Annotated in this window: 62 protein-coding genes and 1 tRNA gene (1 of these 63 only partly in view); 11 read left to right on the top strand and 52 right to left on the bottom strand. The window is 32.4% G+C overall.

The window, feature by feature from the left end; genetic code table 11:
* Positions 1 to 869 precede the first annotated feature (869 nt).
* The 4 genes from Q4P18_RS07695 to Q4P18_RS07680 form a co-directional block, all read right to left on the bottom strand.
* A complete protein-coding gene (locus tag Q4P18_RS07695) occupies positions 870 to 1178 on the bottom strand; it encodes a transcription factor S (protein WP_303337531.1) in 309 nt (102 codons plus the stop codon).
* A gap of 74 nt (positions 1179 to 1252) precedes the next feature.
* A complete protein-coding gene (locus tag Q4P18_RS07690; protein ID WP_303337529.1) occupies positions 1253 to 1591 on the bottom strand; it encodes a DUF2149 domain-containing protein in 339 nt (112 codons plus the stop codon).
* Positions 1592 to 1602: 11 nt separating this feature from the next.
* Positions 1603 to 2247: a MotA/TolQ/ExbB proton channel family protein gene (locus Q4P18_RS07685; RefSeq protein WP_303337526.1), complete on the bottom strand. Its 645-nt coding sequence runs from the start codon at positions 2245 to 2247 to the stop codon at positions 1603 to 1605.
* A gap of 15 nt (positions 2248 to 2262) precedes the next feature.
* Positions 2263 to 2973 (bottom strand): DUF2162 domain-containing protein, encoded by a 711-nt coding sequence (locus tag Q4P18_RS07680; protein ID WP_303337524.1) that lies wholly within the window; start codon positions 2971 to 2973, stop codon positions 2263 to 2265.
* A gap of 314 nt (positions 2974 to 3287) precedes the next feature.
* On the opposite strand from Q4P18_RS07680, the gene Q4P18_RS07675 reads away from it, so the two are divergent.
* Both Q4P18_RS07675 and Q4P18_RS07670 read left to right on the top strand, forming a co-directional pair.
* Complete coding sequence (locus Q4P18_RS07675; RefSeq protein WP_303337522.1) at positions 3288 to 4589, top strand: phenylacetate--CoA ligase family protein; 1302 nt, start codon at positions 3288 to 3290, stop codon at positions 4587 to 4589.
* 12 nt (positions 4590 to 4601) lie between these two features.
* A complete protein-coding gene (locus tag Q4P18_RS07670; protein ID WP_303337520.1) occupies positions 4602 to 5033 on the top strand; it encodes an acetolactate synthase in 432 nt (143 codons plus the stop codon).
* A gap of 41 nt (positions 5034 to 5074) precedes the next feature.
* Here the strand turns inward: Q4P18_RS07670 and cfbC are convergent, their stop codons facing one another.
* The 9 genes from cfbC to Q4P18_RS07625 form a co-directional block, all read right to left on the bottom strand.
* Positions 5075 to 5869: a Ni-sirohydrochlorin a,c-diamide reductive cyclase ATP-dependent reductase subunit gene (gene cfbC, locus Q4P18_RS07665; protein WP_303337518.1), complete on the bottom strand. Its 795-nt coding sequence runs from the start codon at positions 5867 to 5869 to the stop codon at positions 5075 to 5077.
* Positions 5862 to 7112, bottom strand: coding sequence for a peptidase U32 family protein (locus tag Q4P18_RS07660; RefSeq protein WP_303337516.1), 1251 nt, complete (start codon positions 7110 to 7112; stop codon positions 5862 to 5864). The genes cfbC and Q4P18_RS07660 overlap by 8 nt, the downstream gene beginning before the upstream one ends.
* A 7-nt stretch (positions 7113 to 7119) precedes the next feature.
* On the bottom strand, positions 7120 to 8541 hold the full coding sequence (gene purF / locus Q4P18_RS07655) for an amidophosphoribosyltransferase (protein ID WP_303337514.1): 1422 nt from the start codon (positions 8539 to 8541) through the stop codon (positions 7120 to 7122).
* Positions 8542 to 8604: 63 nt separating this feature from the next.
* Positions 8605 to 9528 carry a hypothetical protein gene (locus Q4P18_RS07650; RefSeq protein ID WP_303337512.1) on the bottom strand — a complete coding sequence of 308 codons (924 nt, stop codon included), beginning with the start codon at positions 9526 to 9528 and terminating at the stop codon, positions 8605 to 8607.
* A 5-nt stretch (positions 9529 to 9533) separates the two neighbouring features.
* Entirely contained in the window at positions 9534 to 10502 is a 969-nt protein-coding gene (gene galE / locus Q4P18_RS07645; protein ID WP_303337510.1) for a UDP-glucose 4-epimerase GalE, read from the bottom strand.
* A gap of 11 nt (positions 10503 to 10513) precedes the next feature.
* Positions 10514 to 11695, bottom strand: coding sequence for an NAD(P)/FAD-dependent oxidoreductase (locus Q4P18_RS07640; RefSeq protein WP_303337506.1), 1182 nt, complete (start codon positions 11693 to 11695; stop codon positions 10514 to 10516).
* An 11-nt stretch (positions 11696 to 11706) separates the two neighbouring features.
* On the bottom strand, positions 11707 to 11874 hold the full coding sequence (locus Q4P18_RS07635) for a 4Fe-4S binding protein (RefSeq protein WP_303337504.1): 168 nt from the start codon (positions 11872 to 11874) through the stop codon (positions 11707 to 11709).
* A 143-nt stretch (positions 11875 to 12017) separates the two neighbouring features.
* The gene (locus Q4P18_RS07630) at positions 12018 to 12425 is read right to left on the bottom strand and encodes a universal stress protein (protein ID WP_303337502.1); all 408 of its coding nucleotides are present in this window, start codon (positions 12423 to 12425) and stop codon (positions 12018 to 12020) included.
* Between the two features lie 3 nt (positions 12426 to 12428).
* Positions 12429 to 14132: an ATP-binding cassette domain-containing protein gene (locus Q4P18_RS07625; protein ID WP_303337500.1), complete on the bottom strand. Its 1704-nt coding sequence runs from the start codon at positions 14130 to 14132 to the stop codon at positions 12429 to 12431.
* A gap of 82 nt (positions 14133 to 14214) precedes the next feature.
* Between Q4P18_RS07625 and Q4P18_RS07620 the strand changes: the two genes are divergently transcribed.
* Complete coding sequence (locus Q4P18_RS07620; RefSeq protein ID WP_303337497.1) at positions 14215 to 14523, top strand: hypothetical protein; 309 nt, start codon at positions 14215 to 14217, stop codon at positions 14521 to 14523.
* A 26-nt stretch (positions 14524 to 14549) separates the two neighbouring features.
* Here Q4P18_RS07620 and Q4P18_RS07615 read toward each other — a convergent pair whose 3' ends face one another.
* The 6 genes from Q4P18_RS07615 to Q4P18_RS07590 all read right to left on the bottom strand — a co-directional run bounded on the left by Q4P18_RS07615 (position 14550) and on the right by Q4P18_RS07590 (position 26297).
* Positions 14550 to 14876, bottom strand: a complete 327-nt coding sequence (locus Q4P18_RS07615) for a hypothetical protein (RefSeq protein WP_303337495.1) — start codon at positions 14874 to 14876, stop codon at positions 14550 to 14552.
* Between the two features lie 603 nt (positions 14877 to 15479).
* On the bottom strand, positions 15480 to 15917 hold the full coding sequence (locus Q4P18_RS07610; protein WP_303337493.1) for a hypothetical protein: 438 nt from the start codon (positions 15915 to 15917) through the stop codon (positions 15480 to 15482).
* A gap of 12 nt (positions 15918 to 15929) precedes the next feature.
* Entirely contained in the window at positions 15930 to 17684 is a 1755-nt protein-coding gene (uvrC, locus tag Q4P18_RS07605; RefSeq protein ID WP_303337491.1) for an excinuclease ABC subunit UvrC, read from the bottom strand.
* Positions 17685 to 17696: 12 nt separating this feature from the next.
* Positions 17697 to 24311, bottom strand: coding sequence for a DUF3320 domain-containing protein (locus tag Q4P18_RS07600; RefSeq protein WP_303337489.1), 6615 nt, complete (start codon positions 24309 to 24311; stop codon positions 17697 to 17699).
* Positions 24312 to 24531: 220 nt separating this feature from the next.
* A complete protein-coding gene (gene pdxS, locus Q4P18_RS07595; protein WP_303337487.1) occupies positions 24532 to 25413 on the bottom strand; it encodes a pyridoxal 5'-phosphate synthase lyase subunit PdxS in 882 nt (293 codons plus the stop codon).
* Positions 25414 to 25472: 59 nt separating this feature from the next.
* The gene (locus Q4P18_RS07590; protein ID WP_303337485.1) at positions 25473 to 26297 is read right to left on the bottom strand and encodes a cation diffusion facilitator family transporter; all 825 of its coding nucleotides are present in this window, start codon (positions 26295 to 26297) and stop codon (positions 25473 to 25475) included.
* 96 nt (positions 26298 to 26393) lie between these two features.
* Between Q4P18_RS07590 and Q4P18_RS07585 the strand changes: the two genes are divergently transcribed.
* Complete coding sequence (locus tag Q4P18_RS07585; protein WP_303337483.1) at positions 26394 to 26573, top strand: hypothetical protein; 180 nt, start codon at positions 26394 to 26396, stop codon at positions 26571 to 26573.
* On the opposite strand, the gene Q4P18_RS07580 is transcribed toward Q4P18_RS07585, so the two are convergent.
* The 19 genes from Q4P18_RS07580 to Q4P18_RS07490 form a co-directional block, all read right to left on the bottom strand.
* Entirely contained in the window at positions 26568 to 27254 is a 687-nt protein-coding gene (locus Q4P18_RS07580; protein WP_303337482.1) for a HisA/HisF family protein, read from the bottom strand. The two genes, Q4P18_RS07585 and Q4P18_RS07580, sit on opposite strands and share 6 nt — an antisense overlap.
* Before the next feature lie 360 nt (positions 27255 to 27614).
* Positions 27615 to 27899 (bottom strand): DUF3194 domain-containing protein, encoded by a 285-nt coding sequence (locus tag Q4P18_RS07575; protein ID WP_303337480.1) that lies wholly within the window; start codon positions 27897 to 27899, stop codon positions 27615 to 27617.
* 34 nt (positions 27900 to 27933) lie between these two features.
* On the bottom strand, positions 27934 to 28311 hold the full coding sequence (locus Q4P18_RS07570; protein WP_303337478.1) for a prefoldin subunit beta: 378 nt from the start codon (positions 28309 to 28311) through the stop codon (positions 27934 to 27936).
* A 55-nt stretch (positions 28312 to 28366) separates the two neighbouring features.
* A complete protein-coding gene (locus tag Q4P18_RS07565) occupies positions 28367 to 28633 on the bottom strand; it encodes a KEOPS complex subunit Pcc1 (protein WP_303337476.1) in 267 nt (88 codons plus the stop codon).
* Between the two features lie 3 nt (positions 28634 to 28636).
* Complete coding sequence (locus Q4P18_RS07560; protein WP_303337474.1) at positions 28637 to 29116, bottom strand: ribonucleotide-diphosphate reductase subunit beta; 480 nt, start codon at positions 29114 to 29116, stop codon at positions 28637 to 28639.
* A 34-nt stretch (positions 29117 to 29150) separates the two neighbouring features.
* Positions 29151 to 29282, bottom strand: coding sequence for a DNA-directed RNA polymerase subunit P (locus tag Q4P18_RS07555; protein ID WP_303337472.1), 132 nt, complete (start codon positions 29280 to 29282; stop codon positions 29151 to 29153).
* Entirely contained in the window at positions 29283 to 29555 is a 273-nt protein-coding gene (gene rpl37A, locus Q4P18_RS07550) for a 50S ribosomal protein L37Ae (RefSeq protein WP_303337470.1), read from the bottom strand. It abuts the gene before it with no gap.
* A 188-nt stretch (positions 29556 to 29743) separates the two neighbouring features.
* On the bottom strand, positions 29744 to 30073 hold the full coding sequence (locus tag Q4P18_RS07545; RefSeq protein WP_303337467.1) for a hypothetical protein: 330 nt from the start codon (positions 30071 to 30073) through the stop codon (positions 29744 to 29746).
* 36 nt (positions 30074 to 30109) lie between these two features.
* A complete protein-coding gene (gene guaB / locus Q4P18_RS07540) occupies positions 30110 to 31591 on the bottom strand; it encodes an IMP dehydrogenase (RefSeq protein WP_303337465.1) in 1482 nt (493 codons plus the stop codon).
* A gap of 10 nt (positions 31592 to 31601) precedes the next feature.
* Positions 31602 to 32324, bottom strand: coding sequence for a (5-formylfuran-3-yl)methyl phosphate synthase (locus Q4P18_RS07535; protein WP_303337463.1), 723 nt, complete (start codon positions 32322 to 32324; stop codon positions 31602 to 31604).
* A gap of 145 nt (positions 32325 to 32469) precedes the next feature.
* A complete protein-coding gene (locus Q4P18_RS07530; protein ID WP_303337461.1) occupies positions 32470 to 33672 on the bottom strand; it encodes an LUD domain-containing protein in 1203 nt (400 codons plus the stop codon).
* On the bottom strand, positions 33665 to 34324 hold the full coding sequence (locus Q4P18_RS07525) for a (Fe-S)-binding protein (RefSeq protein ID WP_303337458.1): 660 nt from the start codon (positions 34322 to 34324) through the stop codon (positions 33665 to 33667). The genes Q4P18_RS07530 and Q4P18_RS07525 overlap by 8 nt, the downstream gene beginning before the upstream one ends.
* Positions 34325 to 34466: 142 nt before the next feature.
* The gene (locus Q4P18_RS07520) at positions 34467 to 34817 is read right to left on the bottom strand and encodes a DUF2304 domain-containing protein (protein ID WP_303337456.1); all 351 of its coding nucleotides are present in this window, start codon (positions 34815 to 34817) and stop codon (positions 34467 to 34469) included.
* 14 nt (positions 34818 to 34831) lie between these two features.
* On the bottom strand, positions 34832 to 35551 hold the full coding sequence (locus Q4P18_RS07515; protein WP_303337454.1) for a glycosyltransferase family 2 protein: 720 nt from the start codon (positions 35549 to 35551) through the stop codon (positions 34832 to 34834).
* A 12-nt stretch (positions 35552 to 35563) separates the two neighbouring features.
* The gene (gene ribC / locus Q4P18_RS07510) at positions 35564 to 36022 is read right to left on the bottom strand and encodes a riboflavin synthase (protein WP_303337451.1); all 459 of its coding nucleotides are present in this window, start codon (positions 36020 to 36022) and stop codon (positions 35564 to 35566) included.
* A 45-nt stretch (positions 36023 to 36067) separates the two neighbouring features.
* Positions 36068 to 36901 (bottom strand): ATP-binding cassette domain-containing protein, encoded by an 834-nt coding sequence (locus Q4P18_RS07505; RefSeq protein WP_303337449.1) that lies wholly within the window; start codon positions 36899 to 36901, stop codon positions 36068 to 36070.
* Between the two features lie 13 nt (positions 36902 to 36914).
* A complete protein-coding gene (cbiQ, locus tag Q4P18_RS07500; protein WP_303337447.1) occupies positions 36915 to 37604 on the bottom strand; it encodes a cobalt ECF transporter T component CbiQ in 690 nt (229 codons plus the stop codon).
* Positions 37605 to 37687: 83 nt separating this feature from the next.
* Positions 37688 to 37975, bottom strand: coding sequence for an energy-coupling factor ABC transporter substrate-binding protein (locus Q4P18_RS07495; RefSeq protein ID WP_303337445.1), 288 nt, complete (start codon positions 37973 to 37975; stop codon positions 37688 to 37690).
* Positions 37972 to 38655, bottom strand: coding sequence for an energy-coupling factor ABC transporter permease (locus Q4P18_RS07490; protein ID WP_303337444.1), 684 nt, complete (start codon positions 38653 to 38655; stop codon positions 37972 to 37974). Before Q4P18_RS07490 ends, Q4P18_RS07495 begins: the two co-directional genes overlap by 4 nt.
* Positions 38656 to 38857: 202 nt before the next feature.
* On the opposite strand from Q4P18_RS07490, the gene pyrF reads away from it, so the two are divergent.
* The gene (gene pyrF, locus Q4P18_RS07485; protein WP_303337442.1) at positions 38858 to 39505 is read left to right on the top strand and encodes an orotidine-5'-phosphate decarboxylase; all 648 of its coding nucleotides are present in this window, start codon (positions 38858 to 38860) and stop codon (positions 39503 to 39505) included.
* Between the two features lie 38 nt (positions 39506 to 39543).
* Here pyrF and Q4P18_RS07480 read toward each other — a convergent pair whose 3' ends face one another.
* The 4 genes from Q4P18_RS07480 to Q4P18_RS07465 all read right to left on the bottom strand — a co-directional run bounded on the left by Q4P18_RS07480 (position 39544) and on the right by Q4P18_RS07465 (position 43075).
* Positions 39544 to 40071, bottom strand: a complete 528-nt coding sequence (locus Q4P18_RS07480) for a hypothetical protein (protein WP_303337440.1) — start codon at positions 40069 to 40071, stop codon at positions 39544 to 39546.
* Complete coding sequence (locus Q4P18_RS07475; protein ID WP_303337438.1) at positions 40072 to 40995, bottom strand: deoxyhypusine synthase; 924 nt, start codon at positions 40993 to 40995, stop codon at positions 40072 to 40074.
* 12 nt (positions 40996 to 41007) lie between these two features.
* The gene (locus Q4P18_RS07470; RefSeq protein ID WP_303337436.1) at positions 41008 to 41916 is read right to left on the bottom strand and encodes a CBS domain-containing protein; all 909 of its coding nucleotides are present in this window, start codon (positions 41914 to 41916) and stop codon (positions 41008 to 41010) included.
* Between the two features lie 169 nt (positions 41917 to 42085).
* Positions 42086 to 43075 (bottom strand): ATP phosphoribosyltransferase, encoded by a 990-nt coding sequence (locus Q4P18_RS07465; RefSeq protein ID WP_303337434.1) that lies wholly within the window; start codon positions 43073 to 43075, stop codon positions 42086 to 42088.
* A 262-nt stretch (positions 43076 to 43337) separates the two neighbouring features.
* On the opposite strand from Q4P18_RS07465, the gene Q4P18_RS07460 reads away from it, so the two are divergent.
* The 3 genes from Q4P18_RS07460 to Q4P18_RS07450 are packed head-to-tail and all read left to right on the top strand — an operon-like array spanning position 43338 to position 45927.
* Positions 43338 to 44552, top strand: coding sequence for an aldo/keto reductase (locus Q4P18_RS07460; RefSeq protein WP_303337432.1), 1215 nt, complete (start codon positions 43338 to 43340; stop codon positions 44550 to 44552).
* A 35-nt stretch (positions 44553 to 44587) separates the two neighbouring features.
* On the top strand, positions 44588 to 44797 hold the full coding sequence (locus Q4P18_RS07455; protein ID WP_303337430.1) for a TIGR04165 family Cys-rich peptide: 210 nt from the start codon (positions 44588 to 44590) through the stop codon (positions 44795 to 44797).
* Between the two features lie 2 nt (positions 44798 to 44799).
* The gene (locus tag Q4P18_RS07450) at positions 44800 to 45927 is read left to right on the top strand and encodes a TIGR04083 family peptide-modifying radical SAM enzyme (RefSeq protein ID WP_303337427.1); all 1128 of its coding nucleotides are present in this window, start codon (positions 44800 to 44802) and stop codon (positions 45925 to 45927) included.
* A gap of 155 nt (positions 45928 to 46082) precedes the next feature.
* Here the strand turns inward: Q4P18_RS07450 and galU are convergent, their stop codons facing one another.
* From galU to Q4P18_RS07425, 5 genes are all read right to left on the bottom strand, one after another.
* Complete coding sequence (galU, locus tag Q4P18_RS07445) at positions 46083 to 46925, bottom strand: UTP--glucose-1-phosphate uridylyltransferase GalU (protein WP_303337425.1); 843 nt, start codon at positions 46923 to 46925, stop codon at positions 46083 to 46085.
* 47 nt (positions 46926 to 46972) lie between these two features.
* Entirely contained in the window at positions 46973 to 47281 is a 309-nt protein-coding gene (locus Q4P18_RS07440) for a DUF167 family protein (protein WP_303337423.1), read from the bottom strand.
* 31 nt (positions 47282 to 47312) lie between these two features.
* Positions 47313 to 47396, bottom strand: a tRNA-Leu gene (locus Q4P18_RS07435).
* Between the two features lie 94 nt (positions 47397 to 47490).
* Positions 47491 to 48288: an MBL fold metallo-hydrolase gene (locus tag Q4P18_RS07430; RefSeq protein ID WP_303337421.1), complete on the bottom strand. Its 798-nt coding sequence runs from the start codon at positions 48286 to 48288 to the stop codon at positions 47491 to 47493.
* Positions 48289 to 48705 carry a DUF371 domain-containing protein gene (locus Q4P18_RS07425; protein WP_303337419.1) on the bottom strand — a complete coding sequence of 139 codons (417 nt, stop codon included), beginning with the start codon at positions 48703 to 48705 and terminating at the stop codon, positions 48289 to 48291.
* A 32-nt stretch (positions 48706 to 48737) separates the two neighbouring features.
* Here Q4P18_RS07425 and Q4P18_RS07420 point away from each other — a divergent pair, with 32 nt between their 5' ends.
* Positions 48738 to 49181, top strand: a complete 444-nt coding sequence (locus Q4P18_RS07420; RefSeq protein WP_303337417.1) for a DUF123 domain-containing protein — start codon at positions 48738 to 48740, stop codon at positions 49179 to 49181.
* On the opposite strand, the gene Q4P18_RS07415 is transcribed toward Q4P18_RS07420, so the two are convergent.
* The 3 genes from Q4P18_RS07415 to Q4P18_RS07405 all read right to left on the bottom strand — a co-directional run bounded on the left by Q4P18_RS07415 (position 49165) and on the right by Q4P18_RS07405 (position 52600).
* Positions 49165 to 51762, bottom strand: coding sequence for a DUF5814 domain-containing protein (locus tag Q4P18_RS07415; RefSeq protein WP_303337415.1), 2598 nt, complete (start codon positions 51760 to 51762; stop codon positions 49165 to 49167). The genes Q4P18_RS07420 and Q4P18_RS07415 overlap by 17 nt on opposite strands.
* Positions 51763 to 52009: 247 nt before the next feature.
* Positions 52010 to 52306 carry a hypothetical protein gene (locus tag Q4P18_RS07410; RefSeq protein ID WP_303337413.1) on the bottom strand — a complete coding sequence of 99 codons (297 nt, stop codon included), beginning with the start codon at positions 52304 to 52306 and terminating at the stop codon, positions 52010 to 52012.
* Positions 52307 to 52465: 159 nt separating this feature from the next.
* Entirely contained in the window at positions 52466 to 52600 is a 135-nt protein-coding gene (locus Q4P18_RS07405; protein WP_303337410.1) for a hypothetical protein, read from the bottom strand.
* A gap of 228 nt (positions 52601 to 52828) precedes the next feature.
* Between Q4P18_RS07405 and Q4P18_RS07400 the strand changes: the two genes are divergently transcribed.
* Entirely contained in the window at positions 52829 to 53047 is a 219-nt protein-coding gene (locus Q4P18_RS07400; protein ID WP_303337408.1) for a hypothetical protein, read from the top strand.
* 172 nt (positions 53048 to 53219) lie between these two features.
* Complete coding sequence (locus Q4P18_RS07395; protein WP_303337406.1) at positions 53220 to 53477, top strand: hypothetical protein; 258 nt, start codon at positions 53220 to 53222, stop codon at positions 53475 to 53477.
* 382 nt (positions 53478 to 53859) lie between these two features.
* On the opposite strand, the gene Q4P18_RS07390 is transcribed toward Q4P18_RS07395, so the two are convergent.
* Together Q4P18_RS07390 and uvrA are read right to left on the bottom strand one after the other, a co-directional pair.
* Complete coding sequence (locus tag Q4P18_RS07390; protein ID WP_303337533.1) at positions 53860 to 54678, bottom strand: DUF368 domain-containing protein; 819 nt, start codon at positions 54676 to 54678, stop codon at positions 53860 to 53862.
* Between the two features lie 132 nt (positions 54679 to 54810).
* Positions 54811 to 56220, bottom strand: the end of a protein-coding gene (gene uvrA / locus Q4P18_RS07385) for an excinuclease ABC subunit UvrA (protein ID WP_303337404.1). Its footprint extends 1482 nt past the window's final position; only the last 1410 of its 2892 coding nucleotides appear in the window; the start codon falls outside the window, past its right edge — the gene reads right to left on this strand; its stop codon occupies positions 54811 to 54813.

The raw sequence follows: 56220 nt of genomic DNA, 5'->3' as shown, positions 1-56220 counted from the left end.
TCAAAAATCGATATGAAACAAAAAATAATAAAAATTATAAGGTTTCAACAAGACTGGTTAATACTTGATTAAGCAAATAATAAGTGTCACTAATAGATTTTAGAAATATCCGTTATCTACAGATTTCTGACAGGTAATAGATATGTACTTAATTGGAAAACAGGAGATGAAAAAATAATAGAAACCTCGATAATTTCAATCCCTGAAACCTATTAGTACGAAAAGATTATAGCAACTATTATTTAAACATATCTAATTATACTTAAACAAAATTAATAAAAAAATATAAAAAAACTATTTTTATCAAATTAGAATTAAATAATTATGAATAATTTTAAATAAAATATAATTTATTCTGAAAAATTTTTAAACGATCAACATAAGTCTAAAAAAAATATAGAAAAAAAACATATTGCAGAAAAGATTTCAAACAGGCAACAACAAGCCCCTAGAGTTTCGAAAATATCATTATTGATAAGCTAATGTTTTGGTAATAGACATATGCTTTTCATTGAGTAGGATATGAAAAATACAACCACTTATAATAACTACTATTTTCAAAACTCAGAGGCTTATTATATAATAAGTAGAAAAATATTTATAAATTTTTCGGAAAATAAGACAAAATATTTGAATAAAATATCAAAAATAAATAAAAAAATATTATTTTATTAATAAAAATCAAATAATATTCTATCATAATGAATATAATTTATTAAAAATATTAAAAAATTTTCAAAAAATAAAAAAGATTTAAAAAAATGACCAAAAAAAATTTAAAAATATAATCATGATTGAAAAAATTAGATAAATTTTAATAAAAAAATTAAAAAAATGAATGAATGAAATTAGAATACGGATAAATCAAATTAGTTGGATTGTCTCCAAGTATTCCCGCAGTTTGTACAGCGAATAAAGTATGTTGGTGCTTCATCTGCAGATCTTGTTTGTACAACCCACCAAACACCTTCGGTTCCACCACATTTATAACATGTGATCTTTTTGGTAGGCATTGCATTGCTTGCTTTATCAGTAACTAGAACTTCCATTTGAGGATTGATCTCACCCTCAACTTTATAATTCTCTTTATCATCTAAATCTGATTCATAGCCACAGCTACATTTTAATTTTCCGTTTTTTGGAAGTAATACAGAACCGCAATCCGGACAAAATTCCATAAAAAATCACCATAGAAATATTAGCTATAAGAATATATAAAAATTTTGAAAAAAAAAGAAAAAATAATTTGAGGTTAACCCTCAACCATAATAAGCTTACCCGATGACGGATCCTTATAAACCTTACCCATTTCCATATACCCCTGACCTGAGCTTTCTGACACATCAGGAGTTTCATTTAGTAGTTTACCCTGATCCACTTCACTAACCTGCTTCATTTGTTCCATGACCTTTTGCTTTTCATCCTGGGACATGTCGGAAAATACAACGCTTTGCATATTCCAACTCATAACGATGAAAATTAAAAAACCTACAGCAATAACAAGCATTGCATCTACAAGGTTAGCAGTTCCAGCCATAGGATCCTCTTCAACCTGAGAATGCCTACGTCTTCTTTGCTTTTTTCTAACCATAAAAAATCCCCTTATCTACCCATATAATCTAGAACAGCATCAGATAAGGCATCTAAATCTGAAATGTATTTATCATACCATCTTCTTCTGATTTTGGAAATTACATAACATAATGCACCACAACCAATACCAACAATTGTTGTGTTAAATGCAACAGTCAATGAATCTGCAAGTAAATTAATATCCCCAGCACCTAATGCTGCAAGACCTGGCCCCATAGGAATTAAGGTACCCATCAAACCTAAAGTTGGCCCAATACGTGTAATAATATCAGTTTTTTCTAAAGTTTTATCAATTTTTTCTTCCTCATTTTCAACTAGCTTACGTGCTAACGCTTCTCTTGTTACCTTATCCAACTGTTTGGAGTCAGCTATTTCGGTTAAAATCTTCTTTTGTGAATTTGGAATTTTCACATTATCAATAATATTTTTTAAATCCTCAATTGAAAGGGCAGTGCTTATGCTGAAAATAGCATCAGAAATCGTAGAAACCGAAACCTTCTTTCTTGAAGTATATTCTGATATAAAACCACCTAAAACTATGATTGAAATAGCCACCAAAATTAATAAAATAACCAGAACAGGAATAGACAAACTTTGAGAGATTACATCCAAAGTTCCTGTCAAATATTCGCTGCCTGCTATAGTTGTACTCATAATATCACCAAATCATTATTTTAAAAGAGCTTCACTTCTTTTATTCAAAATTACGCCTACAATAATCAATAAAACAATTATTAAAATTACTCCCAAAATTGTTCCAGGAGAGGATATACTAAGAGAATTTGAACTTTTTCCTAATGCTTCTATAACATTTGGGATTACAATAGCAGATAATAGGAAATAAGCTCCTAAAAATAGCATAAAATTACCTAAAACAATAGGATATGGTTTTTTAATAAGGTTCATGATAGTATTTGAAGCAAAAAATGTTATTGCCATAACAGCGACTAATGCAATAGCTACAATTATGCTTAAATGAAATATTCCTATACCAATAGCTGGAGCAACAACCAATATGCTTACTACTATTGATCCGAAACAACATGGGCATGGTGCGATAACAACCAAACAAGTAGCAGTGCTTGTGTTTTTCTCATGCACTTTCCACTCCCTAATTGTTAATAAACCTGCAAAAATCATAATAAGTGCCATTAAAACATAAAACAAACTGTTATATGAATAAATAGCTGCAGTTAATTCATCTGCGAAAAATGAAGCAATATATGAAACTATTAAAACACCTATAGCATAACTACCGCAAATGCCTGCAAATAATTTTTTAGGTATGTCCGCAAGGCCTGAAGCCAAACCTAACTTAAACCCAAATACTAAAACGGCGGCAATTACTCCCAATTGCCATAACATATTCATTATATCCATTTTTTCTCACCATATTTTATTGAAATTCCAATATGATTAATAATTTATAAATTATACTATATAAATTGTTTTTATAGAAAATTAAAAATCCAAAGACTTATAACAATTATAATTGGGAAAAACTGAAAATAAAAAGGTTTAAAGGATTTTTATAAAAAATTAAAATAAACTTAAATAAAAAAATAAAAACAATTTTAATAGAAAAATTATAAAACAACTTTTATTAAACAGATGAAAAAATAGGCAGAGCAAACATTAAATTTAAAATTATAAAAAAATAAATAACTAATCAAGTAATTATTATAGGTAAAACCATGATTTGGGACAAAGAAAAAGAATGTATGCCAAGAGAAGAACTTGAAGAACTACAATTAAAAAAACTTCAAGCAATAGTAAAAAGAGCTTTTAATAAAATTCCTTATTACAATAAAAAATATAGTGAAGCCGAAGTATATCCTGAAGATATTGAAACTCTTAAGGATATTGAAAAACTTCCATTCATTACAAAAGATGACTTGCGTGAAAGCTATCCATTCGGATTGTTTGCAGTAGATCAAAAAGAAATTAAAGAAGTTCACTCATCCTCAGGAACTACAGGCAAACCAGTAGTTTCCGGATACACTGAAAAAGATTTAGATACATGGGCAGAAACCATTGCAAGAGGACTTACAATGATGGGTCTTGGAGAAGACGACATCATACAAAATACTCACGGATATGGATTGTTCACTGGAGGATTTGGAGTTCACTACGGATCCCATAAAATTGGAGCTACAATCATACCGATTTCAACAGGCCAAACAAGAAGACAGATTGAAATTATGAAGGACTTTGGAAGTACTGGATTAATTTTTACACCATCATACGGTATCCATTTAGGAGAAATTGCACTAGAGGAAGGAATTGACCCTAAAAAACTAAACATCAAAGCAATCGGATTTGGAGCTGAAATGTGGACTGAAGAAATGAGGCAGAAAATCGAAGAGATATTTGGTGCTAAAGCATTCAACATCTACGGATTAACTGAACTTATGGGTCCTGGTGTTGGAATCGAATGTATCGCCCAACAAGGCCTTCACATTCCTGAAGATATCTTTTACCCAGAGATTATTGATCCGATTACAAAAGAGAATTTAGGTCCGAATCAAAAAGGTGAACTGGTTCTTACAAACCTTGAACGTGAAGGAATGCCTGTAATCAGATTCAGAACAAAGGACATCACCTCCATTACCTATGAACCATGTGAATGTGGAAGAACCTTTGCAAGAATGAGCAGAATTACAGGAAGATCAGACGATATGATTAAGGTAAAAGGAGTAGCTATTTTCCCATCACAAATAGAAAAGGCATTGCTCAAAGTTGGGGAAGTTGAACCTCATTACATGATTATCGTAACAAGACCTGACGTATTAGATGAAATCGAAGTAAAAGTTGAAGCGTCTGAAAGTCTTTTCTTTGACGGTGTTAAGGAAATGGTTAACATACAGCAAAAAATCGGAAAATCAATTGAAAATGAGACTGGAATTAGAGTAAAAGTAACACTTGTTGAACCTAAGAGCTTACCTAGATTTGAAGGAAAAGCCAAAAGAGTAATTGATGAGAGAAATTTACATTAAGGGGAGATTTAAATGAAAATCAAGCAATTATCAATTTTTTTACAAAATAAGGAAGGAAGCCTTTATGATGCTTTGGAAATTTTAACAAATGCAGATATCAATATCAAAGCCCTTTCACTTGCTGATACATCAGATTTTGGAATTTTAAGAATAGTGGTCGACGATCCTGAAAAGGGTATTGAAATACTTAAGGAAAACAATTTCCTTGTAAAGCCAACAGAGATTGTTGCCATTGAAATGGATGATTCTCCAGGAGGACTATCTTCAATTTTGGGAATCATTAAAAAGAACAATATTGATCTTGAATATCTGTATGCTTTTACTCATAACAAGGCAGACAAAGCTATTCTCTTACTTCATACAGACAATTTGGATGAATTAGTTTCATCTTTGGAAAAAGAGGATGTTGTAATAGTAAGTCCGGAAGAAGTGTATAACTTATAGAGTAGTAAAAATACTACTCAAATCTTATTTTTTTAAAAAAATTATAAAAATGACTTGAAAAATTCTTCAAACTCCTCATCATCCATTGGTTCTGGAATTGAATAGTTTGAATTATTTAAAATATTTGAAGCAAGCTTTCTGTATTCACTAGCTTCTTCTGATTCGGGATATTTTTCTACAACAGTTTTTGCATCTAATTCACTTTCCTGAATTAAATTACTCCTATTAATTATACCACATAGATTAGAGTTAATTTTTTTAGCAAATTCCTCAACAATTTCAATTTCATTATCTACATTACGGCAATTGCAGATAATCCCTGCCAATTTTCCCTTGAGTTTCTTAATTCCCTTAACAATATTGTTAGCTGCATACAAGGACATGTACTCACCAGAAGTAACAATAATTACCTCATCAGCATATTTTTCACGCAAAGGCACTGAAAAACCTCCGCAAACAACATCCCCCAGGACATCATAGATTACAATATCCAAATCGTCATTAAACACTTCCATGTTTTCAAGCTTCTTCATAGCAACAATTACGCCACGTCCGGCACAGCCGACACCAGGTTCGGGACCTCCGCTTTCAACACATTTTATGTTTTTATAGCCTTCAAATACCAAATCATCACGAGAAGGATTTCTATTATCTTTCAAAGTGTTAACAACTGTAGGAATTCTTTCACCATAAATTGTACGTGTTGTATCTGCTTTCGGATCACAACCAATAACCAAACAATCAAGTCCATCATCTGCATAAACCGCTGACAAATTAGCTACAGTAGTACTTTTTCCAATTCCGCCTTTCCCATAAATAGCTATTTTCTTAATCATTAACATCCCTCTCAATCAATTTATATAAAAAATCATTTTCACGTGCCTTAAAAGGAAGTGCAACAGCAACATTGCATCCTTTCGGAGCTTCTTCAATGTTTTCTCCTTCAATTTGCATAGAATCAACAATGTGTTCACGTGAACCTGTAGTAGTACCTTGAATTAATATCTTATCTCCAATTTTCAAATCATCATGAATCTTAAGTTCCGCTACCTTAACTTTATTATAATAATTTACAACACGGCCAATGTCCTTTTTAATGTATTTGGATTGATTGTCTTCGCTTTTCTCAAATGGTATTTTAAAGTAAAAGCCCGTATCGAAACCTCGATTAAATACCTCAGACAATTCATCCACCCATTTAGAATCTGTGCTGTAGTTATTTGAATCCTCCAAGTAACTGTCGATTGCCTGTCTGTAAATTCCAGTAACCTTAGCCGCATAATCTGGGCTTCTTCCCCTACCTTCAATTTTAAAACTAGCAATTCCCGCATCGATAAGTTCTGGAATATACTCTATCATACACATATCCTTTGGTGAGAAGAAATTGGTCCTATAAGAACCGTCATAAGATTTTGAAATAACAAAAGACTCATCATCAATTTCAGTTATGTTGGAAACGTTGTCCTCAGAATCTTCATCAAATGAAAGAGTCCAATTTTTACGACATGGCTGTAGACAGTCCCCACAATTTGCACTTCTGCCATATAACGCATTGCTTAAAAAACATCTTCCAGAAATCGCCATGCACATTGCCCCATGTACAAAAACTTCTGTTTCGATAGGGGAATTTTCAGTAATCTTTTTAATCTGATCTAAAGAAAGCTCTCTTGAAAGAATGGCTCTTTTAGCCCCTAATTTTTTAAGAGTTTTTAAAGTAAAAGAGTTGGATATGTTTTCCTGGACACTAATATGAGCTTCTAGCCCATTGTCAACAGTGTCTTCAATCAAACCAATATCCGATAAAATAAGGCCATCAATATCTGCTTCAGCAATCAACGGCAAATTTTCTTGAAGTTTAACAGCGTCATTTTCATTTAGGACGATGTTAGTGCAAAGATATGTTTTAGCAGAATATTCTCTGGCTATTTTTGATACCTCTTTAAGATCATCAAAAGAAAAATTGTTTGCATTGGCCCTCATATTATAATCATCAAGACCAATGTATGTAGCATCTGCACCATTTTCAAGAACGGAACGCAAAGCTATGAAATTTCCTGCCGGAGACAATAATTCTACCATAAAAAATCTAAGGTTTATAATAAGTTTCTGCTTCTATATCATCCGGAAGGTCAGTAGGGTAACATTCATTAAGACAGCCCAAACATAAATCATCTGCAGGCATTCCAATAGCCTTTACCAATGATTCCAAACTAATGTAACCTAATGAATCAATGTCAAGTTGTTCTCTTATTTCCTCCACAGTATAATTTGCAGCAATTAATTCTTTTTTAGTAGCCATAGCCACACCATAATAACATGGAGCTATAACTGGAGGACATCCAACTAAAAAGTGAATTTCAGCAGGCTCCGCTTCTTTTACAAGTTCAATTAAAGATTTTGAAGTGGTCCCACGAACAATACTGTCGTCAATCAAAATAATTTTCTTGCCTTTGATTGCATCTTTTATAGGATTTAGTTTAAGTCTTACTGCAAGCTCTCTCTCTTCCTGTGTTGGCATGATAAAAGTCCTTCCAACATAACGATTTTTAATTAAACCTTCACCATATGGAATTCCAGATACTCTTGAATAACCAATAGCTGCTGGAATTGAAGAGTCAGGAACAGGAATTACAACATCTGCATCAATTGGGAATTGTTCATAAAGCTGTTTTCCAATATTCAATCTAGTTTCATACACATTAATTCCGTCAATTGTACTGTCGGGCCTTGCAAAGTATACATATTCAAACATACAATGAGCTAAATGAGTATGTTTAGTAATTTCTAAAATATGAGAATTGATTTCATTATTTTCAAAGTAAACAACTTCTCCAGCTTCAACATCACGAATAAACTTAGCGTTAATAACATCCAATGCAACGGTTTCTGAAGCTACAATATAAGATCCGTCCTTTTCACCTATGCATAAAGGCTTCATACCTGCAGGATCACGAACAGCATACAATTTACCATTTACAAGAATGGTTAAAGCATAAGAACCTACGAGTCTTTTAGAAACTGCTTCAATGGAATCTATAATATTCTTTCCATGGTCGTGATGCTCCTGTTTGAGCATATAACATATAACCTCAGAATCAGTGTTTGATTTAAATTCATAACCTTCCTCTATCAATTCATCTCTTAAACTTGCGGAGTTTACAATATCCCCATTATGAGCCATTGCTATAAATCCGTCATCGAAATCTGTAACAAAAGGTTGTGAATTTTCAAGTTTTGACTGGCCTGTAGTAGAATATCTTACATGACCAATACCCATATTACCAACAAGATTATTGATTTCATAATCTCTAAAAACGTCAGTAATTAATCCCATACCGCAGTAATAGTTTAATCCAGAATCCGGATTATAAGTAGCTATTCCTGCAGACTCTTGACCTCTATGCTGAAGCGCATATAAACAAAAATAAACAAAATGAGAAACATCCTTTGAAGTATCTTCACAATGTATTCCCACTACTCCACATTTATCTTGCAATTCCCCATGCATGTATAAACTTCCTTCAAATTATATAGATATTAATTATTATCTTCATTCTACTATAAATAATTATTAATCAAAAAAATTTGTTATATTGTCAGAAATGTTGAAATCAGAACTGTTTTCAGAATCTACATTTTCTTCACGATTCATATCATCTAATTCATCTTTTAATGAACCATAATCATTATCTAAAAGCATTAAACTAGTATTAACGATTTTAAGCCATTCAATTGCAGATTGCTTATCTCTAGCACCAATATAACCCTGACCAATAATAATATCCTCTGGTTTAAATTTATTTGTAGCTAAAACTACCTTATCTTCGTTTGATATTTTTTCTTTAAAAATTTCTAGCCAAAGTTTTTCTAGATTGAATACTTCCAAGATATCTTTTTTATGAATATCTTCAAAACGTGCTTTGAAAGTTGAGAAATTAGATTTTAAATTGGAAATAGTATCTTCAAGATTAGATATTTCCTCTTCCAAATCAATATTGCTCTGATTAATAACCTTATTTTCTTCGATTAGCTGATTATAATCATCCAATAAGTTATTGTATTTTCTAGTTAAGTTTAATAATTTGTTTTCTAACGTGTGAATATTAACTATATTTAAAGAATAAGTAAGACCTGCTTTTATAATGGCATTTAGAATCTCGGTTTTTGCAGAACCATAATCGAAATTATTATGATCATCGATAATATTGTTATAATTGAATAATCCTATATGATTATAATCGTCTTTCAATTCATTAGAAAGAATATTGTAAGTCTCATCATGGCCAGAACCACCAATCAATATGATATCTGCACCATCCGCTACTTTTTTAGCTATTTCCAAATCGGTGGTTGGGATAATTGATGATACAATAATATTATAATCCGTTTCCAAGTCAATATTGTTAATGGATTTTGATACGAGTTCAGCCATTTCAGGACCTGAAACAATCAATCTAACATCCACCTTACTTACAGAAGAATTATCAATATTCATATTATCTAAATTCCATTGATTTTTTTATGCCAATTCCAAGCAGAATCAATAATTGTCTCCAAATCGTGTTTAGGTTTCCATCCCAGTTTATCTTTAATTTTAGAAGAATCTGCAACCAATATTTCAGGGTCACCTTCTCTACGATTACCTATATTAACAGAAAAGTCCTTTCCAGTGACCTTTTTAGAAGTGTCGATGACTTCTTTAACTGAATATCCTTGACCATTTCCTAAATTAAATACATCCGAATCGTTTCCTTCCTTCAAATATTCATATGCTTTAATGTGAGCGTCAGCCAAGTCGTTTACATGAATATAATCTCTAATGCATGTTCCATCAGGAGTATCGTAATCGTCCCCATAAATAGAAATATTATCCCTAATTCCACTAGCCGCATCCAATATCAAAGGGATAAGATGGGTTTCAGGATTGTGAAGTTCACCAATTTCACAATCGAAATCACATCCTGCAGCATTGAAATATCTTAATGAAACATAATTAAAATCACCCTTTTCAGCCTCTCTTTCAAGAGCCTTTTCAGTAATGAATTTAGAATGGCCATAAGGATTGATTGGTTTTAAATCCTGATTTTCTGTAATTGGAACCTTTGTTGGATTCCCATATACAGCTGCAGTTGATGAAAAAATTAGTTTGTCCACATCAAATTCCCTCATTAACTGCAAAAGATTTAAGGTATTTTTATAATTATTTTTTAAATACATTTGTGGTTGTTGAATAGATTCTGCAACTGAAGTAAAGCCAGCAAAGTGCATTACAGCGTCAATATCATATTGTTCAAATATTTCACGAATGTCAGAACTACCAATGCTATTGTTGACAAATTCTCCCCACTTAACAAATTCTTCATAGCCATTTACAAGATTATCCAATACAACAGTATCATAACCTGATTTATTCAAAGCCTTATTAGTGTGAGAACCAATATAACCGGCTCCACCAGTTACCAAAATCATTAATAAATCACCTATAATAATTTACCTAATTTAAGTAATGCCTTAGGAGATACTTTGATTAAACTTTTAACAAGCTCTGTAGTAGAAATTTGTTCAAAGTTTACATCTTGGAAAGCTTCCGCGATATTATCAAGTTCAGCATCATCTAAAGTTAACATATACTCTTGAACTTTCTTATATTTGTCAATTTCATGTTTTAAGTCATCACGAGCTCTTTTATCATACTCTTTAAGGAATTTTTTAGAGCAGTCACCAGCTTCAATAGCTTCAGCAGCTACCTGACCAGCATACATTCCACCAGTCATTCCGCTGATAATTCCTCCACCGGTTAATGGATTAACCTGACCTGCAGCATCTCCACAGATTAAAAGGTTGTCATCATACATCTTTTTAGGCATTCCGCCAACAGGATCCCCACCTACATTTAATTCAACAGGCTGTGCGTTTTTAGTGTAAGGACAATTTTCAATAAACTCATCCAAATATTCAATAGCTGGTTTATCTGCCTTATGTGCAAGAACTGCCAAACCCACATTAGCAATATCATCACCTTTAGGGAAAATCCATACATATCCACCAGGAGCTACGCTACCGAAATAGAATTCAATTACTCCTTCCCTTTCAAATTCAACACCAACCATTTCATATTGAATACCTGATTCCATCTCTTTCGCTTTAGTGGTAGGTTTCATTCCAGCCCATCTTGCAACATGACATTCAGGACCGTCAGCACCAATAACGATTTTGGCTTTAATGTCTTCTTTTTTACCCATTGATTCAGTATGGACAATATAACCATCATCAACTTTTTCAAGACCTGTCGCTAAGGTTTTTACTTTAATTTTAGCTCCGGCACGAGCTGCATCCATTGCCATGTATTTATCAAATACTTTTCTTTCTAAAATATAACCTGCTTCAGGCAATTCGATTTCCTCTTGAGTTAACCAAACATCAGTCCCATTTGGTGAAACTAATCTTATACCATCAATTTCTTTTGTAATCCAGCGTGGATTTAAATCTACACCAACTTTTGCAAGTCCTTTTTTAGATACTCCTTCAGCACATCTTTTAGGAGAACCTATTTCAGATTTTTTATCCATCAAAATAACATCTGCTCCACCTAGAGCAGCATATCTTGCTGCAGTTGAACCAGCAGGCCCAGCACCTATAACCAATACATCAGTTTCAATCATAAAATCTCTCCTTATTCCTCTTTTTCTAATGCGTCAATAGGGCAAGCCTTAACACATGTATCACATTCTCTACAATCTTCATCATTAAAGACTAAACTATATTCTTTAACTTCAATTAAATTTCTAGGGCAAACACCTGCACATTCACCACAAAATGAGCACCAATCTTTAACAATCATAGTAAATACTCCTAAATAATTATAAAATATTTCTATTATGAATTATTAGTTTTACATTATATTTAAAATTATATATTAAAAGATAAAAATAGAAAAAATAAAAAAAAAAATAAAGCTTTAATAGCTATTTAATGAAAAAAAATTCATTTTATAAGTAAAACCGGAACATTTCCGGTTCTAATAACTCTTTCTGAGACACTGCCAATCTGATTTTCATTTAAATCATCATCAAATGTATCTGAACCGAAAGCATGCATAATTACCAAATCTGCACGGGTTTTACGAACAATGGTAGCCATATCCCTTAAAGGATCGCCAGTAATTAAATGTTCAATTGTACTGACACCTGCATTATTGGCCTTTTCCGTGACTTTACCAAGAAGATCATCACCTTTATCTTCCTCATTGTCATAGCTATTAGCTGAAAATTCTTTCAAAACATGAACAGCAACTATTTTGGAGTTGAACTTTTCCGCAATAGCTATTGCATAATCAATAGCCTTGTCACTATACTTAGAACCGTCAACAGGAACCATTATGGTATCAAACATCGACTACTCCCCCAAAAGATAGCTAGCGTCACAATAGCCAATAAAATCATTTACTATTTTATCAACATCTGTACTGTCGTCCTTGATTTTACCGTCGTCCATGAATATTGCCCTATTACTTAATTCCTTAATGAAATCAGTGTTATGAGAAATCATTACAATGGTAATCTCATATTTCTTGGATATCTTTTTAAGAGAGTTGGTAACTGTTCTTAAGGTAATAGGATCCAAATCTCCAAACGGTTCATCCAACAATAAGAATTCAGGTTTAGAAATCAAAATTAAAGCAAGCATTACCCTTACCTTTTGACCACCTGAAAGTTCATATGATTTTCTGTAAAGTACATCCAAAGGCAAATCAAGACTTTCGAAGATATCTTCCACAGCTTCACGAGTTGCAGTTTCAGGGAATTTCGGGAACAAATCATTCAATATGTCCGGCATTAATCCCACTTGCTGCAGACGTGACTTTGCTTCTTGTTCAGGCAAATCTGTTAATAAATAAAGAGAATCCAACAATTCATCACCTAAACCCAATCTTTTAGCTCTTTCCTTAGCCTCCTTTACAATATTGTGATTTTTATAACCCAATCTTACGGCCAATTGATTCAAAACAGTAGCGTAATGGTTTAAAGCAAATTCCTGATGCATGAATCCCAATTTACTTCTTACAGCCATTCTTCCCATACCTGGAATGTCTATATCGTGCCATTCACCATCAACCTTATAGTAAATGTTACCTTTATCCGGATAGTCAAGACCGCCTAACAACCTTAAAAGAACTGTTTTTCCAGCTCCACTAGGACCTATCAAGCTCAGGATATTCTCTTTTTTAACCTTGAAATTAATGTCATCCACATTCAATACTTCCCCACCAGTTAAAAGATAGAATCTTTTATAAACATCCTGAACATCAATAACATCTTCATCAGTAGCTATATTTTCAATATCAACAATAGGTTCCATTTCAGACATGAAATCATCGGTTATTTTAATCGGATCTCCCTCTTCTTTTATTTTACCGTCCTCAAGAAGAATGACCCTGTCTGCCAAGTATTTTTGAATATCTGGAAGGTGTGATACTACAACAACTGTAATATTCAACTCCTCATTAATCCTTTTAATAGCTGACAATATTTCTTGTTTAGTTTTAGGACATGCCATAGTAGCTGGCTCATCTAAAAGCAATACCTTAGGTTGTTTTGCAAGTTGACGAGCGATAATGAGTCTCTGTTTTTCACCACCACTTAATACAGAGGCATAATGTCCTGATTTGTGGGAAAGAGATACTAATTCAATAATCTTATCTGCTTCCTCTCCAAATTCACTTTCAGCCAAATCAAAATCAGTTCCTGCCTCATCTTCATATTCACGAGCATATAACTTTCTCAAAACATTTTCACGTACTGTTTCTGGCCATAAACCAAAAGATCTTTGAAGATGAATTGCAGTTTCCTTTTTAAGCATGTTATAATAATATTGGGATGATTTAGAATCTACAGTAACATCACCAATTGTAATACTGCCTGAACTAATACGCTCTACACCACGCAAAGCTCTTAAAAGTGTAGTTTTTCCAGATCCACTTTTACCGATTATTCCAAGAATTTCACCATCTTTTACTTCAAAGCTAACATCATCCAAAGCGGTGATTTCGTTACCGTCATCTAACTTATAAATCTTACTTACATTTTCTACTTTTATCATAATCATGCCCCTTTTAAAGTAATGTTATATTAATAAGAATATATATTTATTTGCATGTTAAATAATAAAATAAGTGATTAAAATGAATTGTGAATCAAAAATAAATGAATATTTAGATAAGATTGGAAATGATAAGCTCCTCATGGAAACCCAATTTGCACATATGGAAACCGTTATTAAAGAAAATGAAGATATGGACTACAACACACTAGTCAATCTCTTATCTAACTTTAATACCATCAATATCAAATATGAACAATTATGTAACGACCTAACATTATTCATATCTCTTTTTAAACCTAAAGAAGAGCAAGAAATTAGAATATATAAGACTGAAGAGTTAATTGACTTATTTGAAAAAGAAATATCCAAAATCGATAATAGCCAATAAAAAAAAAAGCTATTATACTTATTTTTTTATTTATTTAATACTACTGCGGTTCCGGTAGCATCAGTTGAATTTTCAGCTATTACTTTTCCGTTTCTAAGCAATTGAACTTTTAAAGGCAAACTTCCGGATACTTTTTCTATGGAAACTGTTACGTTATCCCATGAAGCACAATCCAGCCTTATTGTTTTATTTCCAGTGCCTGAAATATAATTTATGTGATTCGGTTCTCCTGCTTGACCTGCCCAACTACCATCACAAACAATGTTTACCTGATAAGGATAGTATGAATTATCACCTATGCTCTCATTGTCTGTAACTACATTTAACGATGATTGTGGTGTTGGTTTTGTCATGTTATAAACCATGGAGAACAATAAAAATGCAATTATAATAATTCCAATCACAATTAATATCTTTTTTCCAGTACCTATATTCCAACTTTTGTCTCTCTTTCTTCTAGACCCGTAATTTGTATTGGGATCTTGAAGTGGATATGTGCAATTTCTACAGTATATATCAGAAATATCATTTTCATAACCACATCGAGGACATCTTACCATTATTACACCAAATTATCTTTTGTTATAACAACTTTTTTTATATTATCATATTTAAAGTTAATGAAAAATCGGCTTAAAAATGCCTTTTTTTCTTTATACTTAAAAAATTAAGAAGCAATAGATTAGTTAATAAAAAATAGCTTTATAATTTAAAAATAAAGAAATTATAGCTTATTAATTTTAACTTATAACTTAAACTAAAAATAAAAATTCCATGAAAATCAAATAATTTCAAAGAAAGAATAATAAAATTGATTAAATCAATAAAAATCATTGGAAATAGATTAAAATAAATAATACATATAAAATACAAATTATTAAATTAAAAAATAAATAAAGAAAGTTGATAAATAAAAATGAATAGATTATAGCAATAAAAAACAAAAATAAATAACTCTACTCTTTTTTATCAACCCTTATTTCACGACCCTCATTCCTGTTACGATTATACTTTGCCCTATTATAAACATCCATAGTTCCATAAAAAATATCATCTGCAAGGTTTCTGCCCAAATCTGAAAATTTTTCAAGCCTATCAGTATTATCTACAAGGATGTTTTTGATTTCACCCTTTCTTTCTTTTGCCCTACACTTAACATCATCCAAATCAAGATCCCAATTTGAGGACAAATCCCTTAAATGCTGTTTGATATCATCCTTAAGTTCAGAATAACCATTGTTTGAACACTCATCTTCATCTTCAAAATTTTCCTCTTCAATAATTTCATCTTCAAAGAACTCTTCATTTTCGGACACGTCAATCTTATCCTCTGTTTTATCAGGAATTTCACTTACGTCCAATATTTTTATTTTAACTTTTTCATTCTTATCCATGACAACCATCTCCTATTCATGATAATAATTATAAACGTTTTCAGCCACTTTTCTATTCATGCTTTTAACGTTTGCAAGCTGATCAACAGTAGCTTCCTTAACCTTATCTATTGAACCTAGTTCCTTTAAAAGGTTTCTCTTACGATTCTGTCCAATACCAGGAACATTGTCCAAAGATGATTCTGAAATTTTCTTACTCCTGAGTTTCCTATGATAAGTAACGGCAAACCTATGTGACTCATCCCTTACCTGCTGCAATAAATGTAATGCCTTATTGTCTTTAGGGATGATAATTGGACGTGAAGTATTGGGAATGTAAATCTCTTCAAATTCCTTAGCTAGCCCAATAATTGGAATATGTTCTAAATTATTCTCCTTCAAAACCTGACAGGCCATTCCTAACTGGCCCTTACCACCATCAATGACTATCAAATCCGGTTCGCTATCCTTATCTATTCTCTCGAACCTTTTGGTTAAAAGTTCCTTCATCATTTCAAAGTCATTAGGTCCTGGAGTATCTATTCTAAAATGCCTATATTTCTTTTTATTGGGTTTTGCATCTAAAAATGAAACTTTAGAACCAACAGCCAATTTTCCAGAAATGTTACTGATGTCATACCCCTCTATCACTCTTGGAAGCTTTTCAAGTTTCAAATATTTTTTAAGCTCAATTAAAGAGTTTTCCAATTTTTTCTTTTGATGCCTTATTATTTCAGCATTCTTTTGAGCCATATTAACCAATCTTAATTTTATTCCTTTTTCAGGAACTTTGATATAAACTTTATTTCCCCTCAAATCGGTTAACCATTCTTCAAGCAATGAAACCTCCCCAATGCCCTGATTAATGATAATCTGTTTGGGAACATGACGATTGTATCCGTAATACTGCTGTATGAAAGCATAAGTGACTTCCTCATTCGAATCATATTCCGTTCCATTCATTAGGAAATCATCTTTTCCAACGATTTTTCCATTTCTAATCGCCATTACAACAATGATGAAGTTTTCCTTATCCTCAGAAATGGCTATAATATCCTGGTCTAAGTCGTCATCCCCCAACTCTACAAATTGCTTATCCATAATATCCTCTATCGATTGGATCTGATCCCTTAAGACGGCCGCCTTCTCATAGTTTTGTTCTTCCGCAGCTTCCATCATTTCTTTTTTAAGATTCTTAACAATTACAGAATATTTTCCCTGGAAGAACAAATCAATCTTTTCCATTATTTCATTATATTCTTCCTTGGTAATTGATCCATTACAAGGAGCGTAGCACAAATCAATTTGACTGTTAAGACATGGCCCATCCATATTTCGACATGTTCTAACCTTAAAAAGCGATTTTAAGAATTTTACGGTTTTTTTAACTGAACCAACATCTGTAAAAGGCCCGTAAAAACTGCCATTCTTCGTAATGTTTCTTGTAATCAATAACCTGGGAAACTCCTCGTTGGTTATTTTAACATAAGGATACCTTTTATCATCCTTTAGACGTATGTTGTATGTTGGCTTATGTTTCTTAATAAGATTAGCTTCCAAAATTAAAGCTTCCTTTTCAGAATTGGTTACAATATACTCCAAGCTGTTAAAATGGTCCATTAAAATTTTAGTTTTTGGCCTATCCAAATTTTTTCTAAAATAAGACTGAACCCTTTTTATTAGATTTTTAGCCTTGCCTATGTAAATAATATTTTCATCCTTGTCCCGCATTATATAAACGCCAGGTTTATTCGGAAGATTTTCAGGAGATTTAACTTTAGTTGACACGTTAACAACCCCTTATTTATTAAGTTCGACAATATTATCCTTTAAAACTACCTTACCATTTACAATCATAGAATCTAAAACATTATTTATCCTAGTAGCTGTTTTTTTAGATGTTGATTTAAATCCAAAATTTTTAGATGCTTTTTTAGCTAATTTTGATAAGTCAACAGTCTTTTCATCATTTAAGATAAACTCAATGTTTTTCTCAATTTCGGCTTCAGATATAAGATCTATATTTGGCTTGTTTCTTTTTCTAATATTGATATTGTCATTTAAGCCGTTGAACAAGAAATCGTTAACCTTTGTAATATTTCCTGATTGTTCTGAAACCTCAATAGCATCGTTAAGTGTTTTTTTGAATTTGGAACCTGCTCTTTTAACTTCACAGTTTTCCCTAACTCTTTTGATTAATTCGTTAACATGAATAGGTCCTTCGACTTTCACTATGTCGCTGATTACATCAGCAACTTCCACAATGGATTTGTCATAAAGTTCTTTAGATGAATTTATTCCAATATTTTCAGCCATTACATAATCAACAATTTTAGTTTCTTCTGCAGCTTTATTTTCATTATGAATTGGAACCCTATCATATTCGTCTTCTTCGATTTCTTTTTTAATAATTTCAACCAGTTCCTCTTCATTGTTGCCATTTTCTTTATCAACTGCTTTTATTGTTTGTTCTTCTACTTTAATATTGTCATTTATATCCTCTTTAAATTCCACATTATCTCTAAAATCAAAGGAATCGTCATTTTCCACTTCAGCAGTCCTGTCAATTGTGTTTACATATTCATAAGGGTCTTCTTTTTCAATCTCTTTTAAAGATTTGCTTATATAGCTAACGTTATTCTTAAAGTTAGATAATGAACCGCGAACACCACTGCCTGATTTTTCTTTTTTATAAACACTATTTTTTCTAAGAGGATTTTTCATGTCCTGGCTTGCTTGGAAATAATCTCCAGTTTCATAATTCTCATCATAATATTTATCATAGCTATATGAACTAGTTTCATCACCATCCTTTGATGGATAGCTTTCATTAAACTCTGTGAAACTATCATCATTATTGAATTTATCTTTTAAATCATCATTATAATCTTCTGTAAAATTAATATTATCATCGGCAGAATAGTCTTTAGAAGGATCGACATTATCAAAGACAATGGAATCTTTATGAGAGCCATTATCCAAAATACTGTCAAAAACATCATCCACTATCTTGGTTGCCATCTTCTTAATCTCGTCATCCTTATCGTAAACGTTTCCATTGCTGTCTGAAGATGTATAAGGAACATCAATAATTCTCGGTTCTTCTTTGATTACTTGTTTTTGAGGTTTTTTATTGACTTCAACATCCGGGATGAATTTTTCGTTCAAATTATCGTCATAAAACTTGTTGCCTGAAACATTAAGTTTGGTTTCTCCCTCTTTTATATTGTTAACAATTGAGCTGAAAAATCCTTTATTTTTCTTCTCCTCTTTAAATTCAGATTTTTGTTCTTCAGCATCTAAATTTGATGTATTTGACTTGGAAAAAGAAGAATTCCATCTTTCATCATTTTCAATGTTGTTTTTATTAAAACTTTCTTCCTCCTCAACGGTTTTACTATCAAAACCAGCATCATCATAATTGAATGAATCGTCAAAATCATCTTCACCAAATGAATTATCAGAATCATCCCCATCTAATGAAATGCCAACATCCTCAGATGAATCACCCTTAGATATGTCAAAACCATCATCTTCAATGGAATCAAAGTCTATGGAAGAATTATGAGATTTATTGAAACTTTCTTCTTCAACATCATCATCATAAGTTGAATGAGCTACAAATTCGTCATCATGAATATCTTTATTGACCTCCTCCATTACAGAATCATCAATATTTGATTTGAACTTGATATTGAAGTTATTAAGATTAGATTGAGCTGATTTAGACTTATTATTCTCATCATCATCATTAGAGACTTCTTTAAAAAATTCTTCTTTAACATTTTCAACGTCAATAACAGGCTCCAAACCATCATCATGATCAACAACAATCTCATCCACAACATGACCTAAACCATCATCATGATCAACAACAATCTCATCAAGAGCTTCATTTCCAATATTGTCATTTATTACCTTATCAGAGTCAGATTTATCGAAAGCCAATATTGATTTGATGGAGTTTTTAAGGCCACCTGATTTCTTAGATGATTTTTTGATTGAAACTGTCCCATCATCATTGAAAACTTCATTATCTTCCTCCAATTCAATTTCAGAATCATTGATTGTAATAAAACCCTCATCTTGAGTTGAATCATCAGACATGCCAATATTTCCCAAATCATCCACAACAGTAGTATTCTCATCTATTTCATTATAGGAATTATCATCAGATGCGGCAACTTCAGAAGAATCTACAATAATGGTACCCTCATCGAAACTTTCACCAGCATTCAATGCTTCAAGAGCTGCTTTTTCAGCTTTTTCCTCTTCTTCTTGAGCCAATCTTAATTCTTCAGCTCTTTTTTCAGCTTCCAATCTGATTCTTTCTGCCTCTTCCTCTTTTAACTGTAAGTTTTCAGCATGCTTTTGTTTAGCACTAGCAATAGCATTAAGAAGTTTTTTACGGCCCAAATCCCTATTCCTATACCAATCAGTAGACCATAAATGATAAATATTCCAACCTAAACCCTCAAGAACCTGTTCCCTAAGCCTATTCCTATCACGAGCTACTTTACTTGAGGCATAAACATCACCATCAGTTGTTATTCCTAAGAAATATTGGCCAGGATTATTTTCATCAACCAAAGCCAAATCTACCTTAAATCCTGAGCTTCCAACCTGCCTATCAACAATATATCCATTCTCCTCAAGGAAATTAGCTATTGAATCTTCAAATTTTTGTTCTTTTTTAGGTTCAACCATCTGATTTCCTTCAGTCAAGTTTTCTGCATAATATAAAAATTCTTTAAGAGACTTGACCCCAAATGGAGGATTGGCTGTTAAATGCATATCATGAGCTTTGAAATTTGAAAATACGACACATTTTTCACGCGCTCTTGTAATCAATACGTTAAGACGTCTTTCACCACCATCCTGGTTTAAAGGACCGAAGTTTAAAGACATCTTACCTTCATTGTCATATCCGTATCCAACACTTATTAAAATAACATCCCTTTCATCTCCCTGTATGGTTTCAAGGTTTTTGACGAAGAAACGTTCTTCCTTATTTTCAGCGAACAATGGTTCTAATTCTGGCCTGTTTTTACGTTGGAATTCCAATTCCTCCAATATAGCATTTTTTTGAGCAACTGAAAATGTTCCAACACCTAAACTTTTAGTGTCCCCATAAGTATCAAAATGTTCGAAAATAGCTTTTACAACTTCTTTTGCTTCCCCAACATTTGCAGAACTTGATCCTCTGTCATAATAAGTATCAGGATTATAATGAAGTTTTAAACCCAATTCAGGATCATTATGAGACGGTGAAGGATAAACCAATAACTCATCATCATAAAATTGAGTGTTTGAAACTGAAATTAATGACTCGTGACGACTTCTGTAATGCCATTTAAGCATTTTAACCGGAAATGATAGCTTACACAAATGTAGAATACTTTCCATATCCAGAGATGTTGCTTCCTCCTCATAACTTTCCCCATCAGCCATTTGTTCAAAAAATGATGTAGGAGGCAATTGTTGAGTGTCACCCATAACTACTGCGGTTTTTGCTCTCATAAATGCTCCCAATGCATCCTGAGGTTTAACCTGACTTGCTTCGTCAAAGATAACCACATCAAATTGCAATTTTTCATTTGTAGGGTCAAGATATTGTGCAATTGAAAGTGGAGACATCATGAATACTGGTTTTATTTGTTTTATTAAACCTCCAGCTTTTTGAAGAAGTTTGCGAACCGGCAAATGACCGCTTTTTCTTGTAAATTCTCCTGCAAGTATTTGAGCCTCGCTTCCTTGAGCTCCGCCAAAAACGTTTGGAATGTTCTTGTTAAGTTTGTGGAATATTCTTTTACGATTTATCTCCAGAATAGTTTTGTCAAGACTTTTAAACTCATTAATCTTATTATCGTGCAATTCGCCAATGAATGTAGCCAATTGCTGATTTTCTAAAAACATTATGTTCAATAACGCATCGGCAAAATTACCGTAAACTAAAGACTTTATTTCGTCTTTTTTAATATTTCTTTTTTCTATTACATCAATAAATGGTTCGCTGTAAGAACCTGTTAAAGAGTTCTTAGTGCTTAAATACTGAGACCACAAATGAAGACTGGACAATTGCCCTCTCCAATTGTTAAGCTGTTCTTTCCATTGGTCAAAAGTAACGTCATCAACATCTCTCTTAAATATCAATTTGCTTCTTGGATTAAGTTTGTTGTTAAGTTTTGAGAGTTTGTCTTTGAAATCTTCCCCTAAAGAAATGTAATTTGATAAATTATCAGAAGCGTTGATATTGAATAGGTCTTTTGAAAGCAATTCTATTGTTTGATTTGAGAAAACACCTTCACCAACAAGCAACCAAAATTCCTTCATCCATTTTGTAATGGCCTTCAAATCATTGATATTTGCTCCCAAATACCAATATTGACCAAAGTATTGTCTTGCTAATTCCTTGTTAGATTCTATTTTGTTTTTAAAGTCAATAACTACTTTAACAGCATTCAAATCTCTTATAATTTGATTGGTATCCGGAATGCCATGCTTATAATATCTTCCTACAATATTCTCGATTTTTTTCTTGTTGCTGTTGAATAATCTGAATTTCTTATTGGCCAAATCCTGGATTTCCCTGATTAATCCATTGATATCCGCTTGAAGTATATTATCATTAAATTTGTTTAATATTCTTGATTGGGATTGATATAATTCCAAATCTTTGATTAACTTATAAGGATCATCGTTGTTCAATTTCCATATTTGTGAAGTGATTATTGAAGAATCTATAAGGGATGAATTTTTAGATTCTATCATTTTAAATGCCTTTAGCGAATTTGAGAATTCAGATAATGATTCTGGTGATTTGATACCGAATGTCTCATGAAAAAACTGCTTTTCATAAATGAAATTGTCTAAAGCTTGCAATGTATCGATTATCAAAATTTCGATCTCCCTTAAATCAGCAGGAAGCAAACTTTCAGGTGCGCATAAACTCCATGGATTCTCATTTGAAATTGTTTGATAAAGCTCGGCAACACTTTCCAGTTTAAATACCATATCATCAAGATCTTTGATTGTTATTAATTCCGGTTGGTCAAATCTCACCAAAGGAAGTATCTTATCCTTTTTGACAAAATGAACCTCTGCATCTTCCTTCATCCCATATAATTCAAATGGAGATAAATTAACCCCATAATATTTCTGATGGATTACCTCCGGATATTCATCCAACTGTTTTTTGAGAGATTCCAGCTTTCTAATTGTTTGATCCGCATTTATCTGGTCTTCAGCACGTATTGTAGCTGCTTTTTGAAGATCCTTTAAAAACTTTTTACGACGTGTCTTATGAGAATGAAGTTCTAAAACGAATTTTCCAAGACCCACGGACTGAAGCCTATCTTTTACAACTTCCAATGCGGCCATTTTTTCACTTACAAAAAGAACTGTTTTTCCTTCAGCAAGCAATTCAGCTATTAGATTTACTATAGTTTGTGATTTCCCAGTTCCAGGAGGTCCTTCCACAACCAGATTCCTTCCTGCCTTTACATCCTCAATAGCTGCAATTTGAGATGAATCCGCATCTAAAACCTGATACATTGATGCATAGTCCAGTTGAGTATCAATATCCTCCTCTTTAAACGCTTCCTGATTGTTAACTTCAGGATTAAATATTGCCTGTATTAATTCCTTTTGAGTTAAATCAACATCTTTATCCCAGCTTTCAGGATTTAAGTCATTGTACATTACAAATTTAGTGAAACTAAAGAATCCCAATGCTACTTTGGAGTTAACATCCCATCCTTTCATATGCCTTGTAACTTCATGCACTTCTCTTATATAATGGTCAATAACTTCACTATATTTCTTAAATTCAAAATCAGGGAGTTCTATTCCTTCCTCTTTTAACTTAGCTTTAAGGGATATGTTGGTCTGAATTTCTTCCCCCGTCCATGAAAGTTCAAATGATTTTCCAACTTTTTTACGTTCCATTGTTACTGGAATTAAAATCAAAGGGGCCAAATTCTTTTGAGGTTTCTTATTGTCCTTCCATTCTAAAAAGCCAACAGCCAGGTAAAGAATATTGTAACCCTGCTCTTGAAGCATTGTTTTTGCTTGGTTATTGATATAAAACAATCTTTTTTGAAGTTCACTAGGAGTTAAGTTGGTTCTGAGTGTTTTATCCCCATCTGTAAACTTAGAAAAGTCTATTGGAGAATGATTCCAAATTGAAAAACGAGACTTGTCCTCATTTTCTTCTTTTTTGTTAGATGCAAAATACATTTTTTTATTTTGCAAAATAAGATTTTGAAAGATATTTGCACCGGATTGGTTTTCTATAGCTATGGTCTTAGCCCTTAGCTTAAAATTAAGAAGCTGATTTCTTAAAGTTAAGTCCAGTAATTCATTACGTAAATTTTCAAATTCTCTTTCAATTTTATTAGAAGAACGATTAAACATGATGTCACTTAAATAGTACCAAAAATTCGTAAAAACTATAAAAAAACTATATACTATTTATTAATACAATTATTAATAAAGTTTTCGTATTATACTAAAAAGAGTTTAAATGATAATCAAAGAGCTAAGATGTCTTTAATTTATGAAATAAAAACTGTGAAATAATATTTTCCAATAATAATTAGTTTGAAATAAATAAAAAAATAGAAAAAAGGAATATTTATATTCCTCTATCTTGCATTCTGTCAGCTTCAGTAAGAGTGGACATTTCAATACCTTTCATTGCTTCTCCAAGACCTTTGCTGACTTCTGCTAATACTTCAGGTTTGTCATAGTTAGCTACAGCTTCAACAATAGCTTCTGCAAATGCTACAGGATTGTTTGATTTGAAAATACCTGAACCTACAAATACACCGTCTGCACCTAATTGCATCATCAAAGAAGCATCAGCAGGAGTTGCTACCCCACCAGCTGCAAAGTTTACAACAGGTAATTTTCCGAGAGTTGCAGTTTCCTTTACAAGTTCAATAGGAGCTTCTATTTTTCTTGCATATTTCCAAAGCTCTTCTTCCTCCATGCCTTGAATGGTTCTAATTTCTCCCATAACCATTCTCATGTGACGAACTGCTTCTACAATGTTTCCAGTTCCAGGTTCACCTTTGGTACGAATCATTGCTGCTCCTTCATCGATTCTTCTTAAAGCTTCGCCTAAGTTACGTGCACCACATACAAAAGGAATGGTGAATTCTTTTTTGTTAAGGTGATATTCTTCATCAGCAGGTGTAAGTACTTCACTTTCATCAATCATATCTACACCTAAGGTTTCTAAAATCTGTGCTTCTGCAATATGACCAATTCTTGCCTTTGCCATTACAGGAATAGAAACTGCATCTACAACTTCTTCAACAATGGTTGGGTCAGCCATCCTAGCTACCCCACCAGCAGCCCTAATATCTGCAGGTACTTTTTCCAATGCCATTACAGCAACAGCACCAGCTTCTTCAGCAATTCTTGCTTGTTCAGCGTTGACAACGTCCATAATAACTCCGCCTTTTGTCATTTTAGCGAAGCCCTCTTTTAAAACATCAGTTCCTTTTTCCATGAAAAGTTCTCCATTGTTAATTTTAAAATTAATATTTTTAACTATATAATTACTAGTATTTAATCATAGTTAAACTCAACAGTAACATCTACAATATTATTGTTATATGCAATTTTATTCGCAATATTTAAAATATTTTCCTTTTTATTCTCATCATCTATTTTGAGCTTTAATGTAAGAACAGATTCAATCCCATCTAATGACCATAAATGAAAATCATAAATTGAGTTTACGCCGTCAATAGCAAGAATGCTGTTTTTAAATTCGTTGACATCAATGTTTGAAGGAGATTTTTGTAAAAATATCTCCAGAGAACCCTTAAGAGTTTTTGATAAGCTATAAATTAACCAAATGCTAATACCTATTGAAACTAAAGGATCCAAAAACGGCACATCCCAAAATATGAGAATTACACTGATAATCAATATTGCAATCCATTCAAAAATATCTGCTAAAAGATGAAGCAAAATGGCTTTTTCATTGAATGTGATTCCCTTATGCAAACGATATGCAGACAAACCTTTAAAAACAATTCCCAAAATAGCCACTAAAAGCATTCCCCCTGCATCAGGTGTAACTAAATGGAACAATCTATCAATTGCCTCATAAATTACAATAATGGAAATTATTATTACCAAAGTTGAAGTTATGAAAGCCCCTAAAATTGAAAATCGGGCATATCCATATGTATAACTCTTATTGCTGTCCCTTCTGGAGATTCTTTCCAAACCCCATGCAAGACCTATGGATATGGTATCAGTTAGATCATGCAGACAATCAGCGAGAATCGCCACACTGTTTGTAAAAATAGCCCCAACTATTACAATCACATTAAAAAATATATTTAATAAAAATGCAAAAAACAAGTTTCCGCTTGCTTCCACATGATGATTATGTTTCTTTAGAACTATAAAATCACTTCCTATTTTCCATTAATAAATTTTATATATTAATTAAGTTATAAATTAGTATGTGATAAAATGGCAATGACTGGAAGTACACTCTTTTCACATATTGTACCTGTTATTTTCGGATTTCTTGGAATAATCATGATAATATCAGGAATTATGGATGATAAAAAACCTAACTTGATTATAGGAATCGTTTTATTTGTATTTGGTTGCATATCACCATTTTTAGTATTAAGTGTACTCTTATAATATAGATATTTCACCATTATGAATAGAAGTACCTATTAAAACTTTTTTTATTCCTTCTTTTTCAAGTTCTTTTAAAGACTCCTTATTGATTCCACCGGCAATTATTAATTTATCTTTAAATTCTTCGAACTCATCAAGTAACTCTTTATTAAACCCTTTGTTTGTTCCTACACTTGAAATATCCAACAATATTATTTCAGAAGGATCCAAATATTTCAATATTCTTTTTAATTTGTCTAAGGAAACATCCAAATGCTTGGAATATAACTTATTGTCCTTGATATCAATGCTTAAAACAATTCTTTCTTTTGGAAATGCTTCAAATATTCTTTGAAGTTCATCCAAACTTTCCAATGTTTCTGTTGCTACAATAACCTTATATGCATAGTCTAAAAAGAATGTGTATGATTCGAAATCCTTGACACCTCCATCAAAAATCACAGGAAGTATTGTGTTCATCATCTTAACCTGATGTAGATTATGCCCATTGCTATCAATCAAATCCAAATCAGCAACATAAACCTCTTTTGCACCATTTAACTTGAGGTTATTTGCTATTTCAACAGGATCGGATGAAGTCGCATAAACACTTTTCAATGGAGTGTATGTTTGTCTTTGACCGGATTTTCCACTAACTGCAACATTATCTTTTAAGTCTAAAACAGGAACTTTGTTAATCATATTATCATCTCTTATATGATATTATGATATGTATAATATAAATATTGTTAAAAAAAAAAGGAGGAATAAGCTATAGAATAGCTTATGTGTTTTATAGGAAATAATAGTTAATTTAATAAAAATATTTGACCCTTGCTTATAGTATTTAACTAATAGTATATAAACTTTACTTTACTTTAATTAAATTAAAGTTTACTTGAATTATTGATTAATGAAAAAAAATAAGAAAAAATAAACAAAACATCAAAATCCATGAAATATATTGAAAATATATTAAATAAGAATAAAAAATATTAAAAAAACTATAGAAAAATAAAAGAAAAATATAAAAAATTAATAAAATTAAATTGAATAAAAGAATTATTCCCTAAAATTTTCATCAATAAAAGAATCTAAACGTTCATAAGCATTGTCAACTGCCATATTTAAAGATTCTTCACTAATATCTGTAAGTTCATCAAAAAGAAGATCAACATCAACAGATACATCCAATTGATCATTTTCATAATTGATAGTGATGCCCAAATCTATATCATCAAGCTCTTTAATGGAAACACGCTTGGAAATTTCAATATTCAAAAATTCACTAAAATTTTCAGAAATAGATATTAAGTCATCATCAGAAAGAGTTTTAAGTTTAGACATATAAAATCAGGAAAAAAAATAAAAGATGGATGATTTAATCATCATCTTCATCGTCGTCGTCAGAAGGAGCGAAAGTTCCTTGCATAGCTGCTTGAATGGAGTTTTGCATTTCATTAAGTTTTTTCATAACTCTTTCTTCTTGACGAGCCATAGTTTGTTTTCTTAATTTAAGAGTTTCTAATTTTTCTTCCATATCAGCAACAGCGTCATCATAGTTTACTTTAATAAGTAAAGAACCAGCTTGTTTGAATACTTCAGTATTTGCATCAGTCTTGTTTAATTCTTCAAGAGCCTTTTCGGTTTCTTGAACTTGAATTTCAACATTTTGAATTTGCATTGTTACAGCTTGTGCTTGTTGTTGTAATTGTTGGAATTGGTTTAATTGATGTTGTATATTTTCTGGAATTTCCATTTTATCACCTACTTATTTAATTATCAACTTATTATTGTTAATTATAATATTTAAATTATACAGTTAAATTATGAATATCCAAAGATAGCTTAATCCATTTAATTACGGAATTGAAAGATGCTCTAAATGAAGTGGCATCTTGAGCATCGATTTTAATTAAAATAGTATTATCCTCAATATCCATTTCAATTGATGATCTATAATCAGGAGCTGTTTTAAGCTCTAAAATGATTGAATCATAGACAATTCTTGCTTGATTTTCATTATCGAATTCAATAGCTATTTTATTATTGATTTCTTCTAAAGGTGTTGATTCTAACATGCTTTATTCTTCTAAAATTTTAAGAACTTTAATTTTAAATTCTGATTTCTCACCAAACTTATTGAAAAATTCTATAGTAGCTATCAAATCATCGGTTCCATTGTCAATGAAAATATAATTAGCGTTATCTTTGTCTACAAGTTCAAAATTGAAAATTTTGCTTAAAATATCAAGTTTTTTAACCCTAGAGACTACAGTCAAATCTTTTGGAAGAATATGTAATCTTTCATTGGTTAAGGAAGCGGTAATCACAATAGCAAGTAAAATATCCCCTTTATTGGAATAAAATGTAACTTTACTTGGATTACCTTTAATTTCATTAACAATAGCTACATTAACCTCATCTTCTTCCAAAGCTCTCAAAAGAACTTCACGCATATTCATTTTTCCACGATTTATATAGGTGGATCCTGTTGCATGAGCAAAATTCTTACAAAACTTTCTTGTTTTTGGAGAAGGTTTTCTTGAAGTTGAAATTAACATAAGACCATCTTAAAAATAATAAATAAAAAAAGAATTACCTTGCTTTAATAATTCTTCTTACTTCTGGAACATTTTTAAATAAAATCCTATATCTGCATTTAGGACATTTATTTTCCATATAGCTTTTATGGTCTACTTCTGTTCCACAGTTAGGACATCTATACAATTATTCTCCTCCTGAGTTAGCATTTCTAATGTTACGTGCTGCAGATTTTGCCATAGGAGTTTGAGGTACGAAAGCACCGCCAGTAAAGACTGCACCACATTTTCTGCATTTCCAGATACCTGCAGCTTGTCTTTTTACATAAGGTCTGTCACATTTTGGACAAACGTGCTTTTTCTTCATATTTTCTTCAATATTTTTTACAGCTCTTTTAGCTTTTCTTCCGTATCTAGCTCCAAATCTACCTGTAATACCCACTTTTTTTGTTCTTGCCATTTAAATTCTCTCCATTTATAAAAATAAATCGTTATATTTATGAATCAAATGTAATTAAAAAAAGAATTACATTTAAAGTTATATAATCATAAAATTATCTAATATAATAATATTATGGTTACAACTATTTAAAGTTAATGATTTTCATCTTGTTTTTAAAAAAAAAGATAATGAAAAATAAAAAAAGATTATATTATTCCATCTTTTTCATTCCAATAAACATTTTTAGTATTTCCATCCTCATCCACTACAGTAGTGGTGTGTACCTCACTATCACTTGACTGTGAAGATTGTGATGATTCCTGACTGCTTTCTTTATCATTAATATTATAATCATCAATATTATGATCAACAACACCATTGTCGCTGCTGTTTACAGTTGAGTTGGTTGTATTATTTCTAATAAAAGTTTCATTATTATCATCCAGATCAGATGTTGTCATAGTGAAGACTGTGAAAGCTACACATACGATTGCAATAATCGCAACAACGATAAAGATACTCTTCTTTAAATCCATTTCAAACACTCCCAAAAAAAAAAGATTAATAAGAAATTAATCTAAAGTCGGATAATTCGGACTTTCATTAGTAATCAATAAATCATGAGGATGTGATTCCTTAATACCGCTATCAGTTATTCTGACAAAATTAGCCTTCTGTTGCATGTCAAGAATATCCTTAGCACCACAATAACCCATGGATGATTTAAGACCACCAACAAGTTGGAATAAAATTTCACTAACGGTTCCTTTATATGGTACTGCACCTTCAATTCCTTCAGGAACGTATTTGGTGTGTTTCATGTGACTTTTAGAGCCTTGGAAGTACCTATCTGCTCCTCCGTCAGCTTCACTGGTCATTGCACCCATTGAACCCATTCCACGATATTTCTTATATTGTTTTCCATTCATGACAACAATATCTCCAGGAGCTTCGTAGGATGCCGCAAGTAAATTACCGAGCATTACCGCATCTGCACCAGCACCAATAGCCTTTGCAATATCACCGGAATATCTGATACCACCGTCAGCAATTACAGGAACGCCATGCTCTTTTGCTACATCTGCAACTTGTGAAATAGCTGTAAGTTGAGGAACACCAACTCCTGCAACAATACGAGTAGTACACATTGAACCAGGACCAATACCTACCTTAAGACCATCAACACCCATTGAAATTAAGTCCTCAGCAGCTTCAGCAGTTGCAATATTTCCAACACATAATTCTGCATCGATATTTTCCTTAATTGTTTCGGTAAAGTTAACTGCATTCATATTATGAGCATGAGCACAATCAATTGAAATAATATCAGCACCAGCTTCATCAAGAGCCATTGCCCTATCAAGATCAAAAGGACCACAAGCGGCAGCTACAAGGAAATTGCCATTTTTGTCACGGGCAGCATTAGGATATTGGGATTGGTTCAAAATATCCTTAATTGTAATGATACCCACAAGTTTTCCGTCACGAAGAACAGGGAGCCTTTCAACTTTATTTTCATAAGCGATATCTAAGGCTTCTTCAGCAGTGATAGGTTCCTCGATTGTGACAACATCAGAGGTCATTATGTCCTTAACAGTCATTTCATGCCCTTTCTTTATGACTGGCCTAATATCCCTTTTGGAGATGATTCCAATAATCTCATCCCCATCCATTACAGGAAGACCGCTGATTAACTCATCATGCATTTTTTGCTGCACATCAAGAATGGTTGAATCTGGAGTAATAGTTACAACGTCACGAATAGTGATTTCTTCAGCTTCCTTTACTTTCCTAACCTCTTCCACTTGCCTTTCCTGAGTGATGTTTCTGTGGATAACCCCGATACCACCTTCCTGTGCCATGGCAATTGCAAGTTCCGCTTCAGTTACAGTATCCATTGCTGCACTTAAGACAGGAATATTGAGCTTGATTCCTTTTGACAATTCCACTTTGGTATTTACATCTTTAGGTTCCACATAACTTGCGTTAGGAGTAAGTAAAAAGTCATCAAATGTAAAAGCTAATGGGGCTTCTTGTACTTTTTTTGAAAACATTCTATCACCCTTAATTATCTTCAAATGAAGCGCATAACTCTTTAAGTTCAGCTACAGCAGTGTGATCTATATGGCCGGTGTTTCTATCTCCACCAACACATGCTGCACCTCTAATACCTACAACATCACAGCCAATATCATATAACGGTTTTAGCTGCTCTTTTTTAACAGATCCTGCAAGTGCAGTTTTAATACCGTAGCCATGTGCCTCTTCAACAAATTCTTTGAGTTGATCAATATCTAAAAAGTCAAATAATGTTTTACCGTCTTTAACTGCAGTATCCAACATTGCCAAGTCACAACCAGAATCCTTAGCTATTTTTGGAATTTCCATAGGGCCGACAGCACCGACTCTATGTGCATCAGCATATCCTGCAGCAACAACAATAGTATCAGGACTAATGTCTTTTACGGTTTTAACAACATTTTCCATAACTTCAACAGCTTCATCGTAGTTTTTAGTTCCATATAATCCTACTTTGATATAATCTGCTCCGGAAACATGAGCACCCATTGCTGCAAGAGAAACGGTTCCAGGTTTATAAGGAACATCCCCTAAAGTAGCACTTACTAATTTATCTTCAGGAGTTAGTTCTCTAATTTCTTTTATAACCCATGGAAAATTAGCACCTAAAGAACCTTCTTTAGGATTTTTTACATCAACAATGTCTGCTCCACCCTTAATAGATTCAAGAGCCTCTTCATGATTTATCGGACTTATTAATAGAAGCATGTATTTCCTCCAAATAATTTAAAATAAAAAAATATAATTATAATATATTAATATAAGATTTTCTTTATTTATAATAGTTGTTGTTTTTTAAAAAAGGAAAAATAAATTATGAAAAATAAAAAAAAAAAGGAAAAATAATTGGGGTCTAATAAGGAGAGTCATTATTTGAAATGTTCTTACTAATAACCCCATGAGCTTTAGGATAAAATCCTTTACTTTGAGATTCTTTTCTAAGCATTTCAATAATTTCATTTGTTTCAATTGAAACCGGACAATTGAGGGTGCACATACCACACAGGGTACACATATAGAGACCTGAAGAATAGCAGATTTCCTCATCTTCAATAAATTTGCTCATGGCCACTCCACGACCGCCTAAATAATTGTTAAAACCAAATTCATTACCAACAGCATTATAGACAGGACAATGAACAATACAGTTTCCACAGCCAATACATTTTAAACATTCCGCATTAGCATCACTTCTTCCATTGTCTAAAATAATTACAGCAACTCTTTCAGCACCATACATGTTTTTAAGAAGTTTTTTCTCAATATCTGCAGTTTTAGAAGGTCCTGACACTATATTAATATAGGAGGTCACATAATTTCCTGTTGCATATACCGTTTCAAGTTTTGCTATTGAAATCGCATCCTCCAAACATTCAACAAACTTGTCAATACCCACCAAAACAATATGAAGATCCATTGCTGAGACCAATGAAATATTTCCTTCATTGTGAACAAAAATCAAGGAGCCCTCTTCACTTGCAACTGCATTGGAACCACTAATACCGATTTTTGCATTTTCCAAATGTTCCAATACGTCAGCCCTTACGGTTTCCATAATGTCTCGAGCAATAGGCGCAACTGACTCGTCCAACGCATTATTTACAATATCCGTAATTTCAGCAATGTTTAAATGAGATGCAGGACCTGTTGGATGGACGGGCTTGTTGTCAACTTTCTTCAATTGAAGAATCCTATCTCCCAAATCAGTTTCAACAACCTCATAGCCAGCTTCCTTTAAAAATGTTTTAGCATCAATCTCGCCTAAAGTATTTGACTTTGATTTGGCTATTACATTAGATTCAAAATCCTTGATTAAGTCCAGAATTATGTCTTGAGCATCCTTTGCTGTTTCTGCTTCAAAAAATTCAATACCATTTCTTTTAAAGGATTCTTTAGCTATTTCCATTAGTTCTTTATTGTCCTTAATAGCATTCTCCTTTATTCTTTTAACCCTTTCTTCTAATCTTAAAACCTGAGGTGATGTTTTGATAGATGATGATCTGTTTTTAACTGTATTGAATGATTTTCTCATGGTTTCCAATTCATTTTTATTCATCTAAAACACGACCTAAAAATTCTGTTAAATCTAAAACTTCAATATCATTGTCCTTTAAGTTTAATTTGCAAAATGGACATGCAGTAATTAATAATTCTGCATCAGTGTTCAAAGCTTGACCTATTCTAGTTTTTGCAACTTGTTCGGCGATTTCAGGGTAAGCAGACTTAACTCCTCCGCCGGCACCACAACATAAGCTATTCTCCTTAACATTGTCCATTTCTATAAGATTGGCAGCTGCCCTTATGACATTACGGGGAGCATCAAATTCCTTACAATGTCTTGCCAAGTGACATGAATCATGATAAGTTACATTAATGTCTTTGCCTTTGAGTGAAATTTTTCCTTCATCAATCAATTGATCCAATAACATTGAAATATGAATAACGTCAAGACCATCATAATCCTGTTTTAATGTCTTATAACAACCGGCACATGAAGTTAATATCTTTTTGCCTTTAAACTGTTCCTGATTTTTTTCAATCTGTTTTTTAGCTTCCTTTTCAAAGCCTGTTCTAAGTAAAACTGATCCGCAACAGGATTCATCCTCTAAAATAGTGTAATCAATATCAGCTAATTTTAATAAATTTTCAGTTGCATCTGCTATTGTAGTTTCCTTTTCTCTTGCAGTACATCCTCTAAAATAAATCATAATAATATTATAACTTTATTAATAAATAAAATTGTTGATTGCTGCAAAAAAATTAGCATTCATCCAATTTTACTAAAAAAATATGATTTTAAATGAAATTTATTCAAATTTCACACTATAAAAAAAGCATTGGGAAAGACAGTTAGCTTTCCTCTTCATCATAGGATTCCTCGATAATTTCGTTATTTAACGCTATTGCACGAACAATCTTACTCATGTCCTGCTGCAACTTGTCTATCTTCATGTATAACTTGAATATCAAATAGAACATTAGCACAATAGCCACGATTACAAGAAAATCCAATCCCCTTGCAATACCAAACAATTTAGCTATGTTACTGCTTGCTTCAGGAACAAATGCGAATATTATAATCAAAAACCAGATTACGCCCCATAAAACATAGGAAGTTGGTGATTTGTTGCTATAAATTCTTTGATATAAATAGATAATAGCTATTAATGCGACAAATGAGAAAACAATTGGATATACCATCACTTTTAATCACCCTATTCAAATAATAAATGTTTTATCATGTTAAACATTATTTTAAGACCTACAATTGCATTAGTACCTTTTTCTTGAGTTTCGGGAGTATATATTGTTGTAATTGTAACTTCCTCCAACTTGATGTTATTCTCCTTGAACTGTCTTAAAAACTCAGAAGCAACAATATAACCCTGCACATTCATCTCAATTTTTTCTAATGCCTCTGCAGTGACTGCCCTAAAACCTGTCTGAGAATCACTAACGTTTACACCATAAAAAACTCTTGTAAGAATATTCATTACTGTATTTGCAAAATTTTTAGTAATTGGCATGTCTTCAAATGGCCTAACACCAATTACAGCATCTGCCCTTCCTTTAATTAAAGGTTCACAGACTTTGTCGATATCATCAATATCATGTTGCCCGTCTGCATCTAGATTAACAATATATTTCGGATTGTGTTTCAAAACAGCATCAATACCAGTTCCGATAGCGGCACCCATCCCCTGATTTATAACATGATTCAGGATAAAAATATTGTTGGGATACTTCTTTTGAGATTCAATTAGTTTTTCCAGAGTCTTATCTGTAGAGCCGTCATTGACAACAACCATTTTGAAACCGCGCTCAGCAATACTTTCAATAACCGGTTGAACTCGACCTTCTTCATTATAAGCTGGAATAACCATGAATGTATTGGCCTTATCCTCATCTGACATTAAAAATTCTTTTTGAGCCATTTATCCACCTAATTATAAAGGTCCTACATTTTCCTTTCCTTCTCTAACACCCATACCAGCTTCTTTACTCAAACCTTTTCTATGGAACATCATTTTAATAAGGTTTTGTGCATGTTCACGAGCTCTGGTTTCAGCTAACTTTTTAAGTTCTTCCGGTTTCTCTTCTTCATCCTCATGAACAAAAACTTCCAATATATGCTTATTTGTCATCAATTGAGCTATAATCAAACCAGTAGATGCCTGATTCGCACACACTTTATCTTTTTCCATTGGTCCGGGCATTCCTAAAGCCATGACAATTTCACAGCCCTCTTCTTCAATGAGAATTTTAGCTGTAACAGGCAAATCCTTAATTCCTGGAACAGTTTTTCTAATAATTTGTAGGTCTGTAGCGTTCTTTTTCAATTCATCAATAGCTGCAGCACCCATATCAAAACGAGCAAATGTTGTATCACAAATTCCAATCCTCATTATTTTCACCATCAATATATGTATATTTTTAAACATATATAAAAATTATTTCAATAATTTTTTAATTTCTAAATATGCTTCATCAATATTTAAAGGATAGAATTTATTTTTCTTAGGGATAATATCGTTATCTTCCAATTTTTCAAATAATTGAGCTATTATCGGTAGTTTTAAATTAGCTTCTTTTAGAAGTTCCTTGTTTGAAAAAATGTCTTTTGGATTTCCATCACCAATTATTTGCCCTTCATTTATAACAAATATTTTATCGGCATACTCCTGAATTAGATTAACGTCATGGGTAGAAATCAGAATGGTCATTCCCTCTTCGTTCAGTTCCTTTAGAAGATTTATTATCTTATTGGCTCCAACAGGATCAAGACCTGCTATTGGTTCATCCAAAATCATTATATCTGGATTCATAGCTAAAATTCCAGCTATGGCCACTCTTTTCTTTTGTCCGCCACTTAAATGATGGGGAGCCTTTTTTTCAAATCCTCCCATTCCTACACGGTTTAAAGCCTCAGTGACTCTTTTTTGCACTTCCTCCATAGGTAATTTAAGATTCAGCGGTCCGAATGCCACATCCTCTTCTACTGATGGGGCAAATATCTGATCATCGGGATTTTGAAATACAATGCCCACTTTCTGGCGTGCTTTAATCAATGATTTTTTATCATACTTTAGTTTTTCACCATCAATTTTAATCTCACCTTTATCCGGCCTTAGGATACCGTTAAAATGTAAAAAAAGAGTTGATTTACCTGCACCATTCTTTCCAAGAAGAGCTACGATTTCTCCTTTTTTAATATCCATATTTACTCCATTAAGAGCATTTGTTCCATCGCCATATGAATAAAATAAATTTTTCGCTTCAAGCATGTGAAAAAACTCCTCATTTTTCAATTGGTTCATATATTGGCATTTCGCCTGTATAACCTCTTGAATCAAGTGCACATTGTAATTTTTCACTTTTATCCAATGAAATTAAAAATAGATTGCTGAACAATGAACCTAAAGAACGGTAGGTTGCTTTTGTTCCCCTATATCCCAATCTTGATTCCTGTGCATTTCTCATTGTGTTTAATTCATCTAAGAATATGAATATTGTACTGTACATCAACAGTGCAATTTCAATTACGACTTTGGGAACTTTTATTTTACCCAAACAATGCAAGATGTTGGAAATTGGTGTTGTAAGAGATAAAAAGCCCAGACATGAAAAACATGCAAAGACACGACCAAAGGTGTAAATTCCCAATTCTAGAGAATCTTTGGTGATTATTAATCCAAAGAATCCAGTATTGTAAATTGCTTCACCAGTACCTGTGAAAAGCACCAGGTAAATGCTGGTAATTGCTGTAAAAATAAAAGGAATTGATATGAACTTTAAATAATCCTTAAGGGAAATCCTAGCTATTCCCATTATAACAATGGCCATTAAAACAAAAACAGTTACATCAAGATAAAGATTATTTAAAAATAAAGTTATAAGCATTATAATAATAGATCCAAACAATTTGTAATATGGATTTGTTAAAGACAACCTGTTATTATGTGCAATATAATCAATATCAAATTTCATAAAAATCAACAAATCATATATTAAACTTTAAAATAAATAAACTTAATTGAAGTAAATTTTATAAAAAAGTAAAGGAGAGTTTATTAATCCTTTTTAGATTGGCCTCTCCAATAGCCAATGAAATAACCTATTATCAAAGCACCTATTGCTGCTTGAACAGCAAACAACAAGCTTTCTATTTCGCCACTTGGAGGTTCCCAAATTGATGAAAACCAAGGCTCATATCCACTTTCTTCAATTACTTCACTTGCAGAATCATCAGAACCGCCAAAATACCCCTCTTCTTCTCCCATACCACTATGAATAATAAAAGGAGCCACCACAATAACTATTAGAATAATTATAAGAGCGATTATTGTCTTATTGTTCATTGGCCATCTACCTCCGCGTCCTCTTTTTTACTTAATAGATCAAGTCTTTCCAATAATTTTGGTTTATAAACCTTTAACCTGTCCCAGATAATCACTGTCAATATACCTTCAGCAACAGCTAACGGAATTTGAGTTATTGCAAAAATTGTTAGGAAATTAACTAGAGCCTGACCAAAGGTAGGCAACGGAAATGCAAGGGACAATTGGAATGCAGTTGCAACATAGGTCAGTAAATCACCTAGGAATGCTGCGAAAAATATTGCAATCAATGATGAAACATTGGACTTTATTAATCCTTTATAAACTATCCATGCTACAACAGGACCTACAATCCCCATTGAAAAAATATTTGCTCCCAAGGTTGTTAATCCGCCATGTGCCAATAATATTGCTTGGAAAAGAAGCACGATTGTTGCTAAAACTGCAGTGACTGCAGGACCAAAGATAGCCGCTCCCAAACCATTTCCAGTTGGATGGGAACAACTTCCAGTAACTGATGGTAATTTTAAAGAAGATAAAATAAACATAAATGCCCCACTAACAGCCAATAATGCCTTGGATTCAGGAACATCTTCAGAAACCTTTCTAATTTGATATACACCATAAATAACTACAGGTATTGAAATTATATACCATACTGCACACCATATTGGTGGCAAAAATCCTTCCATAACGTGCATTTTCATATACTCCATATTATCAATTGTATTTTAAAAAATTTAAAAAATATTAAAATTCATTTAATATTAATTAAAGTCAATTTGATATTAAATAATTATTTATTTAATACTATATAAATTTAACCACAATAGATTAAACTTACAGACACAGTAAAAATATATTAACAGAAAATAATAAAAAAAATATCCAAGAGGAGATAACATGGACATTAAAAATAATATAATTCTCGCATTAGATGTAATGAATGGCGTAGAAGCAATGGAAATATGTGAAAAACTAACACCATTACTAGATACAATAAAAATAGGATACCCATTAGCATTAGCAGAAGGTTTGGAAATTGTAGAAACCCTAAAAGAAAATTTTGGATATAAAATAATATGTGATTTTAAAGTAGCGGACATACCTGCAACAAATGAAAAAATATGCTCAGAAACATTTAAATCAGGTGCAGATGCCATAATATGTCACGGTTTTGTAGGTCCCGACAGCGTAGGAGCATGTAAGGAAACTGCAGAAGACTTTGGCAGAGAAATATTCCTCCTTACAGAAATGTCACATCCAGGAGCTAAAAAATTCTTGCAAGCAGAAGCGGATGCAATAGCTGAAATGGGAGTGGAAATGGGAATAACAAACTATGTAGCTCCGGCAACAAGAATAAACAGACTTAAAGAAATAAGGGAAATTGTAGGAAAGGACTCATACATCATTTCACCAGGAGTAGGAAAACAAGGGGGAGACATAAAAGAAACCCTACAATATGCAAATAGCGTGATTATTGGAAGATCAATATACGAATCAGAAAATCCAAAAGAAGCACTGGAAGAGTTTATTGAAAAATCCAAATAGGGTTTGAAAATAATAAAAAAAGAAATTAAAAAAAAATCCTAATGGATTTTTTCATAACAGATTCCTGCAAATTCATAAGCTATTTCAAACAACAGGAAGCATACAAATACCCAAATACTGAATGCTCCAAAAATAGCCAATAAAAATATAACTACCTTCATTGTAAATCTATACTCAAAAAATAGATTTACATACTTATTACTTATTTTTTTAGGTACCCATTCATGGCCAATTTCATCAGTTAAAGCAGATAAAATACAAATAAGCAAAACAGCAATGCTTAAAGAAGGAATTCCACCAATTATTACAAAAATTATGAATAAAACCAAGGTAATTACATGATGAACTCCATCTACCTTAAATGCAATCAAATTACCAATCAATATTCCAATAAAAATATATGCTGCTCCAACATTGATAACGGTAGCGATTGCAGAAGTAATGGCGCAGAATATGCCAATAATTGCAGCATACTGCTTATTATTGCTAACATCATAAGCATCATCTGAAAACTTCATGAAAAAACCAGATAATGCAAATAAAACAGCTAAAATTTCATAGTACATTTAATCACTGCTTATCTTATCTAAAGCTCCAGCCAAAATCAATGGGAATAACACAGTAACATCCCCAATTACAGTAGCTAAATCAGAACCGCATTTTGCCTTTGACCATGATTTTGCCTCTTCAAGAGGAGCACCGCTTAAACTACCTGATTCCGGCCTATCCATAGTAATTTGAATAGCTAAATCAAGTCCTCCTTTTAAAAGATTAGATGCTAAAGTATAATGTTTGGTTAAACCTCCCCCTAAAAGAATTCCGCCAACCTTCTCACTGTTAAAGACAATATCGGACAAATAATGCATATCTGCTACTGCATCAACAATGAAATCATGATCCTGGTTAAACATCCATAACTGAAGCCCAAACATGCTGTCAATTAAGCCTGGAGCAAAAATAGGAACGTTTTCACGGGCAGCATTGGCCAAAATTGAATTTTCATCATCAATTCTTAAACCTACCTCATATAACAATTCCTGAATGGAAATATGTGGTTTGACAGCTGAAATTTCTTCAAAAATCTCAATTATCCTTTTTTCAAAGACCTCAAAATCTTCAGAACTTGTAAAAACATCAGCTATTCTTCCAATTCCCTGTTCGTTTAACTCCTCATCGTCAGCTCCCATATCCTTATAATGAGAACCTCCAAAACTTTCAAGAAGATCGTGGGTAATATTTGCTCCGCTTGCCACAATTAAATCAACATGATGATTCTTAATCATATCGGCAAAGACATGGCGCAAACCTCCTGGAACTAAAGGACCACCCAAACTCATAAAAACATTTGTATTTTCATCTTCTATCATTTTAGCTAGCAAATTACAGGCCCTTCCTACTCTTCCAGCACCTAAAACTCCAGATCCTTCAAATTGATCAATTAATTCACTAACTTTCATATCTGGCTTAATATCAATTTGGTTAATTTTCATTAAATCACGATTTTAATCATTATTAGTTATTATAGGAAATTGTTTAAGGTTTGTAATACAGTCAATAAGATCTGTTCTAGTCACAATACCAAACAATTGATCATTTTCATCACTTACAATCAATCTTCCAAGTTCTTCTTTAAACATCAAATCAATTGCATTAGCTATTTTTGTATCTTTTGAGATAGTTAAAACTTTCGGAGTCATCAATTCCCCAACAGTCAGGTTTTCATCACCATTAGCTAATGTAGTAACAATATCAGTTACTGTAAACATGCCAACCACTTTACCATTGTCAATTACAGGAGCCCCATCAATTGAATTATCAGAAAAAATGGTTGCAACTTCTTTTATTGTAGAATCTGGACTGAGAGAAATAACATCCCTACTTGCAATCTCACCAACAAGTGTCTTTGGAATGCTTCTAATTGTATTGGTGTCAACAAGCAAGATATTGTCCATATCATCCCTTCCAACGATTTTACCAATTACGCCCAAGTTATTTACAGGTGTTGGACCTACTCTTACAACATCACCAAGATTCAAATCCTTAATGCTTCCAAGTACTTTAATAGCTGCTTCGCACTCTGTTGGTTGGGGAACACTTGTAAATTCTATTTTAGCTACAGTTACTCCATCCAACTGCTTTCCGTTTTTATAAATTGGAACTTGAGAATCTTTATCAGAAACAGAAATATTTAAAGAATGATATGCCTCAACTGTTGGTTTATATCCACCATGAGGACCTGGAACACCCTTTACTAAACCTAAACTTCTTAATGCCTGCATCTGGTTTCTTATTGTTCCAGGATTTCTGTTCATAACCTCAGCAATATCTTCTCCTTTAATAGATTTTCCATCAGAAGATTGATATAAGTTAATTAAATTTTGTAAAATTTCTTTTTGTACAGAAGTTAACATATTTTAAACCATTTTAAATAAATTATACATTATTTATGTTGAAGGTATATAATAAATATAATGATTTAACATTATAAATTAAATTCTAAAAAAAATACAATCAAAATAACAAACACGTGCCAATTGAAAAAAATAAAAAAAGGAATGAAAAAGCGATGAAAACTTTTTCTTATTCAACAAGTTGTTTTAAGTCGTTTCTGATGATTGAAGTTGCATCAAATCCTTTGATTGCATCAATCATTTCTGGGAATTTAGCTTTAGGAATCAATACGTTGATTTGTGAAAAATTAGGTCCCTTAGTGATTGTTGGTTCATCGGCACATAATTTATTTTCCACCAAATAATCACTGACTTCATCGATTTTTGATGTATCAATATTGAATTTTACATCAAAGTACTGTTTAGCGGTAATTGCTCCAAACAATTGGATGAAAATCATTTTTGCTTTTTCCATTTTCTCTCCAGTACAGTTTACACCAGCATAGAGACCTGCTGAAGAGTGAAGAATGGTTTCAAGTTCTTTAAGGCCTGCTTTTCTTAAACTACTTCCAGTTTGAGTATTGTCCACAATTAAATCCGCACCCTTTGCAATATATACTTCAGTAGCCCCATCAGAATTAATGACTTGCACTTGCTCATTGTCCCCATCAGTTAAACCACGAACTTGAACAAATGGAACTGCATCTCCAAAAATTTCCTGATATCCTTCATTTTCCATAATATGCTTTCTGGTTAAGTTTGGATATTCTGTGAAACATAATATAGGAGTGTCCCTATCCTTATTTTTTCTAAAGAAATCAGTTAAATCTTCATATGGTGATTCCTTTGGAACAGCCACTATCAAACGGGTTTGACCATAATCAAGATCTCCGATTTTAGTAATCTTATTATCCCTTAAGACTGACTCTTCTTTTACCCAATCTTCCCCAACAATAGCTATGTCCACCATACCTCTGTTTAATTCTACTGGAGTACTTTGAGGACGGGTCAAAAATGCTTTAATCTCATCATCGTTTAAAATAGATATTTCATAGGATTCATTTCCTGGCTCATATCCCCTAACTTCATATCCTGCATCTACGAATAATTGGTAAGTATTACCTCTGTTAACATTATTCAAACTACCTTTTGGAAGTCCCAATATTATTTTTCCGTTCATTTAAAAACCTACAATAAAATTTTTTTGAGTGTGAAATTTCCCACAATTATTATCATGGGAATACAAATGTTCATAATCATTAATATGATGATTATTTTTTACATTATGATTATTATCTGAATCTTTTTTAATATATTTATCGAATTTTTTAAAGTTAAATCTTGATGTTTCAAACAATTAGATGATTTCATATTACTCCGAACTCCAAAAAATCAGATAAAATTCAAATAATATATACTTTATCAAAATTAAATCTATAATCATGAGAACAAGAACTATCAAAAAGAACCGTGATGAAATCTCACAGTTGGGTTTTGGAGCTATGAGATTGCCCTCTAAAAATGGTAAAATTGACCGGGAAGAAGGGAAAAAACAGATTTATCATGGTATCGACAATGGAATTAACATTATTGACACCGCAGCCATGTATGGAAATGGAGATAATGAAAAGTTCCTGGGGGAAATATTACAAGGAGAATATAAAGATAAAGTAAAAATATCCACCAAATTACCAGCATTTCAAATAAAGAAGTATGAAGAAATGGAAAAAACCTTAGATAAACAACTGGAAAGGCTTCAAAGAGACACTATCGATTATTACCTACTTCACAACATTGACTTGAAAACCATGAAAAGGCTCATTAAAAAAGACGTTTTCAAGTTCCTTGAAAAGGCTAAAAAAGACGGGAAAATCAAATATGTGGGATTTTCATATCATGGAAAAGCCGACGAGTTTCCAGAGCTTGTGGACCTGTATGACTGGGACGTTGCAATGATCCAGTACAATTACTTTGATGACAATGCACAAATCAACTTTGAAGGAATAAAACATGCATCAGACAAAGGAATGGGAATTTTTGTGATGGAACCTTTAAAAGGCGGAATTCTTGGTGGAAAAATACCTCAAGAAGCTGAAGACGTGTTGAAAAAGGCCAATCCTAAAAAATCAAATGCTCAATGGTCCTTTGAATGGATTTTGAATCATGCTGAAATAACCTGTGTTTTTTCTGGAATGAACACTATCGAACAGATCGATGAAAACATAAGCTGTATTAAGGATTTGGAACCCCATTCACTTTCATTGGAAGAAATGGAAACAATTGAATACGTTAAAAGAATATTCAAAAACTTGATAAAAATAAACTGTGCAACATGCGGCTATTGCATGCCATGCCCTCAAAACGTTAACATTCCTGAATGCATGAAAGTATATAATGAAAAATTCCTATTTAATCAAAAGGGATTGATAAACAGAAGCCTTATCAATTATTTCACCTCTGTTGGAGGTGTTATGAATGACCAGACAAATGCAGGGCTTTGTAATAGCTGTAGAAAATGTTTAAGAAAATGCCCTCAACATCTAGACATACCAAAAGAACTCTCAAAGGTACAGAAAGAATTTGAAGGTCATTTCTTTGGATTTAAACTATGGTTCATCAAACATATCGGAATGCCAATATATCAAAAATTCTTTTAAATAATAAAAATAAATATAATTTGGAGGTTATAAAAATGAAACTTGAAGAATTACTCGCACCATGTCCAAAATGTGGATCTAAAGATAAAACCGCACATAGACGTATGTTAGACAATTATAAAGCACATGCAGAATTAGACACTGTAAAATGTGATGAATGCGGATATATCTTCCTTGTTAACGAAAATATGGAAGAAGATGAAAAGAAAAAAATAATTAAAGAACTAAACAAATACTACGGATAAAAATGACATTTCATGTAATGATAATTCCAACACTTAATTGTCCATCAAACTGCAAATATTGTTGGGGTTCAGAAAAAGAGAGTCCTGTAATGGATATTAAAATTATAGACCAGATTGTAGATTGGCTAAAAGATTTTAGAGATGATAAAGTTCATTTTACATTCCATGGAGGAGAACCCTTACTTGCAGGTTATGATTTCTACAAATATGCTCTTGAAAAGTTAAATACACTTCCAAATGTTGAAGGATATTCATTGCAAAGTAATATTTGGCTTTTAGATCAAGAATTGATTGACCTATTTAAAAAATACAATATTACAATAAGTACAAGTATTGATGGTCCTGAAGACATAAATGATTATCAGAGAGGAGAAGGATACTTTAAAAGAACAATGGACAGTTATCATCTAGCTAAAGATAATGGATTGAACATTAACTTTGTTTTAACCGTAACCGATTATTCTAAGGATTATAGTGATGAGCTTTATGACTTTTTTAAAGAAAATGAAATGAATTTAAAAATACATGCAGCTCTTCCATCATTACGTGGAGATAATGCTGATCCATGGACCCTTGATCAAGAGGAACATGGAAAATTGTTGGTTGATTGGCTGGACAAATACCTATACGATTTAGATAAATTTTCCATAATGGATCTGGACCATATAGCTAAAAGTACACTTAGAAGAAGAGGTACCTTATGCACATTTGCCGATTGTATTGGAGTAACTCTTGCTGTCGGTGCTGATGGATCCATCTATCCTTGTTATCGTTTTGTTGGGATGGATGACTATGTTCTTGGAAATGTGGGGGACAATCCTTCTTTTGAGGACTTGAAAACATCTGCAGCGTGGAAAAAACTTCAGGAATTTAAAGAATATGTTGAAGAAAACTGTAAAAAATGCAGACATATGAAATATTGTCTTGGAGGATGTCCATATAATGCAATTGTAGCTACAGGAACATCCAAAGCAGTGGACCCTCAGTGCACTGCATATAAAATGATTTTTGATGATGTTTCAAAAAAGGCAAATAAAGAATTTGCAAGAAATGCAATTCCTGGCCTTGCACAGCCAAAACCAAAAACAGAAGACGATCCTTATAGCATAATGGATTTAATGATGAAATAATTGAAATAACCTTCAATTATTTTTCTAAAATAGTAAAATTTTCTATTTTTAATGATATTTAATATATCAAACTTTTTTTCAAATTTATCAAGAAAATGTGGAATATTAAATTACAAAAATAAAAAAAAAGTAAGTAGGGCTAATTTCTACCCAAATCAGATAATTGTTTTTAGATATTCTATTAAATCATCTCTGGAATTAGAATCATCCAAAGCAAATTCAATAGATGTTTTTAACCATTCCAAACGATTTCCAATATCATATGTTTTACCGTCGAAAACAGCACCATAAATAGCGTCTAATTTTGATAAGGCATCTGTTAGCTGTATTTCACCACCAACACCGGGTTCTGTTTCTTCCAATTTGTCAAAAATATCAGGAGTTAAAACATAACGACCCATAATAGCTAAATTTGAAGGCGCGTGGTCTTTTAAAGGTTTTTCTACCAACTGATCTATCCTATAGATATCCTTTTCAATTTCCTCTCCTTTGATAATTCCATATCTTTCTACTTTTTCAATAGGAACCTCTTCAACTGCAATAGCTGAAGCATCATATTTATTGTAAACGTCAATCAATTGTTTTGTACATGGTTCCTTACCTTTTGTTATTGTATCTCCAAGCATTACAGCAAAAGGTTCATTCCCAATATGTTTTCTAGCACAATATATTGCATCTCCAAGTCCCTTTTGTTCTTTTTGACGAACATAACATATATCTGCCAAATCTGTAATTTCCCTTACTTGTTTTAGATAGTCATCTTTTCCTGCTGTCTGAAGAGTATATTCTAGTTCAAAGGATTTGTCAAAGTGATCTTCAATTGAACGTTTGTTTTTACCTGTTACAATTAAAATGTCATCGATTCCAGAAGCCACTGCCTCCTCAATCACATATTGAATAGTTGGTTTGTCAAAAACAGGTAACATTTCTTTTGGTTGTGCTTTAGTTGCAGGTAAAAATCTTGTTCCAAAACCTGCTGCCGGAATTACTGCCTTCATATTATACACCTAATCTATACTTTAAAATTAAATACATAAATAATTAATTAATCCATCACTTCTAGAAATTTATTTAAAATAGCTTCCTTTGAAGAATTTTTAAATATTACGGTTTTCTGAGAGGATTTTTCTCCTTTAAAAATAGCAACATCACAATCAAAAATATTAGACAGCTCTTTACAAATTTCCTTATTAGCCTTGCCCTTTTGAGGAACCTGTTTTATTCTGATTTCAATCCTATTTCTCCAGTCGTTGTAATCGGAAATTTCAAATTTTTTAGAGTTTGGAGAAACTTCAATATCTACCAAAACATTCCCTTCTTTGTCTGTTATTGCTTTTTCTAAATCATGAGACATAATAATCAAAAATAGTTAATATTTGTTAGAGTGCGGGGGACGGGACTTGAACCCGCGAAGGGACTAACCCAATAGGCCCTCAACCTATCGCCTTTGACCGCTCGACCACCCCCGCATTAAAGGGTAATAAAATCAGTATTTAAAAGTATGTTTAATATACTATATAAACTTAACCCAAATCCTACATTTTTCCAAATTTTAACATGTGGCTAAAATTCGATTACCCTGGACACGGAATGTCTTTCAGCAACGAAGATGTCAAAATCATCGGCATCGCATTCCTCGTGATATTCATTGATTCTCTGCTTGACAGTTTCCAATGCCTTTTCAGGAGTATTGTTGTCTTTGCTTAAATGTCCCAAAACAACACCCGCAACACCATCATGGAGAATCTTTTCAATTAGATGTGCACATAAATGATTGGACATGTGTCCCTCATTTCCCAATATTCTGCGCTTTAAAAATTCAGGATAATCCCCATTCCTCAACATTTCAATATCATGATTTGATTCCAAAAGCAAAGCGTTGCAATCCTTAAGCATTTCTGCAATTGCACCATCATAAATCCCCGTATCAGTCATTACAGCAGCTTTCTTGTCATTTTGAGTGAAGGTATAACCGCATGGCTCATTGGTGTCATGATATGTTTCGAATGGAGAAACTGTAATGTCACCTATTTCAAATGATATGCCTGTTTCTATGACATTAAAATAATCTGCATTGATTTTTCCCAAATCCTTCCTATTTTTTATACCTTCCATTGTTCCGGCAGTTGCATATATCTGAATGTCGTCATTTCTTGAAATAACCCCAAGGGCCCTGATATGATCAATGTGTTCGTGGGTTATAACAATCCCATCAATTTCATCGATGGAAACGCCAACCTCATTTAATCCTTCAGAAATTCTTTTTCTAGTGATTCCAGCATCCACTAAGATATGTGTTTCCTCTGTATCTATTAAAGTACAGTTTCCACTGCTTCCACTTGCAATACTAACCAATCTCATTTATATCACTAATTTAATAATAACTTTCATTTCTTTTTCCTGTTTTAAATCATCAATAAGATTCTTATCCAAATCTTTTGCAGCCTTATCTGCATTAATCATCAATGTTCTATTGCAGACATAATCGCTTTTTCGACAAACAATGTCACTCTGATGGGTCAAATCCAAATCCTCATGACCATAACCAACTATCTCATCATGGCCATTTTCAGTATCTAAAATAACATGAATTTCTGTGCTGGGATTAGCTATCTTAGATTTGAACTCCTCAGAAAAGTTATTCATAGTTTTATCCATAGCTACACCAATAATACAATCTGCAGTTGGTCCGATTTCAGGATCTGTTGTAATTTCAAATGTGGATTTATGATTTGAAGTTACATTTTTATGTCCTTTTGTAGTTATTTCAAAAATCATATACTTTAATATATTGAAACTTAATTATAAATATGAAAGGAACTTATTGTCTGATTGTTGATTTGGATAAAGACTCAATAATCAAAATCGGTAAAGTTTTGGGCGAAATTGAATTTAAGAAAGGCTGTTATGTGTATATCGGCTCTGCAATGAACTCACTTGAAGGGAGAGTACGCAGACATTTAAGTAACGATAAACGAAAACATTGGCATATTGATTATCTCCTATTAAATGATAGCACAAATGTATTAAATGTAATGATGCATGTATCTGATGAGAAAATGGAATGTGAATTAGCAAGACACATATCTGAAAATGAAAAAACGGTTCCGAAGTTCGGTTGTTCTGATTGTAACTGTGAAAGCCATTTGATATATTTTGAAAACTCCCAACTAGCAATTGAAAAAATAAAAGAAGCCTGTAAAAAGTTAAAAATCCAATACCTGACTTTAGAAGATTTCAACCATTTTCAATAGCCTTTATTAATTTGTGAGTTTCCTTTTCAACCTTTTTGTTGTTAAATGAACCTGCAATCCTTTTGATCGCATCCAAATTCTTAATGAAGTTGTCGAGCCATGCAAATATGTCTCCTGGATAAACCTGAATCTGATATTTTCTGAATAGCTTGTTTGAAATGTCAATAGGGTCGTTGCCCTTTAAACGCTCATTTATAATTACTTCACTAATTCCAAGTTGAAGACACCTGCAAAATGGCCTATCTTCACATTTGCATTTTAAGAAGTCAGATTGAAGAGCTATGATTGCATCCTGATATTTCTTATCCAGCTTTTCAATTGCCTCTCCGCTGGAAATGATGTCCAGTGTGGATTCTGCAAAAAGCCTTGTTGAAAATTTGATTTTTAATGCATTTGCAATTTGGTTATGAATAACAGAAGACAGATATGCATTTTCAAACATTTCCAAATCCATTGCAATAGCTAAAATCTTTACCTTCAATCTATTCATCTTATCCTTGTTTTTATAAAATGGAGATTGCTTAACATAGTTTTTAAGATAGCTCCTACTATCTAAAGAAGACCGGATGAACTCAGCATCGGGAATTGATAAAAATGACATTGAAACAGCCCTTCCATAATCAGTCACCCCTATTCTTGAATTTGGATCTATATCTATTAAGCCTAAATCTTCCAACTCATCAGCAGTTATTTTTAAGCTGACTGGAATATCAACCCCTTTATAAAAATCATGCAGCTGTTGCATGTTTTTAATTGATTTTGAAGAAATGTCTGCAAGGATTTGTTCATAGGCACTTTCTTCATCATACTCAATATAAACATCCTCGCTATCGCTTTCAAGAAGTTCTAAAGCCATTGCCTCTTCACTAACACCTTCAAAAGAGTTCCCAACTTCCGGCAAAAGATATACAATTCCCCTGTCATGATAGCTAGGTCTTCCTGCACGTCCAAGCATCTGTGAAAATTCATTAGGGGAAATCCACTTATTCCCCATTATTAAACTATCAAATATTACTTGAGAAGCGGGAAAATCAACCCCTGCTGCTAAAGCGGCAGTAGTTACAACAACGGATATTTTTCCTTTGTCAAAATCTTTTTCTATTTTCTCTTTCTTGTTATAGGATAAACCTGCATGATAAGCTGCGGCATTAATCTTTTTGTTTTGAAGATAATTTGCTATCTGATGAGTTTTACGCCTTGAATTGGTGAAGATTATAGTTTGCCCCCTATATCCTCTTGAAGATTTGGTATTATACTCCTTTTTAACTAATTTACTCATTAAAAAACGTTTTTCTGACTCGTTTCTTAAATAAACCAAATGCCTTTCCAATGGAACTGGCCTATTTGGATATTCCACCAGTTTCATGTTAAATTCTGAAGCTAAGAACTTGGGATTTTTAATGGTTGCTGAAAGACCAATCATTTGAGTGTGTGGATATAAATGTTTTATTCTTTTAATTAAGCCGTTTAAACGGGTTCCACGATCCTCATCGTCAATCATGTGAATCTCGTCAATTAAAACAACCCCCAAATCTTTAAGAGCCTTTGTATTGCCACTTCTTAAAAGATAATCAATGCCCTCATAAGTTGCAACAACTATATCTGCTTTTGAAATGTCTGAATCCGGAAGTTTAAGTTCTCCCTTTGCTTTAACACGATTACGACCTACCTTAATAGCTACATTTAATCCTAATTTTTTATATTTTTTTTTAAAATCCCTGTACTTCTGATTAGCCAATGCCACCAAAGGAGTTAGGAAAACAAATTTTTTACCATTCAAGGCCTGAGTTATTCCTGCAAGTTCGCCAACAAGTGTTTTACCACTTCCGGTAGCGCTTACAACAAGCTCGTCCTGACCTTTAAGAAGACCATCCTTAATAGCTAAAATCTGAACTGGAAGAAGTTTTTTATTACCGTTTTTAATAAGAATATCCCTAAACCTTTTAGGAATTTTAAGGCGTTTCATTTCAATGTCTGGTATTTTAATCTTTGACTTATTATCTATTCTATCAAATAACGTGAGGTTTTTATTTTTGATTGCATCAAAATTGGGAGAGAGTACTGATAATACTTCTGATAAGTTTCCAGTTTTTTCAAGCAAATTTTTAAGATTTCTAAAGATCTTTTTATCGAAACCCCTAATTTTGATTTCATTTTTTATTGTGTCATATGCACATTGTTTGCATATTACCTGATTGTTGTGCTTATATGAATAATCGGAGTTTACGATAGTGATATCCCCATCATATGCGCAGTAATCACAGACTTTTGTGTGTCTGACCTTGATATTGAGTGATTTTAAGTAATCCTCCACTTTTTTATCTCTGCTAGCAAGAAATACTGCCTGTGATCTTAGAAGCTTGATTACTTCTTGAGGAGGCATGAGCTTCTCGTTTAATGTGGAATTGTCATTATAGCTATAATCTGCTATGAAACGGTTAATTGAAATATTACCTTCATCATCCTCTTTGAATTTGATTGTTCCGACAAATTCAGGAGTCCTTTTGGTGTTTAACGCACCTTTTGGAGATCCTATTGGATATAATTTCCATTGTTTTTTTAATTTCTTTAAAACTAACATGTTCTCAAATATTTTTAAAAGAATTATAAGTCAATAATTTCCTCTTCAGAAAGACCAGTAGCAAAGGAAATTTCATCCAAAGGAAAATTATTATCTCTCATCCTCAAAGCAACTTCCTTCACACCTTCTGCTTTCCCATAATTATAAAGTCCACTCTATTCCTTGATTATCAATCTTAACCCCTACCTATCCTTTATTTCCGGTATTGTTTCACATAAATACAACTGTATTTCCTTAATATCTGTCCTTAAACTTGAATCCTTATCTTATTTGTAATCAAACATGCCTTCTTCAATAAAGATTCGATGCTCTCGTCAAATGAAGCATATGTAATTAATTTAAAGAGCAATAGTTCCTTGCCCGAAATTGTTTCATCGTTATTTATTTTATTTGTAATATTATTTAATATATGATTTGCTTTATATTTTCTTAATGTCTTGTTAATGTATCCTATCAGAATGTCCTCACAGACCACATTATTTATTTCTCCTTCTGTATTGTTGTCCAAATCCAGAACAACAGTCAATATTTTTTTCATTTCCATAAACGCACTTTATTAATTTATAAATTCCGATTTTGGCCAGTTTTTGATTGGGAAGACCGTTGCTTTGCACCTCCACATTTATTGAGACGCCTTCACTGGTTTCAATCAGGGTATCCATTTCGAACTTGTACTGTAAAATTTCCACAGATTCTGTTGCCCTTAATCTTTGAATGTGTAATCCAGCTCCAACAGATCCAAGAAATCCTGCTCATCGTCACCTATGATATGCTTCAAAAGATAATCATGGCGATGATATGGAACATTGTTTCTAACTAAACCATTTTCATCATCCAATTTTATCACCGGATTTTTAAATTTAAAATAAAAGATTATTACTACATTATTATTTAAAATAAGAATTATAAATAGTTTTTATTGTATTTAAAGTCAATATAGCCTATTTAATTAATTTTTAACACTTTAAAACAATATTTAATATGAAGATGAAAAGTTCTAAATAAAAGAAACATTTATAAACCTTTTTGTACTTAATATGAATTACTTAAAAAAGAGGTGAAAAATATGATTGATAGAGCATTAGCAGGAATAATTTCATTTTTCGTACCAGGACTTGGACAAATATTACAAGGAGAAAGTTATAAAGGAGGAGTTCTTCTTTTAATAGCTATCATTCTTTGGGTTTTAGGATTTGTAATGGGACCATTCTATGGGCCATACTTCTTCGGCATATTAACAATATATGCAATTATCATTGCAATAAACGCTTACAAAATCGAATAAATATAAGTTTCTCTAAAGAAACTTATTATTTAATTTTAAAACAATTTTCTTTTTTTATTTTGAAATTAATCAAAAGCATTCCCAGATATCCGTATTTTCTTATTAAAGGTACATTAACATACATTTATATACAATAACTTTTTTAAGTATAAGCACTTAAAGAGGTGAAAATATGGTAAATAGAATATTAGCAACAGTTGTAGGATTTTTCCTACCTGGAATAAGTCAAATATTTGAAGGCGCTGTTCAAAAAGGTGTAGGAATGTTTATTATTGCTCTAATTCTCTGGGCATTTATTCCATACTCATACTTAATTGCAGTGGCATCAATAATATATCAACTATACTCTGCCTATGATGCATACAAACTTAGCGAACACGAAGGAGTTTACAAATATCACGTAAGACTTAATTCCAGATTTGAATACTAAACTTCTTCATTTTTTTCTTTTTTTTTTTGAAATAAAACTTAATTGAGCAATTTTAACCTGGACTATTTTTAAAAAGAAGGTTAAAAATTAATTTATGGTCTTGTCATTAACATATACTTTATAACTGTTGAAATCTATGTTGAAACAATCCCCAGCACCATTCTCAAGCTGGAAACAAATGAATCACAAGCTAATTTATTTTTGAATCCTTAAAAAAGCACTAGATTATCATTGTTTACAATTCATTGTTTTTCAGATAGATAGGATTATGTTATCTGTTAAATATATTGAGTCTTACTTATTGGGATTATTTTACTTCCTCCTCTAAATCAGCCACTTAAAAATCTCTATCACCCTCATGGATAAAAAAGAAAAATAGAAACTATTCAATATAATCAAATCTAGTTTCCATAACAATGATAATGACAAGACCTGCAACAGCAGCTACAATGCATGTAACAATATCAAATATTCCTGTAGAAGCTGATTGAACAATGTTGACTGCAGGAATCTTAAGAGTACCTATCATTACACCTATTAAAAATGCCATTGTCATTTCCTTATAGTTTTCAAGCAAGTAATTTAAAAGTCTTGAAAAACCCAAAATACCAATAACTGCACCAACAATGAAAACGACTATCTCTACAATATTGAATGTTTCAATAGCATTAAGCATATGTTCATATTGGCCTAAAAGGAGCAATAGAAACGATCCTGAAATCCCCGGCAGAATCATTGCACAGATAGCTATCAAACCTGAAACGAACAATACCGGCAAAGAATGGTTAGCTGCAATCGGATTTAAGCTTACAAAAATATATGCCAAAACCAAACCAATTACTGTAAAAAATATATGTTTCAGACTTACCTTAGCAATTTGCCTATACAATACATAGGAAGAAGCCAAAATAAGACCTAAAAAGAAGGAATATGTAACTGCAGTGTATACATCCATACAATAAGTGATGACCTTAGCCAAACTTAGCATTGCTATACCAATCCCTAAAAGAAGTGGTATGAAAAACCTATAATCAATATCTTCCTCGAATTTCAACTTGAACTCGTTGAAATTTCCTTTCAGCAAAGGCTTTAGGCATCTGAACCTTATTTTACTAATCGCATGAACCAGATGTTCATATATTCCAGTGATTAAAGCTATTGTTCCTCCTGAAACCCCTGGAACAATATCTGCAGAACCCATTAATAAACCGCGAATAAAAATTAAAAATGGTTCTAAAAATTTACTTTTCATGTAATCTCCTCATTAAAAAAGTTAAAAACTATATAAAATAATATAGTTAAAACTTTTGATTACATGATTTAATAAATATTTCTATTTACTCATTTTCTGCTCAACAAGCTCCTTTGCATAAGGAGTGATGTTGTTAGTGAGCATCTGCTGCAGGAACTGTCCAGTGTAGGTGTCCTGTTTTGCAATCTCTTCTGGAGTTCCGGTAGCTATTATCTGACCGCCACCATCTCCACCTTCAGGGCCTAAGTCAATTATATGATCTGCAGTTTTGATAACGTCCAAATTATGTTCAATTACAACAACTGAATTTCCAGAATCTGTTAAACGATTAAGCACATCTAATAATCTTTTAATGTCTGCAAAGTGAAGACCTGTTGTTGGCTCATCAAGAATATACATGGTTTTGCCTGTGCTTGTTCTTGACAATTCCTTAGCAAGCTTGATTCTTTGAGCTTCCCCACCAGATAATGTTGTGGCCGGCTGACCGATTTTCATATATCCCAATCCAACGTCATGCAATGTTTGAAGTTTTTTCTGTATTTTGGGAATGTTCTCAAAGAACTCCAATGCTTCATCCACAGTCATTTCAAGAACTTCATAGATGTTTTTACCCTTATATCTAATATCCAATGTTTCATCATTGTAACGTTTTCCACCACAAACCTCACAAGGGACATAAACGTCAGCCAAGAAGTGCATTTCTATCTGAACTATTCCGTCACCAGAACATGCTTCGCATCTTCCTCCTTTTACATTAAAACTGAATCTACCAGGTTTATAGCCTCTTGCTTTAGCTTCAGGAGTTTCTGCGAATAATTCACGAATATATGTAAACAAACCTGTGTAGGTAGCCGGATTTGATCTCGGAGTTCTTCCAATAGGTTTCTGATCAATGGCTATGATCTTATCGATGTTTTCATAACCTTTGATATCATCGTATTTGCCTGAAAATGCAAATTTATTGTTTAATTTTTCAGATAGTCCCTTATATAAAATCTCATTAATCAGACTACTTTTACCGGAGCCGCTGACTCCAGTAACACATGTAAATTTCCCTAATGGAATGTCAACATCAATATCTTTAAGATTGTTCTGCTTTGCACCTATAATGTTAATGAATTTACCATTTCCAGGTCGGCGAGAAGTTGGAATGTCGATTACTTCCTGTCTTGACAAGTATTTTCCAGTTATTGAATCCTCTGAATTCATTATGTCGGATGGAGTTCCTGCAGCTATTATCTTACCACCATGTTCTCCGGCTCCAGGGCCAATGTCCACAACATAGTCGGCAGACAATATTGTTTCTTCATCGTGTTCAACAACAATCAAGGTATTTCCAAGGTTTTTAAGTCTTTTAAGAGTTTCAATAAGTTTTACATTGTCCCTTTGATGAAGACCGATACTAGGCTCATCCAAAATATACAATACTCCCACCAAACCAGACCCGATTTGGGTTGCAAGCCTTATTCTTTGAGCTTCTCCTCCAGACAA

Source organism: Methanobrevibacter sp. (genome assembly GCF_030539665.1).
Classification (GTDB): domain Archaea; phylum Methanobacteriota; class Methanobacteria; order Methanobacteriales; family Methanobacteriaceae; genus Methanocatella.
This window is presented reverse-complemented; position numbering and strand designations above follow the sequence as displayed.

Bases quoted from the DNA above. Each gene is read 5' to 3' on its own strand.
- Q4P18_RS07465 (WP_303337434.1), bottom strand. From the start codon at position 43,075: ATGAACGGAAAAATAATATTGGGACTTCCAAAAGGTAGTTTGAATAAT.
- Q4P18_RS07675 (WP_303337522.1), top strand. From the start codon at position 3,288: ATGATTTGGGACAAAGAAAAAGAATGTATGCCAAGAGAAGAACTTGAA.
- Q4P18_RS07400 (WP_303337408.1), top strand. From the start codon at position 52,829: ATGATTGATAGAGCATTAGCAGGAATAATTTCATTTTTCGTACCAGGA.
- cbiQ (WP_303337447.1), bottom strand. From the start codon at position 37,604: ATGAAATTTGATATTGATTATATTGCACATAATAACAGGTTGTCTTTA.
- cfbC (WP_303337518.1), bottom strand. From the start codon at position 5,869: ATGATTAAGAAAATAGCTATTTATGGGAAAGGCGGAATTGGAAAAAGT.
- Q4P18_RS07670 (WP_303337520.1), top strand. From the start codon at position 4,602: ATGAAAATCAAGCAATTATCAATTTTTTTACAAAATAAGGAAGGAAGC.
- Q4P18_RS07495 (WP_303337445.1), bottom strand. From the start codon at position 37,975: ATGAACAATAAGACAATAATCGCTCTTATAATTATTCTAATAGTTATT.
- Q4P18_RS07470 (WP_303337436.1), bottom strand. From the start codon at position 41,916: ATGTTAACTTCTGTACAAAAAGAAATTTTACAAAATTTAATTAACTTA.
- Q4P18_RS07430 (WP_303337421.1), bottom strand. From the start codon at position 48,288: ATGAGATTGGTTAGTATTGCAAGTGGAAGCAGTGGAAACTGTACTTTA.
- Q4P18_RS07410 (WP_303337413.1), bottom strand. From the start codon at position 52,306: ATGGAAATGAAAAAAATATTGACTGTTGTTCTGGATTTGGACAACAAT.
- Q4P18_RS07415 (WP_303337415.1), bottom strand. From the start codon at position 51,762: ATGTTAGTTTTAAAGAAATTAAAAAAACAATGGAAATTATATCCAATA.
- guaB (WP_303337465.1), bottom strand. From the start codon at position 31,591: ATGTTTTCAAAAAAAGTACAAGAAGCCCCATTAGCTTTTACATTTGAT.
- Q4P18_RS07625 (WP_303337500.1), bottom strand. From the start codon at position 14,132: ATGATAAAAGTAGAAAATGTAAGTAAGATTTATAAGTTAGATGACGGT.
- Q4P18_RS07390 (WP_303337533.1), bottom strand. From the start codon at position 54,678: ATGGGTTCTGCAGATATTGTTCCAGGGGTTTCAGGAGGAACAATAGCT.
- Q4P18_RS07420 (WP_303337417.1), top strand. From the start codon at position 48,738: ATGAAAGGAACTTATTGTCTGATTGTTGATTTGGATAAAGACTCAATA.
- Q4P18_RS07565 (WP_303337476.1), bottom strand. From the start codon at position 28,633: ATGTTAGAATCAACACCTTTAGAAGAAATCAATAATAAAATAGCTATT.
- Q4P18_RS07650 (WP_303337512.1), bottom strand. From the start codon at position 9,528: ATGAATATTGATAATTCTTCTGTAAGTAAGGTGGATGTTAGATTGATT.
- Q4P18_RS07505 (WP_303337449.1), bottom strand. From the start codon at position 36,901: ATGCTTGAAGCGAAAAATTTATTTTATTCATATGGCGATGGAACAAAT.
- Q4P18_RS07395 (WP_303337406.1), top strand. From the start codon at position 53,220: ATGGTAAATAGAATATTAGCAACAGTTGTAGGATTTTTCCTACCTGGA.
- ribC (WP_303337451.1), bottom strand. From the start codon at position 36,022: ATGAGGATTGGAATTTGTGATACAACATTTGCTCGTTTTGATATGGGT.
- pyrF (WP_303337442.1), top strand. From the start codon at position 38,858: ATGGACATTAAAAATAATATAATTCTCGCATTAGATGTAATGAATGGC.
- Q4P18_RS07660 (WP_303337516.1), bottom strand. From the start codon at position 7,112: ATGGTAGAATTATTGTCTCCGGCAGGAAATTTCATAGCTTTGCGTTCC.
- Q4P18_RS07680 (WP_303337524.1), bottom strand. From the start codon at position 2,973: ATGGATATAATGAATATGTTATGGCAATTGGGAGTAATTGCCGCCGTT.
- Q4P18_RS07490 (WP_303337444.1), bottom strand. From the start codon at position 38,655: ATGCACGTTATGGAAGGATTTTTGCCACCAATATGGTGTGCAGTATGG.
- Q4P18_RS07440 (WP_303337423.1), bottom strand. From the start codon at position 47,281: ATGTCTCATGATTTAGAAAAAGCAATAACAGACAAAGAAGGGAATGTT.
- pdxS (WP_303337487.1), bottom strand. From the start codon at position 25,413: ATGGAAAAAGGAACTGATGTTTTAAAAGAGGGCTTCGCTAAAATGACA.
- Q4P18_RS07525 (WP_303337458.1), bottom strand. From the start codon at position 34,324: ATGATTTATTTTAGAGGATGTACTGCAAGAGAAAAGGAAACTACAATA.
- galU (WP_303337425.1), bottom strand. From the start codon at position 46,925: ATGAAGGCAGTAATTCCGGCAGCAGGTTTTGGAACAAGATTTTTACCT.
- Q4P18_RS07530 (WP_303337461.1), bottom strand. From the start codon at position 33,672: ATGAATAAAAATGAATTGGAAACCATGAGAAAATCATTCAATACAGTT.
- Q4P18_RS07450 (WP_303337427.1), top strand. From the start codon at position 44,800: ATGACATTTCATGTAATGATAATTCCAACACTTAATTGTCCATCAAAC.
- Q4P18_RS07610 (WP_303337493.1), bottom strand. From the start codon at position 15,917: ATGGATAAGAATGAAAAAGTTAAAATAAAAATATTGGACGTAAGTGAA.
- Q4P18_RS07520 (WP_303337456.1), bottom strand. From the start codon at position 34,817: ATGGTATATCCAATTGTTTTCTCATTTGTCGCATTAATAGCTATTATC.
- rpl37A (WP_303337470.1), bottom strand. From the start codon at position 29,555: ATGGCAAGAACAAAAAAAGTGGGTATTACAGGTAGATTTGGAGCTAGA.
- Q4P18_RS07635 (WP_303337504.1), bottom strand. From the start codon at position 11,874: ATGATTGTTAAAGATTGGTGCTCATTTTGTGGTGAATGTGCAGGTGTT.
- Q4P18_RS07640 (WP_303337506.1), bottom strand. From the start codon at position 11,695: ATGATTGAAACTGATGTATTGGTTATAGGTGCTGGGCCTGCTGGTTCA.
- Q4P18_RS07460 (WP_303337432.1), top strand. From the start codon at position 43,338: ATGAGAACAAGAACTATCAAAAAGAACCGTGATGAAATCTCACAGTTG.
- purF (WP_303337514.1), bottom strand. From the start codon at position 8,541: ATGCATGGGGAATTGCAAGATAAATGTGGAGTAGTGGGAATACATTGT.
- Q4P18_RS07425 (WP_303337419.1), bottom strand. From the start codon at position 48,705: ATGATTTTTGAAATAACTACAAAAGGACATAAAAATGTAACTTCAAAT.
- Q4P18_RS07615 (WP_303337495.1), bottom strand. From the start codon at position 14,876: ATGACAAAACCAACACCACAATCATCGTTAAATGTAGTTACAGACAAT.
- Q4P18_RS07515 (WP_303337454.1), bottom strand. From the start codon at position 35,551: ATGGCTCAAAAAGAATTTTTAATGTCAGATGAGGATAAGGCCAATACA.
- Q4P18_RS07690 (WP_303337529.1), bottom strand. From the start codon at position 1,591: ATGGTTAGAAAAAAGCAAAGAAGACGTAGGCATTCTCAGGTTGAAGAG.
- galE (WP_303337510.1), bottom strand. From the start codon at position 10,502: ATGATTTTGGTAACTGGTGGAGCCGGTTATATTGGTTCTCACACTAAT.
- Q4P18_RS07480 (WP_303337440.1), bottom strand. From the start codon at position 40,071: ATGTACTATGAAATTTTAGCTGTTTTATTTGCATTATCTGGTTTTTTC.
- Q4P18_RS07475 (WP_303337438.1), bottom strand. From the start codon at position 40,995: ATGAAAATTAACCAAATTGATATTAAGCCAGATATGAAAGTTAGTGAA.
- Q4P18_RS07585 (WP_303337483.1), top strand. From the start codon at position 26,394: ATGGCAATGACTGGAAGTACACTCTTTTCACATATTGTACCTGTTATT.
- Q4P18_RS07620 (WP_303337497.1), top strand. From the start codon at position 14,215: ATGAATTGTGAATCAAAAATAAATGAATATTTAGATAAGATTGGAAAT.
- Q4P18_RS07535 (WP_303337463.1), bottom strand. From the start codon at position 32,324: ATGCTTCTATTAATAAGTCCGATAAATCATGAAGAGGCTCTTGAATCT.
- Q4P18_RS07560 (WP_303337474.1), bottom strand. From the start codon at position 29,116: ATGTTAATTTCAACTTCAAGAAAACCTTCTCCAAAAACAAGAAAGTTT.
- Q4P18_RS07570 (WP_303337478.1), bottom strand. From the start codon at position 28,311: ATGGAAATTCCAGAAAATATACAACATCAATTAAACCAATTCCAACAA.
- Q4P18_RS07600 (WP_303337489.1), bottom strand. From the start codon at position 24,311: ATGTTTAATCGTTCTTCTAATAAAATTGAAAGAGAATTTGAAAATTTA.
- Q4P18_RS07695 (WP_303337531.1), bottom strand. From the start codon at position 1,178: ATGGAATTTTGTCCGGATTGCGGTTCTGTATTACTTCCAAAAAACGGA.
- Q4P18_RS07685 (WP_303337526.1), bottom strand. From the start codon at position 2,247: ATGAGTACAACTATAGCAGGCAGCGAATATTTGACAGGAACTTTGGAT.
- Q4P18_RS07545 (WP_303337467.1), bottom strand. From the start codon at position 30,073: ATGGATTTAAAGAAGAGTATCTTTATCGTTGTTGCGATTATTGCAATC.
- Q4P18_RS07580 (WP_303337482.1), bottom strand. From the start codon at position 27,254: ATGATTAACAAAGTTCCTGTTTTAGACTTAAAAGATAATGTTGCAGTT.
- Q4P18_RS07575 (WP_303337480.1), bottom strand. From the start codon at position 27,899: ATGTCTAAACTTAAAACTCTTTCTGATGATGACTTAATATCTATTTCT.
- Q4P18_RS07630 (WP_303337502.1), bottom strand. From the start codon at position 12,425: ATGTTTGATACCATAATGGTTCCTGTTGACGGTTCTAAGTATAGTGAC.
- Q4P18_RS07455 (WP_303337430.1), top strand. From the start codon at position 44,588: ATGAAACTTGAAGAATTACTCGCACCATGTCCAAAATGTGGATCTAAA.